The organism is Streptomyces sp. NPDC056948, assembly GCF_042674225.1.
GTDB lineage: Bacteria > Actinomycetota > Actinomycetes > Streptomycetales > Streptomycetaceae > Streptomyces > Streptomyces purpurascens.
This window is the reverse complement of sequence record NZ_JBHUQX010000004.1, coordinates 1-56,392: the sequence shown is the minus strand read 5'-3', so window position 1 is coordinate 56,392 and position 56,392 is coordinate 1. Positions and strand designations below refer to the sequence as shown.

The following is a 56,392-nucleotide window of genomic DNA, read 5'->3' as shown; positions in this document are numbered from 1 at the left end:
CGGTGCAGCCGAGGGCGGCGAGGCGCTCCAGGTAGGCCTCGGGTGCGAGGACGGCGTCGGCGTGGCGCAGGGTGCCGGCGAGCCGGTCGCGCCAGCGCGGGGAGCCGGCGAGTTCGCGCATGAGCCGGTGGCTGGGGGCATCGAAGTTCCCTGGCACCTGGAAGGCGAAGGTGCCGGACGGTTTCAGCCCGGCCACCCAGTCGGCGAACCGCTCGACGTGCCCCGGCACCCACTGCAGCGTGGCGTTGCTGACGATCAGGTCGTACGGCTCGGCCGGCGTCCAGGTGCGCACGTCGGCCTGGGCGAAGTCGAGACGCCCCCCGCCCCCGGTGGGGCCCTGGTGATCGACGTGGGCCTTGTCGAGCATCTCGGGCGAGTTGTCGTAGCCGGTGATCCGTGCGGCGGGCCAGCGATCGGCGAGCAGCGTGGTGACGTTGCCGGGGCCGCAGCCGAGGTCGGCGATGCGGGGTGCGCCGCCGGGCAGCTCGGGGACGCGGGCGAGGAGGTCGGCGAAGGGGCGGGCGCGGTGGCCGGCATGGCGGAGGTACTGGGCCGGGTCCCAGGTGGGGGCGGCTGCGGGCATGGAGTCCTCCAGGTGTCCTGGTGGTGGCCGTTCGGGACGCACACCCACGGTGACATCGCAGATATCTCGACGTCAAGAAAATTGACGTCAAGAGACTCTACGTCGACACAACCACTACACTGATCGCCATGGAGGACGAGGTCGACCGGCTGGTCGCAGCATGGCGCCGGGAGCGCCCGGACCTCGACGTGGAACCGCTCGAGGTGCTCAGCCGCGTGAGCAGACTGGCTCGCCATCTGGACCGGGCACGTCGGCTGGCCTTCTCGGAGCACGGCCTGGAGCCGTGGGAGTTCGACGTCCTGACGGCCCTGCGCCGCGCGGGCACGCCGTATCAGCTCTCTCCGGGACAGCTCCTCACCCAGACCCTGGTCACATCGGGCACGATGACGAACCGCATCGACCGCCTGGCGAAGAAGGGCCTGGTGGAACGCCTCCCCGACCCCAGCGACCGCCGAGGCGTCCTGGTCCGGCTGACGGACGAGGGCAGGGACCGCGCGGACCAGGCCCTGGCGGGTCTGCTGGACCAGGAGCGCGCGATCCTCGCGGAGCTCTCCCGGGCCCAGCGCGGCGATTTGGCGGGGCTGCTACGCCAGCTGACCGCCCCGTTCGACAACATCCCCGGCTAGGTCGACGGGCCCGACCCCGGCCCGCCGGGCCAGGGCGACGGCGGCCAGGGTGGAATGCACGCCGAGCTTGCCGAGGACGTTCTGCATATGGGTCCGCACGGTGTGCGGCGACAGATACAGCCGCTCGGCGACGGCCTTGCGGCCCAGCCCGGCCACCATGCAGCGCAGCACTTCCCGCTCCCGCGGCGTCAGCGACTCGACCAGCCGCTCGCTCTCGGTGCGGTGCTTGCGCGCGGCGGTGAGCTCCCGCAGTACGCCGGTCAGCAGGGCCGGCGGCAGATGGGTCTCGTCGCGCAGCACCCCGCGGATGACGGTCAGCAGCCGGGACAGCGAACAGTCCTTCGCCACCCACCCCGAAGCCCCCGCCTGCAGGGCCAGGGCGGCCCGCCGCGGGTCGTCCTTCTCGGCGAGCACGACGATCCGTACGTTCGGCTGCGCGGAGCGCACGCCCGTGACGAGGGAGATCCCGTCGACGAGCCCGTCCTCGTTGCCTTCCTGCACCGGCACGGCCGGCCGTATGCCCGGCACCATGCCGCCCAGATCGGCGTCCACGAGCAGCACGTCGAAGCGCCGCCCCTCGGCGACCGCCCGCTCCAGGCTGCGCAGCGCGGCGGGACCGCTGCCGGCCGCGGAGACGTCGACATCGGGCTCTGCGGCCAGGGCCGCGGCGAGTGACTCGGCGAAGATGCGATGGTCGTCGACGACCAGGACTCGGATGCGAACCACGTAACCCCCTTCCCCAGGCTCCTGAGAGCAGGGGATTCCCCATCGTCGGAACACGAACCCGCACGGGTACGACGCCGGAGTGCCCAGCCGCTGCGTCTGTCCGTTCGTCTCGCAGCAGTCTGACCGGGTCGCCGCAGCCGCACGGCCGCCGCCGTGCAGAAACCGGTACCCCCACTCCGGGCGTCGTACCCGGCTGTCTCGCCCCCTGATCGGCACCGGCCCCCACCGGTGCTGTTCATCAGGGTACGGCCGGGGGCCGGGAGCGGAAGGTTATTTGCAGAACTGACTGTCCAGCGCGTTTATGGTGTGCCGCATGTTCCGTCTTGAGACAGAAGTCGACAAGGCCCGACGTGATCTGCTCCGCACACGCCTGCGGGAAGCGAACACGACTGCCTCTCCGATCCTGCGAGCCCTGCGCGGAACTCCGGACGAAAGGGACGTCCCGTTGCACGTGTGGGCTGTGAACGACTCGGACGACGAGCTGGCCGGCGGCCTCGTCGGCTACACCTGGGCGACCTGGCTCCACGTCACCTACCTCTGGGTCGACGAACGCCACCGGGGCACGGGCCTCGGCGCCGCCCTGCTCCACGAGGCGGAACGCATCGCCTCCGAGCACCGCGGCTGCCGCTCGTCCCGCCTGGAGACATGGGACTTCCAGGCCCCGCGGTTCTACGAGAAGCAGGGGTACGAGGTGGTGTGCGTGATCCCGGACTATCCGCCGGGGATCACGGAGTACACGCTGATGAAGAGGCTGGGCTGAAGACCTCGTTCCCGTCGCGGATCGGCCCCCCGATAGCGTGGGTTCGCTCGAGTCGTCCCCCCACATCAACGGGAGCACACAGTGAACCGCCCCGCTCGGCTCGTAACGGCCGCGCTCACCGCATCCGCGGCCTTGCTGCTGACCGCCTGCGGCTCGGGGGGAGGTGATGAGTCGTCCTCCGACAAGATCGCAGGGGCGGACTCGGCTGAGAAGCCGTCAGCTTCGCCGTCGGGGTCCGCGTCGGCGGACGGTATCGATCGGCCGGAGATCAAGCTGCCCTCGGACATGAAGCTGGATTTTGAGGGACAGCAGACCGGAGACGCAACGAAGGACGCGATTCTCGCGGACAACGAGCGAACCGTCAGCACGGTGTGGCAGGCCATGGCGTCCGGCGACATGAAGAAGTCGGGTATGGCCTTCTACTACACGGACGACGCACTGGTCGGCATCTACCAGTACGCGAAGGGCGCCATCGCCGAGAAGACCAGCTGGGCCGGCACCCTGCGTTACTACGACCGCCGGGTGACGGTGTTCGACGACAAGAAGTCGGCAGCTCTGACGTACTGCGTCGACGAGAGCAAGGCGGACCTCAAGAACCGCGAGACGAACAAGATGCAGGGCACCAAGACCACGCCCAACAGCTACGTCTTCTACAACCTCGGCCTGAAGAAGAACGAGGACGGCGTCTGGCAGACCTGGGACCTCACCGAGGACCGGGGGTCGCAGAAGTGCCAGCCCTGACGCGGTGCATGGGCGTAGCGGCGCTCACCACCGCGCTGATCGGCCTCGGAACTCTTCCGGCTGCGGCCGGAGGGTTCGACACTGTCGGCGCCCAGCAGAAGAAGACATCCGGTAGCTCCTCCGGCCCGGCCCTGGAATCCCACGTCAGCATCAAGGTCAAGGGCACCAAGGCGAAGGGCAGCGGTCCGGTCACCTCCACCGCTGTGGACTGGGAACCGCCGGCCTGCTGGTACGAGCCCTATTGGAAGGCCAAGGACTTCAAGACCTTCAACGAGGCCAAGTGGTCGATGTACGAGTCCGCCGGTGGTGAGCCCGAGGGCATCGCGGACGTCCAGGCGCGTTACAAGAAGGGGCACCCCTACAAGGACTTCAACGTCGACAAGAACGACGAGGGCATGTGGTGGGTGGCCGTCAAGAACCCTGAGATGAAGGACGACCCGGAGGCCAAGGCCTGCACACGGGACCCCTTCTGGGTGGGCAACGGCGAGACCCCCGACGTCCCCCAGGCCATCGACACCGAGACCCTCGCCGGGCTCGCGCACCAGCGGACCGTCGTGCCCCCGACCAAGATCTCACTGGCCCCGAACGGCAAGTCGACGGTGAACGCCCCCACCTGGATCTGGCTGGACAAGGGCGCCTTCAAGCCGGTCTCGGTCACGGCGAGTCTGCCCGGCACCGGGCTGTGGGCGACCACGACAGCCAAGCCGGTGAGTCTGCACATCGATCCGGGCACGGAGGACGCGGAGAGCCTGCCGGCGTCCGGCGAGTGCGGGATCAACGACGACGATTCGATCGGCGAGCCGTACGCCGAGGGCAAGGCGGAGCTGACGCCTCCGTGCGGAGTGCGGTACCTGCGGTCGTCGGGAGACGGCTCCTACGCCCTCGAGGCGACGCTGACCTGGGAGATCTCCTGGGAAGGCTCGGGCGGCACGGGCGGCGACCTGCCCAACGGCACGTTCGCCACGACCACCGAGGTGCCGGTCCAGGAGTACCAGGCCGTCAACCGCTGAAGTCCCGAAAAGCGAGTCGGGCGCCCTTCCTCTGCGAGGTGAGGGCGCCCGGGCCTTGTGGGGAGGTCAGTGGAGGCGGTGGGCTCCTGCTGAGGGGACTGCCTCGAAGACGCGCGGGGGTGTGAAGCCCGCCGTTGCGAAGGCTTCTGTCACCGCCTTGGTGATGGCGTCGACGTCGGTCTCCTCCGCGAGGACGATCGCCGAGCCGCCGAAGCCGCCGCCGGTCATGCGGGCGCCCAGGGCGCCGGAGGCGAGGGCCGTGTCGACGACCAGGTCGAGTTCGGGGCAGGAGATGCGGAAGTCGTCGCGGAGGGAGGCGTGGCCCTCGACCAGGATCGGGCCGATCGCGCGGGTGTCGTCGCCCGATTCCAGCAGCGACACCACCCGTTCGACGCGCTCGTTCTCCGTGACGATGTGGCGGACCAGGCGGCGGACCTCCTCCTCGTCGCCGAGGCGGGACAGGGCCGCGTCCAGATCGCCATGAGCGACATCTCGTAGCGCGTCCACGCCCAGCAGGGCCGCGCCCTTTTCGCAGCCCGCGCGGCGCTTGCCGTACTCGCCCTCGCTGTGGGAGTGCTTGACCTGCGTGTCGACCACGAGGAGGCGCATGCCCTCGGCCGCCAGGTCGAAGGGGATCTGCTTCTGGGAGAGATCGCGGGTGTCGAGGAAGAGCGCGTGGCCGGCCTCGCAGCACGCCGACGCCGTCTGGTCCATGATGCCGACCGGTGCACCGACGTAGACGTTCTCCGCGCGCTGGCACAGGCGGGCCAGTTGCCAGCCGCGCAGGCCGAGCGAGAACAGCTCGTTCAGGGCCAGCGCGACCACTACCTCCAGGGCCGCCGAGGAAGACAGGCCCGCGCCCGACGGGACCGTGGAGGAGAGGTGGATGTCCGCGCCCGTGACCGCGTGGCCGGCCTCGCGCAGGGCCCAGACCACGCCCGCCGGGTACGCCGTCCAGTTCTTGTCCGACTCGGGGGACAGGTCGTCGAGCCGCAGCTCGACCACTCCGCCGTCGATGTCCGCCGAGTGCAGGCGCAGGACGCCGTCCTCGCGGCGTGACACCGCCGCCACCGCCCTGTGCGGCAGGGCGAACGGCATGACGAAGCCGTCGTTGTAGTCGGTGTGCTCGCCGATGAGGTTGACGCGGCCCGGTGCCGCCCATACCCCGTGCGGTTCGGCGCCGTACAGCTCGCTGAACCGTGCGGCGACCGTCTCCGCCACAGCCTCGCTCATGCCTGTCCCCTGACCCTTCCGTACCTTTTAGTTGCCGCGCCGCTGCGCGAAGTCCCACGCGTCCGCGACGATTCCCGCGAGGTCCGCGCGGGACGGGTTCCAGCCCAGCTTCTCGCGGGCCGTGGCGGCCGAGGCCACCAGGATCGCCGGGTCGCCGCCCCGGCGGGGGGCGACCACTTCCGGGATCGGGTGGCCGGTCACGCTGCGGACCGTCTCGATGACCTCGCGGACCGAGAAGCCGTTGCCGTTGCCGAGGTTGCAGATGAGGTGCTCGCCGGAGGCGGCCGCCTTCAGGGCCAGCAGGTGGGCCTCCGCCAGGTCTGCCACGTGGATGTAGTCGCGGACGCAGGTGCCGTCCGGCGTCGGGTAGTCGTCGCCGAAGACGGAGATCGCCTCGCGCCGGCCCTGCGCGACCTGGAGGACCAGCGGGATCAGGTGGGACTCGGGGTCGTGGCGCTCGCCGTGCTCGCCGTACGCGCCCGCCACGTTGAAGTAGCGCAGCGAGACCGCGCCCAGGCCGTGCGCCGCCGCCTCGCCGGTGATCATGTGGTCGACCGCGAGCTTCGAGGCGCCGTACGGATTGGTCGGGGACGTCGGCGCCGACTCGACGATCGGGACCTGCTCCGGCTCGCCGTACGTCGCCGCCGTGGAGGAGAAGACGAGCCTGGCCACGCCCGCCTCGCGCATCGCGGCCAGCAGGGCCATGGTGCCGCCGACGTTGTTGTCCCAGTACTTCTCCGGCTTCACGACCGACTCGCCGACCTGCGAGAACGCGGCGAAGTGCAGGACACCGTCGTACGAGGAGTCCAGCCATTTGGCGGCGTCGCGGATGTCGCCCTCGATGAAGGTGACGCCCGCCGGGACGCCTTCACGGAAGCCCGTGGAGAGGTTGTCCAGGACGACGACCTCGTGGCCCGCCTCCAGCAGATGCTGGGCGACGACGCTGCCGACGTAGCCCGCACCGCCCGTCACCAGGTACTTCCCGCTCATGAACTCGCTACCTCTCGCAGTCGCTCGGCCGCGCGCTCCGGCGGCACGTCGTTGATGAACACGTTCATGCCGGACTCGGAACCCGCGAGGAACTTCAGCTTGCCGGAAGTGCGGCGGATGGTGAAAAGCTCGAGGTGAAGCGCGAAGTCCTCACGCACGACCCCGTCGAACTCCTCCAGCGCGCCGAACGGTGCCTGGTGCCAGGCCGCGATGTACGGCGTCGGAGGCTCGCCCTCACCGAAGATCCGGTCGAAGCGCCTCAAGAGTTCCAGATAAATCTTGGGAAACTCTGTGCGCGCGGCCTCGTCCAGACCGAGCAGGTCGGGCACACGGCGCTTGGGGTACAGGTGCACCTCGTACGGCCAGTGCGCCGTATACGGCACGAATGCCACCCAGTGTTCACCCTCCAGGACGACCCGCTCGTCGGCGAGTTCACGCTCCAGGACGGCGTCGAAGAGGTTCTCCCCGCCCGTCATCTCCTTGTGGGTCGCGACGGAGCCGAGCATCAGCGCGGTGCGCGGGGTGGTGAAGGGGTAGGCGTAGATCTGCCCGTGCGGGTGCTGGAGGGTCACGCCGATCTCGGCACCGCGGTTCTCGAAGCAGAAGACCTGCTCGACGGAGGGCAGATGGGACAGCTCCGACGTACGGTCCGTCCATGCCTCCAGCACCAGGCCCGCCTGCTCCTCGGTGAGGCCGGCGAAGGAGACGTCGTGGTCGGAGGTGAAGCAGACGACCTCGCAGCGGCCCGAGTCTCCGGCCAGCGAGGGGAAGCGGTTCTCGAACACGACGACGTCGTACGACGAGTCCGGGATCTCGCTCAGCCGGTCACCCTCGGAGGGGCACAGGGGGCATTCGTCGGCCGGCGGGTGGTAGGTGCGGCCCTGGCGGTGCGAGGCGATGGCGACGCAGTCGCCGAGCAGGGGGTCGCGGCGGACCTCGGACGTCGTGACGGTGCGGTCCAGCGGGCGGCGGTCGGCCGCGTCGCGCACGCTGTCGTCGCGCAGGTCGTAGTAGATGAGCTCGCGACCGTCGGCCAGCCGGGTCGAGGTCTTCTTCACGCCGGACTCCTCATCCTTCAAACATAACCCAACATATCAAAACACCACTCCCCCCAATCGTCAACATCACAATCAAACAAAGAGCGCCACCGGACGTGTTCAACGACTGAACACGGAGGCATAGATTCCGCTACGTATCGGTTCGCGCAACGAAGCGAGGGCTCATGCAGACCCCCACATATCTGTCAGCCGAGCTGCGACTCCCCACGAACTGGCTCGACTACACGCTCCTCGGCATCTACTTCGTCGTCGTCCTCGGCATCGGCTTCGCCGCCCGCCGCTCGGTGAAGACGAGTCTCGACTTCTTCCTCTCCGGCCGTTCCCTGCCCGCCTGGGTCACCGGTCTGGCGTTCATCGCCGCCAACCTGGGCGCCACCGAGATCCTGGGCATGGCCGCCAACAGCGCGCAGTACGGCGTCTACACGACGCACTGGTACTGGATCGGCGCCATCCCGGCCATGGTCTTCCTGGGCCTGGTGATGATGCCCTTCTACTACGGCTCCAAGGTCCGCTCGGTCCCGGAATTCCTGCTTCTGCGCTTCGACCGCCCGGCGCACCTGCTCAGCTCGATCCTCTTCGCCTTCGCCGCGATCCTCATCGCCGGCGTCAACCTCTACGCCCTGGCCATCGTCGTCGAGGCGCTGCTGGGCTGGCCGGAGTGGGTGGCGATCGTCGTAGCCGGCTTCTTCGTCCTCGCCTACATCACGCTCGGCGGCCTGTCCTCGGCGATCTACAACGAGGTCCTGCAGTTCTTCGTCATCCTCGCCGCGCTCATCCCGATCGCGGTCCTCGGCCTCAAGAAGGTGGGCGGCTGGGACGGACTGTCCGACTCCCTCACCGAGTCCCGCGGCGCCGACTTCATGACGTCCTGGGGCGGTACGGGCATCGGCAGCGACAACCCGCTGGGGGCGAACTGGCTGACGATCGTCCTGGGCCTCGGCTTCGTCCTCTCCTTCGGCTACTGGACGACGAACTTCGCCGAGGTGCAGCGCGCCCTGTCCGCCAAGAACCTCTCGGCGGCCCAGCGCACACCGCTCATCGCCGCGTTCCCGAAGATCTTCATCGTGTTCCTGGTGATGATCCCGGGTCTGGTGGCCGCCGTCCTGGTCCCCAAGATCGGCACCTCCGGCTCGGACCTCCAGTACAACGACGCGATCCCGTACCTGATGGCACAGCTACTGCCGAACGGCGTGCTGGGCATCGCCGTCACCGGCCTCCTCGCGGCGTTCATGGCGGGCATGGCGGCGAACGTGTCGTCGTTCAACACGGTGTTCACGACGGACATCTGGGCGAAGTACGTGGTCCGTGGCCGCGAGGACGAGTACTACGTACGCTTCGGCCGGCTCATCACCGCGATCGGGGTCTTCGCCTCGATCGGCACGGCGTTCCTGGCACGGTCCTTCTCGAACATCATGGCCTACCTCCAGACGCTGTTCTCCTTCTTCAACGTGCCGATGTTCGTCGTCTTCATCATCGGCATGTTCTGGAAGCGGGCGTCGATGAAGTCGGGCTTCTGGGGGCTGCTCGTGGGCACCACCGCCGCGATGATCAACTACTTCGTCCTCTACAAGCAGGACATCGTCGACATCCCCACCGACCAGGGCGCCAACTTCGTCTCCGCGATCGCGGGGTTCGTCGCGGGCGCGGTCGTCATGGTGGCGGTGTCGCTCTTCACCGCACCGAAGCCGGCCGAGGAACTCCAGGGGCTGGTCTACGGCACGACCTCGCCCGGCATGACCGAGCCGCCGGCGCCGGGGGACGAGGCCTGGTACCGCAAGCCGGCGTTGCTCGGGTGGGGCGCGGTCGTGCTGGCCGCGGCCTGCTACATCCCGTTCTCGTTCTGACCGAGGGAGGATTGAAAGGTATGTCCGAGTTCTACTCCGAGAAGGACGTGCAGCGGGAAGTCACCGAGCTGCAGGGCAAGTCGGCGACAGCCGCGCGGCTGTTCGACATCCGGCGCATCATCGGCGGACTGTTCGTGGTGTACGGCGTGATCGTGACGATCGCGGGGTTCACGGCGTCCGATGCCGACATCGACAAGGCGGTGGGGGTCAATATCAACCTGTGGACGGGGCTCGGCATGTTGCTGCTCGGCCTGTTCTTCCTGGCCTGGCTGAAGCTGAGGCCTGCGGCACCGGCCCCTCCGGGGGGTGAGCCGGAGGATGAACCGAGGGAGTGACGGCGGGCGGCTGGTTGCGCGACTGGGCGCGGGCGTCTGTACGGCGGTGATGGAGGCGGTCGGGCGCCAGTGCTGGACGCACCGGTGTGAACATCGGCCCGGACGGTCAGGCCGTGTGAGAGCCGAGGGCGGCTGCACGCAATCCGCCCCCACCAGCACACGGTCGGCGGGGGCGGGTTGGCGGGCCAGTCCACGGGCACGAGGACCCGTCACCGAGACGTCAGGAAGCCGCTCCCAAGAGCGCGGCCGAGAGCGCCTCGCCCGTCATCTCGATGATGACGGCATCCTCCTGCATGCCCGCAGGGAGCTGAGTGCGCTCCTCCTCGCGGCACACGATGCGGCCGGTACTCGGATCGATGACGACCGCTCCCAGCCGGGAAACGAGCTCGGCGACGATGGCGAAGACGCCCCCGGCGTGAGGGCGCTCCACCAGAAGCCCGGTTTCGTCCGCCGAGATCTCGGCTTCGCTGCCGTCGGATGCCCGGATCCAGAACTGCAGGCTGCCGTCCTCGGCCACGGTGAGTCGCGGGTCCCCGACGTCGTGGGGCTCCAGAACTGCCCGCACCACGTCCAGGTCCGGCGGAACGGGGACGTCACCGCCGTCGACGAACTTGTAGATCGACGGGCTGTAGCCCATGACCCTCCTTTCGATGTCCGGCCACCGAGATGGCCGGACTCCGGTTTCCTCAGCCTGTTACGGGAACGGGCCGGAACACGAACTTGATGCCTTCGATGCCGTTGTCGGCAGCCCAGTGCCGGAGGGCGATCGCGGTCTTCTCGTTGTTCATGTACCACACGACGGGCACGCCCTTCGCCGCCGCCACCTGCTTCTTCATCGTCCCGGTTTCCTTCGTGGGGAAGCGGAGCTTCCCCGTACTCGCATCGATGAAGCTGTCCGCGTAGTGCAGGTTCTTGGCGTCGATGAGGGTGCCGTTCAGGTAGCCGTCGAACTTGACGAACCCACTCGGCGTGGACGGGTCGGGGACCTTGTAGACGAAACCTTCCGGAACTCCGCCTGTGACCGCCCGCTGATAGGCGGCGTCGACGGCCTTCATTGATTCCGTTTCGGGGGTCCATGATCCCGGACCCCCGAGTTCGATCCAGCAGCCATCGGCGGCGCCCGCCGCCCGTGCCGCGAACGTGGTGCGGGACGTCTTCTTGCACGTCTCGCCCAGTTCCCTGAGCACCTTGGTCCCGATGCCGGCGATCACGTCGTCGGTCAGACCGAGAGAGCGCAGGCCCTTCCAGGCATCGGCGAAGCCGATACCCGTCTTGAGGGAGGCGTCCAGAGCCTTCACCGCGTCGGCGGTGACCTTGAGGGCCTTGCCTCCGACGAACCAGCCCGCCGCCCACGCGCAACCTGACCAGCTACCGCTCGCGCCACCAGGAGTGATCTTCTGGCCGCATTCGATGAAGTCGCCCAGCAGGATCTTCACCGGGTCGATGCCGGAGTTGAACTCAGCCATCGAGATGGTGTGGGTGACCGTGGTCAACTGAGCCGGCAGAGTCTTCGTGTCCAGGTACACCGTGGCCTGTGCAGGGCACTTGTAGTGCGCCAGATCCAGGTCTTTCGCAGTGCACAGGTACAGGTCGACGACCGCGCTGAACTTGATCTTCGCGGTGATCACGCAGTCGCCGACGTGCACGATGACGTTGCAGTTCTCCTGCTTCACCACCTCGGGATCGCCGATGGGTTGGATGCGGTCGACGATGTAGAAGACACTGCCGATCGCGACTCCGATGTCGTCGACCGTGGTGCCCGAGGTGATCTGCTGCGCTTTGCTCGCCTCCTCGGCGCGCTCGGCTGCCTCCTGAGCCTCCTTTGCGTACTTCTCAGCGTCCTTGGCGGCTTCCTCGGCCTCGGTCGCGGCGGCGTCAGCGCGGTCGGCCGCTGCGCGGGCGTCCTTGGCTGCCTCTTCGGCTGCCGCGGCGGCGGTGCGGGCGGCTTCCGCGTCGAGGGCTGCCTGGTCGGCCGAGTCGCGGGCGTTCTTGGCGTGGGTTTCGGCGCGGCCTGCTGCCTTGTCGGCGGCTTCGGCGTCCTCGGTGGCCTGGCGGTTGTACTCGATGGTGCGGGCCAGCGACGCGGTTGCCTTGGACGCGGCCTTGGCGGCGTCGGCGGCGTAGCCGAGGGCTTCCTTGGCGTAGGTGCGGGCGTCGGAGGCGTGTCCGGCGGCGTTGGCGGCGTGCTGGTAGGCGGCCTTGGCGTCGCCCTGCGCCTGGGCGGCCAGGTTCTTGGCGGCTGAAGCTTCTGCCGCCGCGTTCTTGGCGTGCGCGTCGGCGACGGACTTCTGCTGTTCGGCGATCGTCTTGGATGCCTGGCCGGTGAGGACCACCAGGCTCGCGGCCGAGTCGGTGGTGACGTACGGCGAGCCGAGCTGGATCGCGTCGTTGGCCGGTTTGGCGACCTGGGCGGCAGCGTTGCCGGCGTCCACGGCTGCCTGGGCGGTGACGTGGGCGAAGCCCGCAGCCTTCGCGGAGGCGGCCAGGGCCTTGGCGGCCTCCTTGAACGCCGCGTCCGCGTGGGACTTGGCAGTCTTGGCCTGCTTCTCCGCCTCGTCGGCCAGCGCGACCGCCGCCTTCGCCTCTGAGGAGGCGTGTTCAGAGGCGTCGATGGCTTCGGCTGCGGCGCTCGTCGCGGTCTTCACCGCGGCGTCGGCTGCCTCCCCGGCCTCCAGCGAGTCGGCGTAGGCGCCCTTGGCGTCGGCCTTGGCCCGGACGGCGTCGGCCTTCTGCTCGGCCTCCCATGCGTCGTCCCGCTTGGCCTTGGCCTTGTCACGGGCCTTGACCGCGGCGTCCTTCTTCTCGACCGCCGTGCCCTCGGCCGCCTCGGCCTTGTCCTTGGCGTCCTTGGCCTTCGTCGCCTCCCCTTCGGCGTTCTTCCTGTGCTGCGCGGCCTCGGCCTGCTTGGCCGCGGCCGTCTTCTTCTCCGCCTCGGCCGTCTTCTCCTCGGCCTCGGCGGCCAGGCGCTTGGCGTGTGCCTCGGCGGCGGCCGCCTTGGCGTCGCCCTCGGCCTTCAGGGTCTCGGCGAGCTTGGCCTCCGCGGTCTCCTTGTCCTTCTTGGCGTTGTCGCGGTGGACCTTCGCGGCGTCGGCCGCGGCCTTCGCCTGGGACTCGGCTGCCGCTGCGGCGGCCTTGCGGAACTCGGCCTTCGACTGGGCTGCCTGGGCCAGGGCGCGCTGCGCGATGGTCGCGCTGTCACCGGCGGAGGCGCGGGTGGCGGCCTCGGCGGTCTCGCCGGCCTTCACCATCGCCTCGAGTGCCGCTGCCGCACCCTTGGTGACCTGCGCCTTCTGCTGGCCGACCAACAGACCACGGCCGCGTGGGGCGCCCCCCTCGTCCGCGATGGCGTAAGCAGTGTTCTGTGCCGTGTCAGTGGCGGTAGCGAGCTTCTGCGCCTTCTCCGAGTAAGCCTTGAGAACGTCGAGTTGCTTATTCGCCTGCGCCTGCGCCGCCGTGACGCCCCTCTTGGCCTGGTCGAACTGCGCCTTGTCCGGATAGAACTGGCTGTCCGTACCCTTGTGGCCCTTGGGGACGATCCGGAACTTCTGCGGGTTCGTGCCGTTGCACCCCCACAGCCAGGCATTGTGGCTGTTGTCGAACTTGTTCAGGTCCAGGCACTTGTCCGTGGCGACGTTGCGCAGCTCACTGACGGCACGGACATCGAACTCCCACTGCTGCGCCTTGCTGTCGTTGCAGGTCCAGATCTGGATCTTCGTGCCGTTGGCAGGGTTGCTGTTCTCGACGTCCATGCACTTCTGGGACTTGACATTGACGAGGTCGTAGTCGTCACCGGAACCGCGCAGCTGCCACTGCTGCGCCGAGGAGTCGTTGCAGGTGTAGATCTGCACCGGGGTGCCGGAAGTCGTCTTGCCGCCCTGCACGTCCAGGCACTTGCCCTTGGCCGCCTCGACCTGGATGACTGCCGGGGAGTCGCCGATCCAACCGATACCGCCGGGAGCCCAGTGGTCCTGCCAACGGGTCAGGCGGTCGGCGACCCACGAGTGCCCCAGCATGTTCCCCAAGGCCTTCGCACCGGCGGCGAGGGCTGTGGAGGCGTCTTTGTTGAATTTCAGGATCTGGTTGCGCTGGACAGCCTGCGAGGTGATTTCCCGCTGCCACTCCGAAGCGGCCGTGTCGGCTATGCCACCCAGGACCCTGCTCGGGTCGATCGGGTCCCGCCAGGCGCATGACGCATACCTGGTCTTCATGTCCTCGACCGCGATCCGGTGTTCGGCGGTACCGGGCTCTGGCGCGGTGCGGGGAAATCCGCCGGCGGCCAGGAACATGCGGGCGTCATCGGCGCCGTTGCCGTCGAAGGTGTCGAACAACCCCCGGAACGCACGCCGTTCCTCGTACTGGCGCTGCCGCTCCTCATGAGGCAGGTCCGGGTCGTAGGGCTTGTCGCCGTAGAGCGGGGCACCCAGATCGGTAGCGACCTTGAGAGTCTTCTCGTCGGCCTTGGGGGTGGGGTCCTCGTAGAAGTCGCCCTCGTCCTTCCAGAACCTGTCGGCGATCCATTGGGTCAGACCGGTCTGGCTGTGGAAGTCCTTCTCCTCATCACCTGGCCCTCCAGGAGGCCAGTGGAAATCGGAGACGGTGAACCCGCCTGGAGTCTCCAGGCCGTCGAGGGGCTTCGCCCATTCGTTCCGAAGGGCGTAGGCGGCATCGAGCTCCTTCGAGGCCGCGTCCCTGTCCCGCTGGTACGCAACGGCCAGCTGGGTTTCCTCCCAGTGGTCGCGGTCGGCCAGGACGTGCAGCTTGTCCGGGGATTGGTTGAGGCCGTCCTGGGCGGTGGCGGCCATGGACGGCCCACCCAGGCGCAGCACATCCGCCATCAGGCACTGGTCCTGCCGCAGTTGTTCGGCTGCCGTGTCCTCGGACCAGTCGTTCGAGTCGTTCGCCGGGGCGGCTGCCTCCGTGCCGGTGAGCCGATCCAGCACCTCGGGCTGGACGGCCAGGCCCGTCAGTACGGCCAGGGCCGCCGCGGACGTGACGACGGAGGCCAGTAATCGGGATCTGCCGGGTCTGGGCACGAAACGGGTTCTGGGCAGGAAGGGCCCTGGTCTTGGGCGCAAGGAAGCATCCCCCTCATCGCAAAGGAAGGCGTCAGGGGGTGCCTGTCAGAAGAGGCGGAGGAGATGTGCGAACAGCCGGTTTCGCGGCATGACAGTACGTCCCTCCCCGTGGCGACGGTGTCCCCCCGGTCGCCGATGACGCGCGCTGTGGCGGGGTGGTCAGCTCCGCCGGGCGCGACGATCACTTTAGGTACAAGTGTTCGGGTAGACCAGAGGGTTTCTTCGAGGCGGGAGCCGCATGGCGCGAATGAAGCCATGGGACTTCACCGGCTCGGTCGACACAGTTCCCGTGAAGCTCCTAGGGATTACCTGTGCGCAACTCGTGAACACAGTATCGAGTCGGGTGCCGCGCAGGGCTGAGATCGACCAGAACCCAGCCATGCCTCGACGTTCGGCGTGCAGCCGGTCAGGCCTCCGCCCCCGGCTCCCGCGCAACCGGCCCCGCCCGGTCCAGCAACCCCGTCCTAGCCGCCAACGCCGCCGCCTCCAGGCGGGAGCCCACGCCCAGTTTCATCAGGACCCGCTGGACGTGCGTGCGGGCCGTCGACGGTGCGATGCCCATGCCCGCCGCGATCAGGCGGGTGTCCTCGCCGTCGGCTACGCGGACCAGGACCTCCACCTCCCGCGGCGTGAGCATCTGGAGCAACCGCTGGCCCTCGTCGTCCGGTTGGGCCGCCGGGTTCAGCAACTCGCTGAACGCGCCCTGCAGCAGTTGCGGCGCCACCGCCGCCTCCCCCGCCCGGGCCTTCATGATCGCCCGCTCGACACCCTCTATGCGCTCGTCATGCCGGACGTACCCGGCCGCCCCCGCCGCGAACGCCGCCGCGATCCCCCGCGGACTCGGCACCGGCCCCAGCACCAGCACCGCCACCTGTGGCCGCTCCCGCTTGATCCGCACCACCGGATCGAAGATCCCCGGCTCCGCCGGCGTGGCCGTCCCGAGCAGGCACACCTCCGGCGCCCGTGTGATCACCAGCTCCGCCGCCCCCGCGGCCGGCGCCGCCGCGGCCAGCACCCGGTGCCCGCGCAGCTTCAGCGCAGAGGCCAGCGCCTCGGCCAGCAATCGGTGGTCGTCGACCACCATGAGCCGCACTCCCATCGAGCAACCCCCCAGTCACCCCGGTCCCTCCAATGGAAGCCCCCCGGCTCCCCCGCCTTCATGCCCCCGGAAGCTACACGCTTGTTCGACGTTGCGCTCCCCTACCCGCGAGAATCGCCCCGGATCGCCGAAATTCCTCTCATTCGAGGTTGACTGAGCCAAACGCGAACGGTCCCGCCCCTGAACAGGGACGGGACCGAAGGCAACCTCAGTCGATCACCAGATGATCATCGGACGATCAGCCCGTACCGAACCCGACCGCCAGGTACTCCTTGTCACCCGTCGAGGACCGCTTGCTCGCGTACACCTTGGACATGTACAGATGCCCCTCGGAGTACAGGAACTCCGAGTAGTCCGGCGACATGCTGGTCTCCACATCGCGCACCTGCTCCGTCGCGGGGTTCTCCAGCAGCTTCGTCTGCTTGAAGCTGCCCCCGTCGATGCTCACGATCTGCCCGCCCTTGTCGTACGGCGGCCGCTTGTACGCGATCAGGTTGCCGCCGTCCATGCGCAGCGGCGAGATCGTGTAGCCGTCGCCCGCGTCGGCCCGCTGCCCGGTCTGCTTGCCGGTGGCGAGGTCGAAGGCGACGATCTCGTTGGTCTGGCTGTACTCACCCTTGCCGTCGTGCTCCTCGGTCGGGATGTACAGCCGGTCGTTGCCGACGGCGAGCTGATTGCAGTACTCGATGCGCGTGATGCCCTCGCAGCGCGCCGCGAACTGCTCGCCCGGTGCCGAGATACGCGTCCGCAGCTTGCCGGTCTTGCTGTCGATGGAGAAGAAGTCCGAGATCCCGCTGCCGTCGCCCGCGGAGTCGCCGACGTCGGCGGCCACCACGAGCGGGTTGGTCGACACGATGCTGGCGTACTCGATGCCCTCGGCCATCTTGTACTCCGAGATCACCTTCCCGGACTTCGGGTCGATGGTCTGGATGTGGAGCTGCCGCTGCTCGTACGAGCCGCACTTGCGCACCGCGACCAGCTTCTCGCCGCCGCCGTACCCGGCGTCGTAGCAGGAGTCGCTCGGCTTCGGGCTCCACAGCGGCTTGCCGGAGACGTCGAAGGCGGCGCCGCCGCTGCTGCTGCCGACGGCGACGGTCTTGCCGCTGACCGTGACGTTGTCGAAACTGATCAGCTGGTCACCGGTCTTGACGGTCTTGGTCCACAGCTCCTTGCCCGCGTCGAGATCGATCAAGGCGACCTGGCTGCACCCGTGCGAGGGGTCGGCCTTGGTCGGCATCGCGGGCTGGTAGAGGATCGCCGTCTTGTTGTCCTCGGTGACGTAACGGCTGGCCTGGCAGACGGGGCCGTCCAGCGGGATCGTCCACTGCTTGCCGCCCTTGTCGCGGTCGTAGCCGACGATCTGGGCGATGCCGCTCTTGGCGTACGTCTTGTCGGTGAGCCACGAGCCGGAGACGACGACCGTGCTGTCGTTCTTCACCTCGGGCGCCGGGACCTGGAAGAGGACCTTGGCGCTGGGGTCGGACGGTGCCTTCTCCTTGCCGCCGGAGGTGGTGCCGCCGTTGTTGTCGTCCTTGCCGCCGGTGCTGCCGCCGGAGCTCGCGGTGTCGTCCTTCTTGCCGTCGTCCTTGGACGAGGAGTACCAGACGCCGCCGCCGATGATCAGGGCGATCGCCACGACCGCGGCGACGATGATCGCCAACTGCGCGTTGAACTTCTTGCCGCCGCCGGGCTGTCCCGGGTGTCCCGGCTGCCCCGGGTGTCCGGGCTGCGCCTGGAGCGGCATGGTCCCCTGCGGATAGCCGTAACCGGGCTGACCGTAGCCCGGCTGCCCCGGCTGTCCGGGCTGCCCGTAAGGCGCCTGCGGCGGCTGCCCGTACGCCCCGGGCTGCTGCCCGGGGTAGCCGTAGCCGGGCGGCGGACCCTGCGGAGCCTGCGGCGGCTGGGGCGGCGTCTGCGGAGCCGCCGGCGGGGGCGTCTGGGGAGCCTGCGGATAGCCGTACCCCGGCTGCGGGGGCTGGTCCTGGGGCGGCCCGAAGCCTCCACCGGACGGTGGCTGTTGGGGCGGCGGGGGCGGCGGCTGGGTCATGACGTGAGCACCTCGGGGATGGGGAGGGAAGACGACGAAGAGGGGAGAAGAGTCACTTGCCGTAGGCGAGCATCAACTTCTCCTTCGTGTCGTCGTTTCCGCTCAGCCGGGTGGTCGAGATGTAGAAGCGACCGCCGGCCCAGTCGATGTCCTTGGAGAAGAAACCGTCCTCGATCTCCGCCGCGCCCTGCGGGTTCTGCAGCAGCTTGGCCGGCTTGTGGCCGCTGCCGCCGGTCGGGATGGACACGACCTGGCCGCCCGAGTCGTACGACGGCTGCACATAGGCGATGAGTTTGCCGCCCTCGACCTTCATCGGCAGCATCGATTCGTCGACCGGGGACTTGACGCGCCACTTCTCCTTGCCGTCGGCGAGGTTGACCGCGACGATCTCGTTGGCGCCGGTGGTCGCCTCGGTCGGCAGATAGAGCGTGGTGTCGTCGACGGCGACGCCCTCGCAGCCCTGGAGGTCACGCTCGAGGATGGCCCAGCCGCACTCGGGGGCGAAGTCCTCGTCGAAGCCGACCTGCGAACGGAACTTGCCGCCGGAGGTGAACGTCGAGATGTTCCAGGACTTCTTTTCCTCGTTGGTGCTGTAGATGACCAGCGGGCTCACGGAGTAGGCGCGCGCGACCCGCCAGCCCTTGTCGAACTTCTGGGTCCACTCGACCTTGCCGGTGCGCGGGTCGAGCTGCTGCACCTCGTCGTGCTCGTTGTTGCCACCGGCGCCGCAGGAGGAGACGGCGATCAGCTTCTCGCCGCCCGCGAACGCGGCGGGGAAGCAGGACGCGCCGTAGCGCTTCTTGTCGAAGAGCTTGTCACCGCTGGTGACGTCGTACGCGGTGCCCGACTGGGAGCGGCCCACCATCAGCGTGTTGCCGGTGACGGAGAGTTCGACGGACAGGGTCGAGTCGAAGAGGGCGCCCTCGGCGACCTCCTCCTTCCAGCCCTTCTCGCCGGTGTTGAGGTCGATCTCCTGGAGCTGGTTGCACTTGGCGCGGTCGCTGCTGCCGCTCATGTAGGCGACGACGATCTTGTCTTCGGCCGTCTTCTCCGGAGTGGTCGCGCAGATCTTCTGGGGGAAGGTGATCGTGTCCCAGGCCGGCTTGCCGTCGCCGACGTTGTAGGCGAAGAGCTGCTTGTACGCCGCCTTCACCGCGGACTTGTCGGTGATCCACATGCCGGGGGCGTCGGCGCCGGAGCCGGGCGCGTCGGGCGCCTCCTTGTACCAGAGGACCTTGGCCTCGCCGGCCTGGCGGCCCTCGTTGAGGTTCTCCGGGTCCTCGCCGCCGTCGCCGCGGCCGTCACCGGGGTTGACCGGGTCGGAGCCGCCGCCCTTGGAGTCGTCGCTCTGCTGGGCGACCGGCTTCTTCTTGCCCTTGCCGTCGTCACCGCCGGTGACCGCCCACACCGTGCCGCCGACCACGAGCAGCGCGGCGACCGCGGCGCCGATGATCAGGGCGGGCTTGCCCTTGAAGGGGTTGCTCGAACCGCCCCCGGGCGGGGTGCCGGGCGCGCCGGGGTACTGCGGCTGGGGCGGGTAGCCGTAGCCGGGCTGGCCGTACGGACCCGGCTGCTGCGGCTGGCCGTAGGGGCCGGAGTTGTACGGGCCCGGCTGGCCGTAGGGCCCGGGCTGCTGCGGATAGCCGTACCCCGGCTGCGGGGGCGGCGGTGTCTGCGGCGGGCCCTGCGGGGGCGGCGGCGTCTGGGGCGGGCCCTGCGGGGGCGGCGGGGTCTGCGGTGCCCCGTAGCCACCGCCCTGCGGCGGTTGGTTCTGCGGTGCTCCGAAGCCACCGTGCGGTGGCTGATTGGGCGGCTGAGTCATCAGCGGCTCCCCCGTTCGATCACTGATTTTTAGCCACGCCCTGAGGTACGCGATGGGCTCAGAGTCGTTTCATAAAGTTCTAAGACGGCTCTTTCTATCACCCCGTTCCCACAACGGACCGGGCCGTATCGCCCCCTGTTCCCAAGGGAGGACCGGCCCGTGATGCCGTCGTTATGCGCCTTCACGCACCCTTCACGCGTCCTCGGCGAGTTCCAGCCAGCGCAGCTCCAGTTCCTCTCGCTGACCGGCCAACTCGCGCAATTCGGTGTCCAGTTCGGCAACCTTCGCGAAGTCCGTGGCGTTTTCGGCGATTTGGGCGTGAAGCTTGGTCTCCTTCTCGGAAACCTTGTCGAGCTGCCGCTCGATCTTCTGGAGTTCCTTCTTGGCGGCGCGCTGGTCGGCGGCGCTCTTCTCCGGGGCGGCGCTCTGCTGCGCGGCGGCGGCGGGTGCCGAGGCGGCCGCGGCCTCCTCCATGCGCCGGCGTCGCTCCAGGTACTCGTCGATGCCGCGCGGCAGCATCCGCAGGGCGCCGTCGCCGAGCAGGGCGAACACCCGGTCGGTGGTGCGCTCGACGAAGAACCGGTCGTGGGAGATGACGATCATCGAGCCGGGCCAGCCGTCGAGCACGTCCTCGAGCTGCGTCAGCGTCTCGATGTCGAGGTCGTTGGTGGGCTCGTCGAGGAAGAGGACGTTGGGCTCGTCCATGAGCAGACGCAGGAGCTGGAGCCTGCGGCGCTCACCGCCGGACAGGTCGCCGACCGGCGTCCACTGCTTCTCCTTGGTGAAGCCGAACGTCTCGCAGAGCTGCCCGGCGGTCATCTCGCGCCCCTTGCCGAGGTCGACGCGCTCGCGCACCTGCTGCACGGCCTCCAGCACCCGTGTGCTCGGCTCGAGTTCGACGACCTCCTGGGACAGGTAGGCGAGCTTGACCGTCTTGCCGACCTTGACCTGCCCGCCCACGGGCTGCGTCTCCCCGTCGGTCCGGGACGCCTCGGCCATGGCCCGCAGCAGGGAGGTCTTCCCGGCCCCGTTGACACCGACGAGACCGATCCGGTCGCCGGGCCCGAGCTGCCAGGTGACGTGCTTGAGGAGGACCTTGGGGCCGGCCTGGACGGTGATGTCCTCCAGGTCGAACACGGTCTTGCCCAGCCGGGTGGACGCGAACTTCATCAGCTCGCTGCTGTCCCGGGGCGGCGGTACGTCCTTGATGAGCTCGTTGGCGGCCTCGACCCGGAAGCGCGGCTTGGACGTACGCGCGGGCGCCCCGCGCCGCAGCCAGGCCAGCTCCTTGCGGACGAGGTTCTGCCGCTTGACCTCCTCGGTGGCGGCGATGCGCTCGCGCTCGGCCCGGGCGAAGACGTAGTCGGAGTAGCCGCCCTCGTACTCGTAGACCGATCCGCGCTGGACGTCCCACATGCGGGTGCACACCTGGTCGAGGAACCAGCGGTCGTGGGTGACGCACACGAGGGCGGACCGGCGGACCTGGAGGTGCCGGGCCAGCCAGGAGATGCCCTCCACGTCGAGGTGGTTGGTGGGCTCGTCGAGGACGAGCAGGTCCTGCTCCTCGATGAGCAGCTTGGCGAGGGCGATACGGCGCCGCTCACCGCCGGACAGCGGCCCGATGACGGTGTCCAGGCCCGCCGGGAACCCCGGCAGGTCGAGCCCGCCGAACAGGCCGGTCAGCACGTCCCTGACCTTGGCGTCGCCCGCCCACTCGTGGTCGGCCATGTCGCCGATGACCTCGTGGCGGACGGTCGCCTCGGGGTCGAGGGAGTCGTGCTGCGTGAGCACGCCGCTGCGCAGTCCGCCGGAGTGCGTGACGCGCCCGGTGTCGGCCTCCTCCTGCTTGGCGAGCATCCGGATCAGGGTCGTCTTGCCGTCGCCGTTGCGGCCGACGACGCCGATGCGGTCCCCTTCGGAGACGCCGAGGGAAACGCCGTCGAGCAGGGCGCGGGTGCCGTACACCTTGCTGACGTTCTCGACATTGACCAGATTGACGGCCATTACTCTCCTGACAAGGGGGATGGAACGACTTTCCAGGGTAGTCGCGCGCAGGGGTGCTCCGGCCGGGGCGGTCAGCCGCCGTCCGCGGCTTCCCGGCGGCGCTGGTAGCGCCACACGTCCATCAGCCTCTCGTCGAACGGCAGCTCCGGATCGAGGGGGCCGATCCGGTGCTCGGCCTCCACGCAGCGCGGATCGTCGCGGTACGCCAGCCCGGACACGGCGCAGATGCGGATCGGCTGCCGCTCGTCATGGGTGAGGGCGACCAGCGCGTCCCCCGCCTCGGGCTCGCTCCCCCGGTGGTGGGCGAGCCAGTGGCACACCGCCTCGCGTACGCCGGGGTCCTCGTCACGGGCCAGGGTGAGCACGGTGGTGAGGCTCTCGGGGTGGTGCACGGTCTGCGGTACCAGTGCGCGCACCCTCGGGTCCGGGTGGGTGAGGTGCGACAGCCCTACGGCCTCGATCTCGGGGGCGCTGTCATGGGTCATCGCGTGCAGCAGCACCGCCAGCACCTCCGGGTCCTCCTCCTGCTCCGCCCAGGGCACGAGCTCCCGCCCCCGTTCCCAGAACGGCTGGCTTCCCTTGACGACGTCTCCGAAAATCAGGGACAGCAGGAGGTCGGCGGCGAGCAGGCGGTGCGTCCGGTCGGGGTGGTTGAGCAGGTCCCGGCTCCATCGCCAGGTCTCCTCGTCGGTCCGCCGGCCGAGCGTGAACACGACGTCGCACCACACCACGTGGTCCCGGTCGGGGTGGGCGATGGCCCGATCCACCAGTTCGTCGAAGGGGGTGCGGATGCCGTAGCGCGTCTCCAGGACGGTGAGGATCGCCAGGTGCTCGTCGCGCACGGTCACCCCGCCGAGCGTGAGCTGCTCGCACCACCAGCCGATCTCGTCGTCCACGACCCTGATCCGCTCGATGGGCCCGGTGAGGCCGGTGATGCGGCGCAGTTCGGCCTCAGCGCCCGCCTCGGCCCGGCTCCGGGCGCGGGCCAGCAGTTCCTCGCGGTCCGGGAGCGGCAGCGGTACGCGGTGCCGTACGAACGCGTCGGTCAGTACGTACGAGCCGCCGTCCACCGCCCGCAGCAGCGGGGTGGTCCCGTCGGGCAGCCGGCGCAGGGGGTCGGCGCCGCCCTGGAGCAGCGCCTCCGCGACGGGTTCGTCGTAGGCCGCCACGGCGAGGCAGAGGACCGGCAGGCCGTCGGCGAGGGTCTCGGGGCAGGCCCCGGACTCCAGCAGAGTCCGGACCTCGTCCGCGTCTCCGCGCCGTACGGCCGCGACGAGTTTCTCCACGCGTGTCCCCCCTTGTCAGACAACCGGGGGAGCCTAAGCGGCCCCCGGCGACCGGGGCACGCGATTAAAGCCCGGCTAGAGCCCGGCGACCGTCGCCCCGGGCGTCGGCCCCGAGGCCGTCCGCACGGTCCGGCAGGTGCCGGAGGACACCAGCGCCTGCGCCACCGCGGCCGCCGACTCCGGGTCGCGGACGAGGAACGCCGTGGTCGGGCCGGAGCCGGAGACCAGGGCGGCGAGGGCGCCCGCGGCGCGGCCGGTGGCCAGGGTGCCGGCGAGTTCCGGGTAGAGGGACAGGGCGGCGGGCTGGAGGTCGTTGGAGACGGCGGCGGCGAGCGCGTCCGGGTCGCCCTTGGCGAGGGCGGCGAGGAGTTCCTGGGAGGCGACGGGCCCGGGGATGTCCGTGCCCTCGCCGAGCCGGTCGAACTCGCGGAACACGGCCGGGGTGGACAGGCCCCGCTCGGCCATGGCGAACACCCAGTGGAAGGCGCCGCCGACCTCCAGGGGCGTGAGCTGCTCGCCCCGCCCGATGCCGAGGGCCGCCCCGCCGACCAGGCTGAACGGCACGTCGCTGCCCAGCTCGGCGCAGATGGCGAGCAGTTCGTCCCGGGAGGCGCCGGTCTCCCACAGCGCGTCGCAGGCCACCAGGGCGGCGGCGCCGTCCGCGCTGCCGCCCGCCATGCCGCCGGCGACGGGGATGTCCTTGGCGATGTGGAGGTGGACGTCGGGGCTGCGGCCGTACCGCCCGGCGAGCGCCTCGGCCGCCCGCGCGGCCAGGTTCGTACGGTCCAGGGGGACCAGGTCGGCGTCCGGGCCCTCGCAGGTGACGCGGAGCTCGTCGGCCGGGGTCACGGTGACCTCGTCGTAGAGGCTGACGGCGAGGAACACGTTGGCCAGGTCGTGGAAGCCGTCGGGGCGGGCGGGGCCCACCGCGAGCTGGACGTTGACCTTGGCGGGGACGCGGACCGTGACGCTCACACGGGCTCCTTCTCCTGGTGCTGGTTCACCTTGTGCTCGGCGATACGCGCGAACTCTTCCACGGTCAATGACTCGCCCCGCGCCTGCGGGGAGACCCCGGCGGCGACGAGGGCCGCCTCGGCGGCGGCAGCGGACCCGGCCCAGCCGGCGAGCGCGGCCCGCAGCGTCTTGCGGCGCTGGGCGAACGCCGCGTCGACGACGGCGAACACCTCCGTCTTGGAGGCCGTCGTCCTGATCGGCTCGGTCCGGCGGACGAGGGAGACCAGACCGCTGTCGACGTTGGGCGCGGGCCAGAAGACGTTCCGCCCGATGGCGCCGGCCCGCTTGACCTCGGCGTACCAGTTGGCCTTCACCGAGGGGACGCCGTACACCTTCGAGCCGGGGTCGGCGGCGAGCCGGTCGGCGACCTCCGACTGGACCATGACGAGCGTGCGGTCGATGGTCGGGAAGGTGGCGAGCATGTGCAGCAGCACCGGGACGGCCACGTTGTAGGGGAGGTTGGCGACCAGCGCGGTCGGGGCGGGGCCCGGCAGCTCCGTGACGTGCATCGCGTCGGAGTGGACGAGCGCGAACCGGTCGGCGCGCTCCGGCATGCGGGCCGTGATGGTCGCGGGCAGCGCACCGGCGAGCACGTCGTCGATCTCGACGGCCGTGACGCGGTCGGCGGCCTCCAGCAGCGCGAGGGTGAGGGACCCGAGCCCCGGGCCCACCTCGACGACCACGTCGTCGGGGTGGACCTGTGCGGTGCGGACGATGCGGCGGACGGTGTTCGCGTCGATCACGAAGTTCTGGCCGCGTTGCTTGGTGGGGCGTACGCCGAGGGCGGTCGCGAGTTCGCGGACGTCGGCGGCGCCGAGGAGGGCGTCGGGGGCGGGGCTGGTCACGGGGACAAGGGTACGGGGGCTTCGAACGCGGCCACGCCGGGCGGCCGTCTCTACCCGTGCAGCCGCCCCCCGCAGTGCGGCCAGGGACTCGCGCCCCGTCGGACGTACAGCTTCTTCGCGCGGTACGTCTGTTCCGCCGCCGGGGCGTCCTGGGGGCGGCCGCTGCCGCCGAGGGACTGCCAGGTGTGGGTGTCGAACTGGTAGAGGCCGCCGTAGGTGCCCGAGGAGTCGACCGCGTCGGGGCGGCCGCCGGACTCGCAGGCCGCGAGGCCCTGCCAGTTCAGGTGGTCGGCGCCCTGCACGGACGTCGGCCGGGGTTTGGTGCCGACCTTCACCTCCTGCGGGCGCGGCTCGCGCACCACCTCGGCCCTGATCCGGCGCGGCTTCTGCTTGACGCCGTTGACGGTGCGCAGGGAGTACGTGACCCGGCGCAGGCCCGCCTCGCCCGCGCGCTCCACGACCTCCGTGCCCTGGAACAGGGTCGGATCCTCGCTCCGCCGCACCTGGAAGGGGATCGGCTCCTCGCGGACCTCCTTGCCGCCGGTGATCCGCAGCACCGTGACGGTCTGCCCGTCGCGAGGGAAGCTCCCCTGCGGGACGGACGTGGTGTCCTGGCCGCGTAGGGTGATCCCGGCCTCGTCCACGGCCTCCCGCACGGTCGCCGCGTTGGTGCGGACGGTGCGGGCGCGGCCGTCCGCCATGATCGTGACCGTGCGCTCGGTCCGTACGTCCAGCGCGAGCCCTTCTCGGCCGATCTGCCGGGAGCGCGAGGTCGACAGGTAGGCGCCCTCCTGCCGCACCCCCAGCTCTCTGAGCGCCCCCGCCACCGTGTGTGCCGTCGTCCACACCTCGCGCCGATGCCCGTCGAGGGTCAGCCGCACGGGACGGGCGTAGTGCACGGCGACCTCGTCGCCGCTGGCGATCTCCGTGCCGGGCCCGGGTGCCACCACGTCGTGGGCGCCGACCTCGACACCCTCCTCCGACAGCAGCTCGGTGACGTCGTCGGCGAAGGTGTGCAGCGTGCGTGCCTTGCCGTCGACGTTGAGCTCGATCGCCTTGTCCTTGGCGACGAACGCCGTGGTGCCGCCCGCCAGGAAGGCGACGACCAGGGCCTGCGGGAGCAGCCGCCGCATGGAGCTGTCCGGGCGCTCGGCGTACCGCGCCTTGCGTCGGCGCGCGGATCTGCGATGCGAGCCGGTGCGCGCCGCGGCGCGCGAACCGGCGCGGGCTTCGGCACGTGATTCGGCCCGCGACTCCGCGCGCGTGGGGCGCGCGACGGACGCCGCTGCCGGTTCATCCTCCGGGGCGCCCTGCCGGGGCAGCCCGGGCAGGGGCGGCGGCACCTCGTAGGCGGGCCGGTAGGTGTCCGCGTAGGCACCGTCGAAAGCGCCGCCGTACACCGGCTCCGCGTCGGCCGGGCCATACGCCTCGTACATCTCGTACGTCTCGTACTGCGAGTTGCTCACGCCGACACGCTCCAGGGGCCGGAGGGGGTCCAGAGGGGTCCGGATCGGGCCCCCAGAACCTAGCGGAGCGGCCGTCACTCTCCAAAGCGACGCGACTACGCACAGTCGTGCGGTGAGGTGGGTGGCGTGCTCAGTAGCTGAAGGCGCGTGCCGTGTTCGCCGCGAGTGCCGTGGCCAGCGTGTCCTCGTCGACGCCGCGCACCTCGGCCATGGCCCGGACCGTGATCGGCACGAGGTACGGGGCGTTGGGCCGCCCGCGGTACGGCGCCGGTGTGAGGAAGGGCGCGTCCGTCTCCACCAGCAGCAGCTCCGGCGGGGCCACCGCCACCGCGTCCCTCAGGTTCTGGGCGTTCTTGAAGGTGACGTTGCCGGCGAAGGACATGAAGTAGCCGGCGCTCGCGCAGATCTCCGCCATCTCGGCGTCGCCGGAGTAGCAGTGGAAGACGGTCCGCTCGGGTGCGCCCTCCTCCTTCAGGACGCGCAGGACGTCGGCGTGGGCCTCGCGGTCGTGGATGACCAGGGCCTTGCCGTGCCGCTTGGCGATCTCGATGTGGGCGCGGAAGGACCTCTCCTGCGCTTCCTTGCCCTCGGGCCCGGTGCGGAAGTAGTCGAGGCCCGTCTCACCGACGCCCTTGACCTGCTCCAGCGCGGCCAGCCGGTCGATCTCGGCGAGGGCCTCGTCCAGTGCGGCCTGCCCGCCCGGCTCGCGCGCGCCCTGCCTGGACCATCCGTCGGGGTCGCCGTGCACGATGCGCGGGGCCTCGTTCGGATGCAGGGCGACCGTCGCGTGGACGGCGTCGTACGCGGCTGCCGCCTCGGCGGCCCACCGCGACCCCTTGAGGTCGCAGCCGACCTGTACGACCGTCGTCACTCCGACCGAGGCCGCCTTCTCCAGCGCCTCCTCGACCGTGCCGGACTGCATGTCCAGGTGGGTGTGGGAGTCGGCGACCGGCACCCGGAGGGGGTCCGGGAGCGGGGGCGCGGCGTGCTTGCCGGAGTCGTTCGAAGGCATGCCCCGATCCTACGAAAGGGGTACGCCCTCCCCGATGGGGGAGGACCGGGGAGGGCGTCGGCAAGGGAAGCCGGACGGGTCAGCTCGCCTTGCGCTGGAAGGGGTGGAGCAGGTCGGACAGATGCCAGTGGTGGTGCTCGGGCTCCACGCGCCCGTCCGCTCCGGTGTCCTCGGCAGCCGCCTCCGGCGCGTCCGCCGGACCTCCGGGCGGCGGCACGCGGTGGGGCCTGCGCGCGGCGTTGCGCGCCGACTCGACCCGCCCGGGCCGCATGATCCGTACGACGTGGCCGTCGCAGTTCTGGCACGTGGGCTTGGACAGGGGGGAGGGCACGACCTTGCCGTCCGCCACGTAGAGGACGAACTCGTGCCCGGCGGCGTCCGTGTGGTGCTCTATCTCGTACGACTGCTCCCAGCCGTGCCCGCAGCGCATGCACGCGAAGGAGTACGACTCGTTGACGACGGCGGTCGCACCGGCGCGGAGCCCGGTCTGCCCTGCGATCTCACTCATGCCAGCTCCTGTTGTCCGCTGTGGCGAGGACGATTCCGTCCCCGCAACCCAGTGGACTCCTCAGCCGGACCGAAGGCAGCAGACCTGTCGACTATTGGCGCCGATTTGGGCGTTCCTTGCCCCAGCGCCCTTCCTGCTTTGCCCACCCATGGGGCGCACGCTCATTCGACATGCGCCCTGCTCAGAGGGTGTTCACACCACCGTCACCCGGAGTGCTTCGCAGCAACCACCGCATCAAAGACAACCCTCTTCGGCACCCCGGCCTCCACCGCAACCGCGGCGATCGCCTCCTTGCGCCGCTCCCCCGCTTCCTCCCGCACCCGGACCCGCCGCACCAGCTCCTCGGGCCCGATCTCCTCAGGTCCCTTCTCGGGCGCGCCCTCCACCACCACGGTGATCTCCCCGCGCACCCCTTCCGCGGCCCAGGCGGCCAGCTCCCCCAGCCCCCCGCGCCGCACTTCCTCGTACGTCTTGGTCAGCTCCCGGCACACCGCGGCCCGCCGCTCCGCGCCGAACACCTCGGCCATCGCCGCCAGCGTGTCGTCGAGCCGGTGCGGAGCCTCGAAGTAGACGAGGGTGCGCCGCTCCCCGGCCACCTCCCGCAGCCGCCCCAGCCGCTCCCCCGCCTTGCGCGGCAGGAACCCCTCGAAGCAGAACCGGTCGACGGGCAGCCCCGACAGCGCGAGCGCGGTGAGCACGGCGGACGGCCCGGGCACGGCCGTGACCCGTATGTCCTGCTCGACGGCGGCCGCGACCAGCCGGTAGCCGGGGTCCGACACCGACGGCATGCCCGCGTCCGTGACCAACAGCACCCGCGCCCCGCCCGCCAGCTCCTCCACCAGCTCGGGCGTCCGCGCGGCCTCGTTGCCCTCGAAGTACGACACCACCCGCCCCTTGGGCGTGACACCCAGCGCCTGAGTCAGCCGCCGCAGCCGCCGCGTGTCCTCGGCGGCGACGACATCGGCTCCGGCCAGTTCGTCGGCGAGCCGGGGCGGGGCGTCCGCGATGTCGCCGATGGGGGTACCTGCGAGTACGAGGATTCCAGTCACCTCACCATCCTCCCAGGGGCGGAGGATGCGAACGCATACCGGCCATGCACGGGACTCACACAGAACGGTTCCCTACGATGGCGCGGTGACCAGTACCGCGTCCTCCACGGACACCCGGCAGGGCCAGGCGCCGCACGAGCAGCGGCCGTCCTGGCAGCAGCGGCTGCGCCGCTTCGGCTACCAGGGGCAGCCCAGAAGCGACGCCCGCGACGTCCGTGACCGCCTGGTGCCGCCGTACACCGAGCCCAGCCCGCGCCTGTGGGCGGCGCTCGGCATCCCGCACACCCTGGCGGGACGGCTGGTGCGCTGGTCGGCCTGGATCGGCCCGCTGCTCGTCACGCTGCTGGCGGGCGTGCTGCGGTTCTGGAACCTGGGCAACCCCAAGGCGGTGATATTCGACGAGACGTACTACGCCAAGGACGCGTGGGGTCTCGTCCACCGCGGGTTTGAGGTCAACTGGGACAAGAACGCCAACGACCTGATCCTGTCGGGCGGGCACGTCAGCATCCCGACGGACGCGGCGTATGTCGTGCACCCGCCGGTCGGCAAGTACGTCATCGGGATCGGCGAGCTGCTGTTCGGCTTCGACCCCTTCGGCTGGCGCTTCATGACGGCGCTGCTCGGCACGCTCTCCGTGCTGATGCTGTGCCGGATCGGCCGCCGGCTGTTCCGCTCCACCTTCCTGGGCTGTCTGGCGGGCGCGCTGATGGCGGTGGACGGCCTGCACTTCGTGATGAGCCGCACGGCGCTGCTCGACGGCGTGCTGATGTTCTTCGTGCTGGCCGCGTTCGGCTGTCTGCTCGTCGACCGCGACAAGGCCCGCGAGAGACTCGCCGCCGCGCTCCCGGTGGACGCCGACGGCCGGGTCAGGCCCGACCGGCACACGGCCGAGACGGCCCGGCTGGGATGGCGCCCCTGGCGCTTGGCGGCGGGTCTGATGCTGGGTCTGGCCATCGGCACGAAGTGGAACGGCCTCTACGTCCTGGCCGCGTTCTGCCTGATGGCGGTCCTGTGGGACGTCGCCTCGCGCCGGGTGGCCGGCGCCCGGCACCCGTACTCGGCGGTCCTCAAGCGCGACACGGGCCTCGCGTTCCTCGCCACGGTCCCCGTCGCCGTCGTCACCTATGTCCTGGCCTGGACCGGCTGGATCTTCTCCGCCACCGACGGCTCCGGCGGCTACTTCCGCAACTGGGCCGCGACGAGCGGCAAGGGCGGCAGCTGGACCTTCCTGCCCGACTGGCTGCGCAGCCTGTGGCACTACGAGCACCAGGTGTACGAGTTCCACGTCGGCCTGTCCTCGCCGCACACGTACCAGTCCAACCCGTGGAGCTGGCTCGTCCTCGGCCGCCCGGTGTCGTACTTCTACGAGTCCCCGGCGCCCGGCAAGGGCGGCTGTCCGTCCGACGCGGGCGGGAAGTGCGCCAGCGAGGTGCTCGCCCTCGGCACGCCGCTGCTGTGGTGGGTCGCCTGCTTCGCGGTCCTCTACGTCCTGTGGCGCTGGCTGTTCCGCCGCGACTGGCGCGCGGGCGCCATCGCCTGCGGCATCGCGGCCGGCTACCTGCCCTGGTTCATGTACCAGGAGCGCACGATCTTCTTCTTCTACGCCGTCGTCTTCCTGCCCTTCCTGTGCCTGGCGGTGGCGATGCTCCTCGGCGCGATCATCGGCCCGCCCCGCTCCTCCGACACCCGCCGCGTCGCGGGCGCCACGGGCGCGGGCGTCCTGGTCCTGCTGATCGCCTGGAACTTCATCTATTTCTGGCCGCTGTACACGGGCACGCCCATCCCCATAGACGACTGGCGAGCCAGGATGTGGCTGGATACCTGGGTCTGACCTACTTTTCGGTCAAGAATCGAAAACGCCTGTCACTGTGGTAACCGCTTCCCCATAGAGTGCTCCCGGGATCGGGCTTTCTGAACACGTTCAAAGGAGCGTGTGGAGGCTCAACGGGGAGGGGACGGCCCAATGGCCAAGGGGGTCAAGGTCGCTGTCATAGGCGGCGTGTTCGCGGTGATGGTGGGTGGGGCCGGGTACGGCGCCTACAACCTCGTGAGCGCGCTGAACGGCGACGGGGGCACGAGCGGGGTGGCCGCGGAGAAGAAGTCGGGGCCGCCCGGCAAGGACGAGGTCGAGGCGACCACCGCCAAGTTCTTCGCGGCCTGGGAGAAGGGCGAGGCCGCGCAGGCCGCGTCGTACACGAACAACGACGCGGCCGCCGAGCAGTTGCTCACCGCCTTCGGGGACGACGCGCACATCACCGACGTGAGGATCACGCCCGGCACGGCGAACGGCACCACCGTGCCGTACACGGTGAAGGCGAAGGTGGCCTACGACGGGAAGTCCGAGCCGCTCGACTACAAGAGCGAGCTGAAGGTCGTGCGCGGGCTCACCACCGGGCGGGCGCTGGTCGACTGGCAGCCCGCTGTCGTCCACCCCGAGCTGAAGAAGGACGACACGCTCGTCACGGAGAAGTCGGCCAACCCGCCGATCGAGGCCGTCGGCCGTGACGGCGCCGAGCTGACGAAGGAGAAGTACCCCTCCCTCGGCCCGGTCCTGGACGCCCTGCGCGCCAAGTACGGCAAGGAGGCCGGCGGCACCCCCGGCATCGAGCTGGTGATCCGGCACGCCGGCGAGGGCGTCGCCGACACCCCGCTGCTCACCCTCGCCGAGGGCAAGCCGGGCAAGCTCACCACCACCATCAGCACGGGCGCGCAGGCGGCGGCCGAGAAGGCGGTCAAGCGGTTCGCCCAGTCGTCGGTGGTGGCCGTCAAGCCCAGCACCGGCGAGGTCCTGGCGGTGGCCAACAACCGTACGGACGGCTTCAACGCGGCCTTCGAAGGACAGGCCGCGCCCGGCTCCACCATGAAGATCATGACGGCCGCGATGCTCATCGACAACGGCGTGACCTCGATGAACGGCCCGGCGCCCTGCCCGGACACCGCCGTGTGGCAGGGGCAGACCTTCAAGAACCTCACCGGCATGAAGCCCAACGAGGGCGCCACCCTCGCCAACAGCTTCATGCGGTCCTGCAACACCGCCTTCATCAAGCTCATCGACGAGAAGCCGCTCACGGACGCCTCGCTGACACAGGAGGCCGAGCGTCGCTTCGGGCTCGGGCAGGACAACTGGAAGACCGGCATCGTCTCCTTCGACGGCAGCGTCCCCGCGGTCGACGGGCCGGACCGGGCGGCCGGTGCCATCGGGCAGGGCCAGGTCCAGATGAGCCCGCTGAACATGGCCTCGGTGACCGCGACCGCGATCACCGGCAGCTTCCGCCAGCCCTACCTGGTCCCGCCGGAGCTGGACGGCCGGCGGCTCGCGCGGGCCGAGGGCCTGCGGGCGAGCACCGCCGCCCAGCTCAAGCAGATGATGCGGCTCACCGCCACGCAGGGCACCGCCATGGAGGCCATGCGGGGACTGGGCGGGGACATCGGCGCCAAGACCGGTTCCGCCGAGGTCGACGGCAACGCCAAGTCCAACAGCTGGTTCACCGGATTCCGGGGCGACATCGCGGCGGCGGCCATGACCGAGGAGGGCGGTCACGGCGGCGACGCGGCCGGTCCGATTGTCGCAGCCGTGCTACGAACGGGTGGCTGATCTCACCCGCGCAGGACGGGACTCTAGGGTGGTGGACGTCGTTGGGACAGCTGAGGGCAACGGGGACCCTGGGGATTTCCGAAGGAACGGACAAGCAGTGGGCAACAGAAGGCGCGTCGCCGAGCGACGGAAGACGAGACCCGCCGTGATCGGCGGGGTGATCGCCGTGGTCGTCGGTGGTGCCGGGTTCGGCGCCTACGCGCTGTACGGCGGCGGCGCGGCCGCCGACGACGGGACCCGGGCGTCATCGGACGGGAAGCCCAAGGTGAAGACCGGGCCGCTGTCGGCGGCCGAGGTCACCACCACCGCCCGTGCCTTCCTCACCGCCTGGCAGTCCGGGAAGGTTCCGCAGGCCGCCGCGGCCACCGACGAAGCGGCCGCGGCGACGTCCCTGCTCACCGGCTACACCAAGGACGCCCGCGTCAAGGACGTCACCCTCACCCCGGGCAAGCCCACGGGTGACAAGGTGCCCTTCTCCGTCAAGGGCACCGTGGCGTACAAGAACACCGAGAAGCCGCTGGCGTACGAGAGCGCGCTGACCGTCGTCCGCCGCACCAGCGACGGAAAGCCGCTGGTGGACTGGCACTCGGCGGTCGTCCACCCGGATCTGAAGGACGGCGACAAGCTGGTCACCGGCGAGGCGGGCACGCCCCCGGTGAAGGCGCTCGACCGGGACGGCGGCGAGCTGACCAAGCAGAAGTACGCGTCGCTCGGCCCGGTGCTGGACGGACTGCGCGAGAAGTACGGCAAGGAGGCCGGCGGCAAGGCCGGCATCGAGCTGCGGGTCGTGCGCGGGAAGTCCGCCAAGTCGGACGACCTCTCCGACAAGACCCTGCTGGAGCTGAGCAAGGGCACGCCCGGCACGGTGAAGACCACGCTGGACCCCGCCCTCCAGGCGGCGGCCGAGAAGCAGGTCGCGAAGAAGGCCAAGTCGTCGGTGGCCGTCATGCGGGCCTCGACCGGCGAGATCCTGGCCGCCGCCAACGCCTCGCCCGGCTTCAACACCGCCTTCCAGGGCTCGCTCGCGCCCGGCTCCACGATGAAGGTCATCACCGCCTCACTGCTGCTGGACAAGGGCCTGGCCTCGGCGGACAAGAAGCACCCGTGCCCGAAGTACTTCACGTACGGGCACTGGAAGTTCCAGAACGACGACAAGTTCGAGATCAAGGACGGCACGTTCAAGGCGAGCTTCGCCCGCTCCTGCAACACGGCCTTCATCAGCCAGGCGCCGAAGCTCAAGGACGACGACCTGTCCAAGGAGGCCCAGCAGGTCTTCGGCCTGGGGATGAACAACTGGGCGATCGGGGTGCCGTCCTTCGACGGCGCCGTGCCGGTGCAGTCGGCGGCCCAGATGGGGGCCTCGCTGATCGGGCAGGGCGGGGTCCGGATGAACCCGCTGAACATGGCGTCGGTGTCGGCGACGGTCAAGACCGGCACCTTCCACCAGCCGTACCTGGTCTCCCCTGACGTGGACGGGCGCAAGCTCGCCAAGGCCTCGCGCCCGATGCCGGCGGGCACGGCCTCCCAGCTCCGTGAGCTGATGTCGTACACGGCCGCGGCCGGGACGGCGGCGGAGGCGATGTCCGGGGTCGGCGGCGATGTCGGCGCCAAGACCGGGTCGGCCGAGGTCGACGGGCAGAAGAAGCCGAACGGCTGGTTCACCGCCTACCGGGGCGATCTGGCGGCCGCGGGCGTCGTCCAGCAGGGCGGGCACGGCGGTGAGACGGCCGGGCCGATCGTGGCGGCGCTGCTGAAGGCGGGAAGCTGACCAGGAGGGTCAGTGGGTGACCGGTTCCGCGGCGGCCATGTAGGTCCGCCGCAGGAACCGCAGCAGCGCCTGCCGTTCGAACTGCACCACCAGCACTCCCTGCGCGGTGTGGAACTCCACCACGGCCTGGACCCGGCCGCACGGCCACACCCGCACCTCGCCGCTGCCCGTGGGGGCCCGCAGCCCCTCCTCCAGGAGCTCACGGGCGAAGGTCCACTCATGCGCTCCGGGCCGCGGCAGCTTGATGCCCACCGACCGGGGATCCCGGTCGGGGTCGTACCGCAGAGTGACCGGAACCGCCTCCAGCTCATCGATCAACGGGACGGCCGCGTCCGTGACGATGTGGGCTCGCGCGTACTGCTCGACTACGGACATCGGACGGCCCCTTCACCGTGGGCAACCTGAGCGGAAACTGTGCGTCCACTCCCTCTCCAATGTCGCATATTTTCCGGATTGCGCCCTTGGGGCCGGATATGTCGCGAGTGAGATAAGACAAGCGTCACGCTCTTGCAAACCGTTCGCATCAAGCCACATCATCGAAGCGTGCATGTACCTGACGGATTCATCGACGCCCCCACCTCCGCCGCCACCGGTGTGATCGCCGCGGGCGCCATCGCCGTGAGCCTGCGCGGCGCGCGGCGCGAACTCGACGAGCGCACCGCCCCGCTGGCCGGCCTCGTGGCGGCGTTCATCTTCGCGGTGCAGATGCTCAACTTCCCCGTGGCGGCCGGGACCAGCGGTCATCTGCTGGGGGGCGCGCTCGCCGCGATCCTCGTAGGCCCGTACACAGGGGTCCTGTGCGTCTCCGTCGTCCTGCTGATGCAGGGCCTGCTCTTCGCGGACGGCGGCCTGACCGCGCTCGGCGTGAACATCACCAACATGGCGATCGTCACGACGGTCGTCGCCTATGCCCTCTTCCGCGGCCTGGCGAAGGTGCTCCCCCGCACCCGCCGGTCGATCACCGCGGCCTCCTTCGTCGCCGCCCTCGTCTCCGTCCCGGCCGCCGCTCTGGCCTTCACGCTCATGTACGCGATCGGCGGCACCGCCGACGTGTCGATCGGCAAGGTCGCCACCGCCATGATCGGTGTGCATCTCCTGATCGGCATCGGCGAGGCCGCGATCACCGCGCTGACCGTCGGCGCGGTCCTCGCCGTGCGCCCGGACCTGGTCCACGGGGCGCGCGGCCTCACCCCGAAGCTCAAGCTGCGGGTGAACGGCGAACTGGTCGACGCGCCCGGCGCCGAGCCCGCCCCCGTCGCCGCCCGGACCTCACACCGCGGGGTGTGGGCCGGAGGCCTTGTCGCCTCCCTCCTCCTGGCCGGATTCGTGAGCTTCTACGCCTCGGCCGACCCGGACGGCCTGGAGAAGGTCGCCACCGACCACGGCATCGACAAGAAGGCCGAGGAGCACGCCGCCGCCGACTCCCCGCTCGCCGACTACGGGGTCAAGGATGTCGATGACGCCCGCCTGTCCGGGGGTCTGGCGGGCGTCATCGGCGTGGGCGGCACGGTCGTCGCGGGCAGCGCGGTCTTCTGGGCCGTACGCCGGCGCCGCTCGGACGACGCCTCCCCGTCGAACACGTCGAACACGTCTGATACGTCGGATACGTCGGACACGACGAGCAGCACGGGCGTCTGACATGGGTGCGGGTCACGCGCACAAGCTCTACCGGCACGGGCACTCGCCCGTGCACGGCCTGCCGCCGCACACCAAACTCGCCGCCGTGTTCGCCTTCGTGCTGGTCGTGGTGTCGACGCCGCGCGAGGCGATGTGGGCGTTCGGGGGGTACGCCGTGCTGCTGGGCGTCGTCGCGGGCATCGCGCGCGTGCCCGCCGGGTTTCTGCTCCGGAGGCTGCTGATCGAGGTGCCGTTCGTCGCGTTCGCGGTGCTCATGCCGTTCGTGGCGGAGGGCGAGCGCATCGACGCCCTGGGGATGTCCCTGAGCGTCAACGGCCTGTGGGGCGCCTGGAACGTGCTCGCCAAGGGCACGCTCGGCGTCGCCGCCTCCGTGCTCCTCGCCGCCACCACCGACCTGCGCGAACTGCTCCTCGGCCTGCAGCGCCTCAAACTGCCGCCGCTGCTCGTGCAGATCGCGTCCTTCATGATCCGCTACGGCGACGTCATCGCGGACGAGATGCGGCGCATGCGGATCGCCCGGGAGTCCCGCGGTTTCGAGGCGAAGGGCGTCCGGCACTGGGGCGTGCTCGCCAAGTCCGCCGGCGCGCTGTTCATCCGCTCCTACGAACGCGGCGAGCGCGTGCATCTGGCCATGGTCAGCCGGGGCTACGCCGGTGCCATGCCGGTCATCGACGAGGTGACCGCGTCCCGGACGCAGTGGTCGTACGCGCTCGCCCTCCCGGGCATGGCCCTCGTCGTCTGTCTGCTGGGATGGTGCCTGTGACTGATGTGACCCCTTCGCTCGACGTGGCCGGACTGGCCTTCGCCTATCCCGATGGGCATCAGGCCCTCTTCGGCGTCGACTTCTCGATCGCGCGCGGTGAGCGGGTCGCGCTGCTCGGGCCGAACGGCGCCGGGAAGACGACCCTGGTGCTGCACCTCAACGGCATCCTGACCGGCGGCGCCGGCACGGTGCGGGTCGCCGGGCTGCCCGTGGACAAGCGGCACATGGCCGAGATCCGGCGCCGGGTCGGCATCGTCTTCCAGGACCCGGACGACCAGCTCTTCATGCCGACCGTCCGGGAGGACGTGGCGTTCGGGCCCGCGGCGGCCGGGCTGAAGGGGCCGGAGCTGGAGGAGCGCGTGGACCGGGCCCTGGAGCGGGTCGGCATGGCGGAGTTCAAGGACCGCCCGCCGCACCACCTCTCCTTCGGCCAGCGCCGCCGGGTGGCCGTCGCGACCGTCCTCGCCATGGAGCCGGAGATCCTCGTCCTCGACGAGCCCTCCTCCAACCTCGACCCCGCCTCCCGCCGCGAACTGGCCGACATCCTGCGCTCGCTGGACGTGACGGTCCTGATGGTCACGCACGACCTCCCCTACGCCCTGGAGCTGTGCCCGCGCTCCCTGGTGCTCAGCGAGGGCGTGATCGCCGCGGACGGCCCGACCGGCGAACTGCTCTCCGACGAGGAGTTGATGCGCGCCCACCGGCTGGAGTTGCCGTTCGGCTTCGATCCGCGTTCCGTGCCGGCCGCTCCGGCCCGTCCGTGACAATGGGCGCGTGACGAACGAGAAGCCCCCGAGTGGGGGTGCTTCACTGCTGCTGGACGAGCAACTGTGCTTCGCGCTGTACGCCGCCCAGCGCGCGGTGACGGCCGCGTACCGCCCGCTCCTCGACGAACTCGGCCTCACCTATCCCCAGTACCTCGTGCTGCTGGTCCTCTGGGAGCGCGGCGAGACCACGGTCAAGGAACTGGCCGCGGCCCTGCGCCTCGACTACGGCACGGTCTCGCCACTGCTGAAGCGGCTGGAGGCGGCGGGTCTGCTGCGGCGTGAACGCTCGGTGCGGGACGAGCGGTCGGTGCTCGTGGCCGTGACCGGGCGCGGGGAGGAACTCCGGGAGCGCGCGACGTGCGTGCCCGGCGCCCTGCTCTCGGCGACGGGCCTCGACGGCACGGAGATCGCGCGGCTCCGCGAGGAGCTGTGGCACCTGGCCGAGAAGGCGGAGTCGGCGGCCGACCGGGCCCGCTGATCGCGGGTCACCCCGGGTTCTGACCCCCTGGTGGCGCAGGCCTGTTACTGGCCAGTACCTTGTGCACAATGTGTTTGTGCGCACTTGTTTTTGGGGGAGGACAGCATGACTGACGGCCCCGCCGTCGACACCCGCCCGACGAAGATCATGTACGTCGCCGAGGCCACTGCCCACGGCGGCCGTGAGGGCTACGTCACCAGCCAGGACGGTCAGATCGACCTCAAGGTCGCGATGCCCCCGCAGCTCGGCGGCGACGGCAACGGCACCAACCCGGAACAGCTCTTCGCGGCCGGCTACAGCTCCTGCTTCCACAACGCCCTGATCCTGGTCGGCAACCGCGAGGGCTACGACCTGACCGGCTCCACGGTCGCCGCGAAGGTCGGCATCGGCCCCAACGCGCAGCAGGGCTACGGCCTCGCGGTCGCCCTGAGCGTCTCCCTCCCGGTCCTCGACCCCGACCTCGCGACCAAGCTGGTGGACGCGGCCCACGAGATCTGCCCGTACTCGAACGCGACCCGCGGGAACATCGACGTGACCATCCTGCTTGGCTAAGGGGGAGCACCGCGGTACCGCAGCACGAGGAGGAGCACGGACGTGGACGTGAACGGCACAGTCGCCAAGGGCTTCGAGCCGGTCAGGGAAGCGTTCCTACGGAACTTCGAGACGCTCGGCGAGCGGGGCGCGTCGGTCGCCGTCCACCGGGACGGGCAGCAGGTCGTCGACCTGTGGGCCGGCACGAAGGACATCGACGGCACGACCCCCTGGGAGCACGGCACCGCCCAGGTCGTGCGCTCGGCGACGAAGGGCATCGCCGCCGCCGTACTCCTGCTGCTGCACCAGCGCGGACGGCTGGACCTGGACGCGCCGGTGGGCCACTACTGGCCGGAGTTCAAGGCGCGGGGCAAGGAGCGGGTGCTGGTCAGGCACGTCCTGAACCACCGGGCCGGCCTGCCGGTCCTCGACCACCCCCTCACCCCCGAGCAGGCCCTCGACCCGCTGCGGGGCCCCGAGGCGGTCGCCGCCCAGGCCCCCGTGTGGGAGCCCGGCACCGACCACGGCTACCACGCGCTCACCTACGGCTGGATGCTCGACGAGCTGGTGCGGCGCGTGACCGGGCAGGGCGCGGGCGAGTGGCTCGCGGCACAGATCACCGGCCCGCTGGGCCTGGACCTCTGGCTGGGCCTGCCCGAGTCGGAGGCCCACCGGGTGGGACGCGCGGGCCGCGTCGAGGGCCCCGAGCCGACCGGAGGCCTGCGGGCCCGCCCGAAGCGCTCGGTCACCGAGGCCTACGAGGACCCGGCCTCCCTCACCCGCCGCGCCTTCGCGGCGATCACCCCGTTCCCGGAACAGAACGACCCCGCCTACCGCGCGGCGGCCCTGCCCGCGACCAACGCCATCGCGACGGCGGACGGACTGGCCCGCTTCTACGCGACGCTGATCGGCGACACGGCCGGCGCCGCGCGCCTCTTCACGCCGGAGACGGTCGAACTGGCCCGGGCCGAGGAGTCGGCGGGCCCCGACCGCGTCCTGGTGGTCGGCACCCGCTTCGGCCTCGGCTACATGCTGCACGGCAGCGCCTCGCCCTTCCTGGGCCCGGGTTCCTTCGGCCACCCGGGCCGCGGCGGCGCCCTGGGCTTCGCGGACCCGGAGTCCAAGATCGCCTTCGGCTACGTCACGAACGGCTTCCGCAAGACGGTCACGGCGGATCCGCGGGCACAGGCGCTGGTGCGGGCGGTACGGCAGGCCCTGGGGCTCTGAGACTCCCGATCACCCGGTCATCCGCCTCTAGACGTGGATCGGGTGGGAGATCCGCCCGGACGCCTGGTCGATCTCCTCATGGGCTTTGGTCAGCAACTGCATGGCGAGTTCGTTGAGCGCCCGGGCCCCGGCGATCTCCTCTCCGACCCTGGGCTGATTGGTGTCGGACCGGTGCCGGTTGGCCGCCCCGTGCGCCCGTACCTCGGTGCCGTCGGGCAGCCGGACCAGCGCGACCGCGCGCGTGTGCTGGTCGTCCTCCATGAACTCCATCTCGACGTGCCATCCCGCTCGGGTGTGCATCATGACGATCACCTCCGGAAGACCTAGTTCCAGGGTGCTCCTCGCACCGTCCGGACGCACCCGTCCCGACGCGCCTATCCGGCGTGCAGCATCAACCCGATCCCGACGACGAGCAGCCCGGCCGCCGCGATCCTCGGAACGCCGAACCGCTCCTTGAAGAACACGGCCCCGATCGCCGCGCCCACGATGATCGACGACTCGCGCAGGGCGGCGATGGGCGCGAGCTCGGCCTTGGTCTGGGCCCACAGGACGAGGGCGTAGGCGGCGACGGAGAGAGCGGCCCCGATGAGCCCGGTCACGGCGAACGGCCGCAGCAGGGCGACGGTCCGCCCGCGCCAGCGGCTCAGGGCGTACGCGGGGATGACGACCCCTTGCACGGCCATCAGCCAGGCGATGTACCCGAGCGAGGACCCCGACGCACGCACGCCCAGCCCGTCCACGACGGTGTACACGGCGATCGTCAGCCCGGTCGCCAGAGCGGCCCCGATGGCCGCCCAGTCGGGCCGGCGCCCGCGCAGTCCCCACAGGGCGACGCCGGTCAGCCCCGCACAGGACACGGCGATACCGGCGGCGGCCCACCCGTCGGGCACCTCGTGTGCGAAGAGCGCGGCGAGCAGGGTCACGACGAGGGGCGCGGTGCCGCGCGCGATGGGATAGGCCTGCCCGAAGTCGCCCAGCCGGAAGGACTTCATCAGCAGCGCGTAGTAGGCGATGTGGACGGCGGCGGAGAAGAGCAGATACGGCCACGCCCCGGCCGCCGGGAACGCCACGAACGGCGCGAGCGCCAGCCCGATGACCAGCCCGCCGCCCGAGATCAGCGCGAACCCGGCGAGCTTGTCCGTGATCTTGTGCGCGATGGCGTTCCAGCTTGCGTGGGTCACGGCGGCGAGCAGAACCGCGGCTGTGACCAGCGGCGTCACGAGGCGCTCTCGCGCACGTCCACCAGGGTGGCACCGGCATGGGCGACGAGGTCGCGGGGCGTCATGGGGAACACGGTGTACGGCGTCCCGGCCGCCGCCCACACGGTCTCGTGGCCGAGCAGGGACCGGTCGGCGAGCACGCGCGTCCGCGTCCGGTGCCCGAAGGGCGGCACGCCGCCGATGGCATAGCCGGTCGTCTCCCGCACGACATCGACCTTGGCCCGGGTGACCTTGTCCACACCGAGCTCCTTGCGCACCAGCTCGAGGTCGACCCGGGAGGCCCCGTCCATGAGTACCAGCACGGGCACCCCGTCCGCCGCGAAGATCAGCGACTTGCAGATCTGGCTCAGCTCACACCCGAGGGCGGCGGCGGCCTCGGCGGCGGTACGGGTGGCTTCCGGAAAGCGCCGGATGAGCGGCACGACCTCGTCGAGCCCGAGTTCCCGCAGGGCCTGGGCGAAAAGGGGATGTGCTCCGGAGTCCTCGGCGTCAGTGGCGGCTGTCGTCGTCATGGGGGCACGCTAGCGGTCCGTGTATCGGACACGCGAGGGGGATTCAGCGGAGATCGTCCGCCGGCGCGACATCCGCGAACTCCAGCCTTTAGGGCCGCTCGACCTTCGTGCGGAGGATCTCGCGGGCCTGCTCCGCGGCGCGGGCCGTGCTCTCGCTGACGAAGTCGAGGAAGCGGGCGATGTTCTCGAGCCGGGCGGCGACCGGGGTGCCGGGGCCGAGAACGCCGACGCCCTGGCGTGCGATCTCGACGATCTGGGCGATGGACCGGGCGCTGGCCATCATCGACTGGTACCAGATGTCGTCGTCGACGGTGTAGCGCTCACGGCGGCGTTCGTCGCGTTCCCGGCGGACGAGGCCCTGGCTGTCCAGGAACGAGATCGCCTTGGAGATGGACGCCGGGCTGACCTGGAGGCGCTGGACGAGCTCGGACGCGGTGAGGCTGCCGCTGTCGGTCAGGGTGAGGCAGGCCATCACCCGGGCCGGCATCGTGGTCATGCCCGAAGCCATGAGGACGGTGGTGAACACCTCCTCGTACTCACGCGCGGCCTCGGTATCGCGCCCTTGGGCCTGCGGGGGCGCCTCGGCCGCCCGGGGCGTGGCCTGCCGGCGCCGGTGGGCGCGGCGTTCGGTGGCGCGGTGGGCCAGGTCGGCGCGGTAGGCGGTGGGACCGCCGTTGCGCATGACCTCGCGCGTGATGGTCGAGGTCGGGCGGTCGACGCGTCTGGCGATCTCCGCGTAGGCGAGGCCGTCGGCCAGTCCCAGCGCGATCTGCTGACGTTCCTGCTGGGTGAGCCTGCCTCCCGGCATCGCGATCTCCTTCGTTCTCCTCAGATGGCGTCCAGCATAGCGTTCACTTTCATTTGATTGCAACGAACACTCAGAGGACGTTGCATTAAATCAGCAACCATTGCAACGAAATTACTGCGTTCACCTGCATCTACTCCCATCAATCGCAACGAGTGCGTTGCCAGATCCATGAACGCAACGTAGCGTTTCTCTCATCAGAAACAACGAACCGAAGGAGAGCACGATGCAGAAGTTCACCTCCCCCGCCCCGATCTCCGCCGTCCTCGACATCCCCGCCGGACGCGTCCAGTTCATCGCCGCCGACCGGGCCGACACCACCGTCGAGGTCCGGCCCGCGGACAGCTCGAGCGGCCGCGACGTGAAGGCCGCGGAGCAGATCAACGTGGAGTACGGCGACGGCGTCCTGCGGATCGAGGCCGCACCGGCGAAGAACCGGATCCTCGGCAACTCCGGGTCCGTCGAGGTGACCGTCCAGCTTCCCGCCGGCTCCCGCGTCGAGGCGAAGGCGGCCAGCTCCGAGTTCCGGGGCGTCGGACGGCTCGGCGATGTCGCCTTCGAGGGCGCGCACGGCTCGGTCAAGCTCGACGAGACCGAAGGCGCCCGCCTCACCCTCCTCGCCGGCGACGTCTCGGTCGGCCGGCTGGGCGGCCCCGCGGAGATCAGCACCCAGAAGGGCGACATCCGTATCGCCGAGGCCATGGGCGGCACGGTCGAGCTGCGCACCGAGCACGGCGAGATCTCGGTCGGCGCCGGCCGCGGCGTCTCCGCCTCCCTGGACGCCGGCACCGGATTCGGCCGGATCCACAACGCGCTGATGAACGCCGACGGCGCCACCGCCGCCCTGAACATCCGCGCGACCACCTCCTACGGCGACATCACCGCCCGCAGCCTGTAAACGGGATGAGCGCGGAAAAGCCGGTGAGGGCGCCCCGTCCCCACGGAGCCCTCACCGGCCGGTTTCTCAGAAGCGGTGCGGCGTCAGGCGCGCACCAGCTCCCGGTCCGTGTCCCCGCGGTCGGAGTCCGAGCGCAGGCCCTCGCCCTCGACATCCACGTTGGGCAGCGCCCGGTCCAGCCACTTGGGCAGCCACCAGGCCTTGCGGCCCAGGAGGGCCAGGACGGCCGGGACGATGGCCATGCGGACGATGAACGCGTCGAAGAAGACCGCGATGGCGAGGCCGAAGCCGATCATCTTGACCATCGACTCGGACGAGCCGATGAAGCCGGCGAAGACCGCCATCATGATGACCGCCGCGGCCGTCACCACCCGGGCGCCGTGCCGGAAGCCCGTCACGATCGCCTGGCCGGCCTTCTCGCCGTGGACGTAGGCCTCCCGCATCCGGGTCACCAGGAACACCTCGTAGTCCATGGCGAGGCCGAAGACCACACCGACCATGAAGATCGGCATCATCGACATGACCGGGCCCGTCTGCTCCACGCCCATCAGGCCCGACAGCCAGCCCCACTGGAAGACCGCGACCACGGCGCCGAGGGCCGCCATCACCGACAGCAGGAAGCCGAGGGCCGCCTTCAGCGGGACCAGGATCGAGCGGAACACCACGATCAGGAGGAGGAAGGCCAGGCCGACCACCAGGACCAGGTAGGGGACCAGCGCGTCGTTGAGCTTCTCGCTGACGTCGATGTTCATCGCCGTGCTGCCGGTGACCAGGACGTTCGCGTCCGTGTCGGCCTTGATGCCCGTGCCCGCGTCCCGGATGCCGTGCACCAGGTTCTCCGTGGTCACGGAGGACGGCTGGGAGCCCGGGATCACGGTGATGGTGGCCGTGTCGCCGGCCTTGTTGGGCGCCGGCGGCGTCACCGTGACGACGTCCTTCAGGCCCTTGATCTCGTCGCCGACCTGTGTGAAGGCCGCCTTCGGGTCGTCGCTGCCCTTCGCGTCGACGACGACCATCAGCGGGCCGTTGAAGCCGGGGCCGAAGCCCTCCGACAGCAGGTCGTAGGCGCGGCGCTGAGTGGTGGAGGTGGGCTGGGAGCCGTCGTCCGGCAGGCCCAGTTCCAGGCTCGACGCCGGGACGGCCGCCGCGCCGAGGCCGATGACGCCGAGCAGCAGGACCGCGATCGGGCGGCGCACGACGAAACTCGCCCAGCGCGTGCCCAGGTTGGGGCGCTCCGGCTTCTTCGGCGCCCGGCCGAGCCGCTTGCCCTTCTCCCCCATCGGCTTCACCCTCCGGCCGGCGTACCCGAGCAGCGCCGGGATCATGGTGAGTGCGATCAGCACCGCGATGGCCACCGTGCCCGCCGCCGCGACACCCATCTTCGTCAGCATCGGGATGTTGACGACCGACAGACCCACCAGCGCGATCACGACCGTCAGGCCCGCGAAGACCACCGCCGAGCCGGCCGTGCCGGTGGCCCGGCCCGCGGCCTCCTCGCGGTCGCGGCCCTCGGCCAGTTCGGCGCGGTAGCGGGAGACGATGAACAGGGCGTAGTCGATGCCGACCGCCAGGCCGATCATCATCGCCAGGGTGGAGGTCGTCGAGCCCAGATCCAGCACACTGGCCAGGGCCGTGATCGTGGAGACGCCGATGCCCACGCCGATGAGCGCCGTCAGCAGCGGCAGACCGGCCGCGACCAGGGAGCCGAAGGTGATGACGAGGACGACGGCCGCGACCGCGATGCCGATGATCTCGCTGGAGCCGGTGTGCGGGACCGTCTGGAGCGCGTCACCGCCGATCTCGACGGTCAGCCCGCTCTTCCGCGCGTCCTGCGCGCTGTCCTGAAGGGCGTCGCGGGAGGAGTCCTCCAGCTCCATGCCGGAGACCTTGTACGACACCTGCGCGTACGCGATCGTGCCGTCCTTGCTGACGGCCTTCGCCTGGTACGGGTCGGTGACGCGGGCGACCTCGGAGCCGTCGGCCAGTTCCTTGACGGCCTCCCGGACCGTCGCCTTGTTGCCGGGGTCGGTCATCTTCTCGCCGCTCGGCGCCTTGAAGACGACGCGTGCGGTGGCTCCGTCGGCGCTCACGCCGGGGAAGCGCTGTTCCAGCAGGTCGAAGGCCTTCTGGGCCTCCGTGCCGGGGATGGAGAACGAGCTGTTGCCCGCGGCGGGGGCGCTGGCCGCGCCGACACCGGCGAGGGTCAGCAGGGCCACCCATATCAGGGCGACGAAGTGCCGCCGCCGGAACGAGAGCCGGCCGAGTTTATAGAGGAAAGTGGCCACGAGGGCGTACTCCCGGTCAGGTCGTGGGGTATTTCAGGGCAGGGGTGATCAGCCCGACGACGTGAGCGGCGATCGCGTCAGGTGCTGCGGTGGGGATTGCTCAGGGGTGGTTCAGGGGTGGTTCAGGTGGTGGGGATGCCGAGGGCGGGGAGGACCACGGCGTCGATGTACGAGATGAGGAAGGCCTGCGTCGGCGGCTGGTCGTCGATCAGCGTGCGGGTGGCGAAGGCGCCCACCAGCATGTGCACGACGTAGTCCAGTGCCGGACAGTCGGCGCGGATCTCGCCACGGTCGACCGCCTTGCGCACCACCCGCTGGAACTCCTCCATCTCCGGCTCGATGAGCAGTTCCCTGAAGGCCTGGAGAAGATCCGGGTTGGCGTGCACCGCCATGAACAGACCCCGCATCAGCGCGGCGTTCTGCTGCATGGCGCAGTCGTCCTCACGCGAGGTGAGGGCATGGAGGTCGCCGCGCAGGGAGCCGGTGTCGACGTCGGCGATGTTGCCCGGCTTGTTGTGCCGGACCGCCTTCGCCACCAGCTCCGGCTTGCCGCCCCACTGGCGGTAGAGCGTGGCCTTGCTGGACCGCGTGCGCGCTGCCACGGCGTCCATGGTGAGGGCGTCGTAGCCGACTTCCCGGAGCAGGTCGAGCACGGCCGCGTACAGCTCGGCCTCACGCTCGGGGGTGATCCGACTGCGACGCGCGGCGGCGACCTCAGCCATCTCTCTCACCTTCCTGCTCCGAACGACCTCCGACCGTGCTCCGAACGACACGGTTTCGTACGCGACTTCGTACACGACGAATGTAGCGCAGCCCTTATGGAAACGAAACCGTTTCGTACGTGTGCTGCGTCACGGTGACCCCTTTGTCATAACTTGCTGCGCTCCGCCCCCGGGCAAAGCATGGGGAGGTGAGCTATCTGCGTCTGCCGCACCTCCATGACGACCTGCTGTGCTTCGTGGCCGAGGACGACCTCTGGCTCGCCCCGCTCGACGCCCCCGGCCGCGCCTGGCGGCTCACCGTCGACCGCACCAAGGTGGGCCACCCCCGCTTCTCGCCCGACGGCCGCCACCTCGCCTGCACGAGCTGGCGCACCCTGGTGCCCGAGGTCCATCTCGTCCCGGTGGCCGGCGGCCCGGGCCGCCGGCTGACCCACTGGGGCAGCCCCGACACCCGGGTCTGCGGCTGGACCCCGGAAGGCGAGATCCTGGCCGTGGCCTCGCACGGCGAGCCCTTCTCCTTCTTCACCTGGGGCTACAAGGTCCCCCTCGACGGCGCCCCGGGTCGCAAACTGCCCTGGGGGCCGGTCTCCGACCTCCAGGTCGCGGACCTGGACGGCGAGCGCAAGAGCCTTCTCCTCACCGGCACCCCGCCGCACGAACCGGCCTCCTGGAAGCGCTACCGGGGCGGGGCCATGGGCCGGCTGTGGCTGCACGGCGAACGGCTGCTGGCCGGCCTCGGCGGCCATCTGCACTCCCCCATGTTCGTCGGCGGCCGGATCGCCTTCCTCTCTGACCACGAGGGCGTCGGCAACCTCTACTCGTGCGCCTACGACGGCTCCGACCTGCGCCGTCACACCGACCACGACGCCTTCTACGCCCGGCACGCCTCCAGTGACGGCACCCGGGTGGTGTACCAGTGCGCGGGCGATCTGTGGCTGGTCGACGACCTGTCGCCGGACTCCGCGTCGCGGCGGCTGGACGTACGGATGGGCGGGCCGCGCGCGGGGCGGCGCCCGTACCAGGTGGCGGCGGCCCAGCACACCGACGGGCTCTCGGTCGACGAGACCGGTCGGGCCAGCGCGGTCGTCGTACGCGGCAGCCTGTACTGGCTCACCCACCGCGACGGGCCCGCCCGCACCCTCACCGACACCCCGGGCGTCCGGGTGCGGATGCCGGAGATGCTCGGCGCGAGCGGGCGGGTGGCGTATGTGACGGACGCGGAGGGCGAGGACGCGATCGAGATCGCCTCGCTGCCCCGGGCGTCCGGCGACCGCGGGCCGCGGCGGCTTGCCCCGGGCGGGCTGGGCCGGGTGCGCGAGCTGGTGTCGGACCCCGAGGGCGAGCGCCTCGCGGTCGCCTCGCACGACGGGCGACTGCTGCTCGTGGACGTGACCGAGGACTCGGACGGTGCGGTCACCGAGCTGATCCGGTCGATCAACGGGCCCGTGCGGGACCTCGCGTTCTCCCCGGACGGGGCATGGCTGACCTGGTCTCATCCGGGCATCGGGCGGACCCTGCGGCAGATCAAGATGGCCAGGATCAAGGGGGGTGTCGTCATCGACGTCACCAACGGCCGCTTCGAGGACGAGAACCCGGTGTTCACGCGCGACGGCCGCTACCTGGCCTTCCTCTCCTGGCGCGGCTTCGACCCCGTCTACGACGTGCACACCGGCGACCTGTCCTTCCCGCTGGGCTGCCGCCCGTACCTCGTGCCGCTGTCCTCCGCGACGCCCTCCCCGTTCGCGGTGAACCCGGAGGGCCGTCCGGCCGCCGGGGGCCTCGACCCGGTGGAGGACGACGAGAACGGGGACGGCGGGGCGGTGACCGTCGAGGCCGAGGGGCTGGAGAGCCGGGTCACGCCCTTCCCGGTGGCCGCCTCCAAGTACTCGGCGCTGCACCCGGTCGCGGGCGGCGGGCTGGTGTGGCTGCGCTGGCCGATCTCGGGCGCCCTCGGCGAGACGTTCGCCAACCCGGACGACACCAGCGGCCGGCCGACCCTGGAGCACTTCGGCATCACCAAGGCCAAGAAGTCCGAACTCGTCGATCATCTCGACTGGTTCGCGGTGAGCGGCGACGGCAGCCGGCTGGTCGTGGTCGACGAGGGCGAACTGCGCGCGGTGCCGGCCACCGAGTCGGGCGACGCCGACTCGACGGTGTGGATCGACGCCCGCCGCATCCTGCACGTGGTCGACCCGGCGGCGGAGTGGCGGCAGGCCTACGAGGAGGCCGGGCGGCTCATCCGGGCGTACTTCTGGGAACCGGGCATGTGCGGCATCGACTGGGCCGGGGTGCTGGACCAGTACCGCCCGCTGGTCGAACGGGTCGCCTCCCCTGACGAGTTCGCGGACCTGCTGCGCGAGGTCCTGGGCGAACTGGGCACCTCCCACGCGTACGTCAGCGCCGCCCGGCGCAACGAGGGCCCGCCGCACTACCAGCGCCGGCAGGGCCTGCTGGGCGCCAACTTCGTACGCCGGGACGGCGGCTGGACGGTTCTGCGGATCCTGGCGGGCGACTCCTCCGACTCCAAGGCCCGCTCCCCGCTGGCCGGCACGGGCATCCGGGAGGGCGCGGTCCTCACCCACGTCGACGGCCGCCCGGTCGATCCGGACGCGGGCCCCTATCCGCTGCTGGCGGGCGCGGGCGGTACGACGGTGGAGCTGACCTTCACCCCGGCCGAGGACTCGGCGGAGGGCGTGACGGAGGGGGCAGGCCCGCCCCGGCGGGTCGCCGTCGTCCCGCTGGTGGACGAGCGGCCGTTGCGCTACCAGGACTGGGTGGCCAAACGCCGGGCCGTGGTACGGGAGTTGAGCGGCGGGCGCTGCGGCTATCTACACATCCCGGACATGGGCGGTTCGGGCTGGGCGCAGTTCAACCGCGATCTGCGCATGGAGGTGTCCCGGCCTGCGCTGATCGTGGACGTGCGCGGCAACGCCGGCGGCCACATCAGCGAGCTGGTCATCGAGACACTGAGCCGCACGATCCTGGGCTGGGACCTGACCCGCGACGCCCAGCCCGTGTCGTACACCTCGAACGCACCGAGGGGCCCGGTGGTGGCCCTGGCGGACGAGGCGACCTCCTCGGACGGCGACATGATCACCGCCGCCTTCAAACTGCTGAAGCTGGGCCCGGTGGTGGGGCAGCGCACCTGGGGCGGTGTCGTCGGCATGACCGGCCGACACGAGCTGGGGGACGGCACGGTGATCACGGTGCCGATGAACGCGGCCTGGTTCGACGCGTACGGCTGGTCGGTGGAGAACAGGGGCGTCGCCCCCGACATCGACGTCCTGCGCACCCCGCTGGACTGGGCGGAGGGCCGCCACGCCCAGCTCACCGACGCGGTGGAACTGGCCCTCGGGCTGCTGGAGACCGACCCGCCCGCGACACCGCCGACCTACAGCGGCGTACCGGACCGCTCCCGGCCGAAGCTGCCGCCGCGGACCTGAGAAACGCGAGGAAGGGGTGCCCCGCGCGAGGCACCCCTTCCGTTCAGCACGCGTCGTCAGGCGTCGTAGTCCTGGTCGATGCGGTCCTCCTGCTCGCGCTCCCGCTGGTCGCGCTCCCGCTGGTCACGGTCACGCTGCGGGTGCTGCGGGTGCTGCGGCGAGTCCATGTCCTCGTCACGCCGGCGACCGCGGCCCTGCATCTGCTCGCGGGCCTGGTCGGCCTTCTGACGGGCCTGGTTCTGCCACTGCTCGGACTTCTCCTGGAACTGGTCCTTCATACCCATGTGGGTTCACTCCCGTTGGGGGTGAGGGGATCTGGCTCGATCAGATTCACACGGGTCGTGACCCTGCGCATGTCGATCACTTACGGAGCGTAGCCCGCTGCTGCTCATCGGCCGCTCCGCCTGCCCCGACGAGGCCCGAGCGCATGCCCGTCAGCCGGTCCGCGAACCGCCGCATCTCGCGCTGCCCCACCGTCCCGATGACCCCGGGCAGGTAGCCGCGCACGCCCTGCATGCCGCGCAGCCACCACTGCCCGTACACATGGCTCGACCGGTTCTCTATCCCGGCCACGAGCCGGTCCACGGCCGGGCCCAGCGGGTAGGTCTTGTTGGACGGCCAGGGCAGCCGCTGCCTCAACTCCCGCATGACGTCGTCCTGGTCGGCCCCGCGCACCATGTCGGTGTCGGTCCACGACAGATACCCGACGCCGACCTTCACGCCCCGGTGCCCGACCTCGGCGCGCAGGCTGTGCGCGTACGCCTCCACACCGGACTTGGACGCGCAGTACGCGGTCATCATCGGCGCCGGGGTGATCGCGGCGAGGGACGCGATCTGGAGCAGATACCCCCGGCTCTCCAGCAGCGACGGCAGGAAGGCGCGGCCGGTCACCGCCGAGCCGATCAGGTTGACCTCGATCACCCGCCGCCAGGACTCCGGATCGGAGTCGGCGAAGGGACCGCCGGTGGCGACACCGGCGTTGGCGACGACGATGTCGACCCTCCCGAAGCGCTCCTCGACCTCGCTCGCGACCCGGACCATCGCCTCGTGGTCGGTGACATCGGCGTGCCAGTGGTCGCTCTCGCTGTGCAGCCGCCCGGAGACCTCCTTGAGCGCGTCCGGCTCCAGACCGACCAGCGCCACCTTCACGCCGCGCGCGGAGAGCTTGCGGGCCAGCAACTCCCCGACGCCGCGCGCCGCCCCGGTCACCACGGCGACCTTCCCCTCGAGGCTCACCCTGCTCATGCGCTCTCCTCGGATACGACCTGGACGTGTGCGTGGACGAGTTCCCGTATGCGTTGGCCGACCAGCCCCGGCGCCTCGACCGGCGTCATATGGCCGATGCCGGGCAGCTCGGTGAGCCCGGTGCACTGCGGCAGCGCGGCGGCCAGGGCCCGGGCCTGCACCGGCGGCGTCAGCCGGTCCGCCGTACCGACGACGACGGCCGTGGGCACCCGCAGCTCACGAACGCCGTGGTCGAGGTCGAGCAGGTCCAGCACCTGCGACCAGGAATGGCGGACCTTGCGGGGACAGGCATGCACGATGCGGGCACACGCCTCGACCATGTGCGGGGCCGAACCGGCGCCCATCGTGCCGTACTTGAGGATCCGCCGGGCCAGCGGTGTGACCGGGCCGAGCGGCGCCCGCGAGCCGAGGACCCGCCGCGTCAGCCAGGTGCGCAGCCGCCCGGCCCGGATCGGCACGACGGTGGAGGCGGCGACCAGTTGCGAACTGCCCGTGCTGCACAGCAGGACGGCGGCCGTGTGCGCGCGGAAGACGGGCCGCTCGGAGGCCGCCATCACGGTCATGCCGCCCATGGAGTGCCCGGCGATCACGGCCTGTTCGCCGGGCGCCAGGGTGGCCTCGAGTACGGCCTCCAGGTCGTCGGCGAGCGCCTCGGGGCTGCACGCGGGGCTCGCGGGGCTGCGCCCGTGGCCGCGCTGGTCGTAGGCGATGACCCGGTGGTCGGCGGCCAGTTCGCGGATCTGCGCCGCCCAGAAGGCGGTGGAGCAGGTCCAGCCGTGGGCGAGGACGACGGCCGGGGCGCCGTCGGGGCCGTGGATCTCGACGTGCAGTCGGGCGCCGTCGGCGGACACGGCGGTCAGTTCGCGCGCGGGGGCGGGCGGGGCGTAGGGGCCGGAGTCGACGTGCAGGAGGCGGCTCACGCGTCCACCCCGGCCTTCTCGGCTTCCGCCCGCACGGGGACGCGCAGGACGTCGTACTCGGCGAGGTCGACACGGCGCGTCGCCCGCCGGAACTCGCCTGTCGTGCCGGGCCAGATGGTGGTGTTGCGCCCGCTCGCGTCGAGGTACCAGCTCGTGCAGCCGCCGGTGTTCCACACCGTGCGCTTCATGCGCTCCTGCACGCGGTGGTTCCAGGCCTGTACGGCGCCCGGGCGGGCGTCTAGGGCGACCCGGCCTCCGAGGACGTCGAGCTGGCGGACGTAGTCGGCCAGGTAGTTGAGCTGGGACTCGATCATGAGGATCATCGAGGAGTTCCCCAGGCCGGTGTTGGGCCCGATGATCGTCATCCAGTTGGGGAACCCGGCGGCGGAGGCACCGCGCAGGGCCTCCATGCCGCCCTTCCAGGTCTCCGCGAGGGTCCGCCCGTCGGCGCCCACGACCCGGTCCGCGATGGGCATGTCGGTGACGTGGAACCCGGTGCCGAAGACGATCGCGTCCGCCTCGGCCTCACTGCCGTCGGCGGCGACCAGGGTCGATCCGCGGACCTCGGCCAGCCCGCTCGCGACCACGTCCACGTTGGGCCGGGCGAGCGCCGGGTAGTAGTCGCTGGACAGCAGGATCCGCTTGCAGCCGATGCGGTAGTCCGGGGTGAGCTTCGCCCGCAGCGCCGGGTCCTTGATGGAGCGGGCCATGTTGCGCCGGGCCATCTCCTCGACGAGACCGAGCTGGCCCGGGTGCTTGGTGAACGCCTGCACCTGCAACTCCCGGATGCCCCACAGCAGTCCGCGCCTGAGCTGCGAGGTGAAGGGCAGTTGCCGGTGCAGCCACCGCTCGGTGCCGCTGATGTTCCGGTCGACGCGGGGCATGACCCACGGCGGGGTCCGCTGGAACAGGGTCAGGCGCGAGACCTCGGGCTGGACGGCCGGCACGATCTGGGCGGCCGAGGCCCCGGTCCCCACCATCGCGACGCGCTTGCCGCGCAGGTCGTAGTCGTGGTCCCAGCGGGCCGAGTGGAAGACCTTGCCGGGAAAGGACTCCAGCCCCGGTATCTCCGGCACCTTCGGATCGGACAACGGCCCGGTCGCCGACACGACCAGGTCCGCCGACAGGTTCCCGCTGCTGGTCTCGATGTCCCAGCACAGCCGCTCGGCGTTCCAGGTCATCCGCTTCACCTCCGAGTCGAAGCGGAGGTGCGGCCGCAGCCGGAACACGTCCGTGACGTGCTCCAGATAGGCGCGGATGTGTTCCTGCCCGGAGAAGGCGCGCGGCCATTCGGGGTTGGGCGCGAAGGAGAACGAGTACAGATGCGAGGGCACGTCACAGCGGCACCCCGGGTAGCTGTTGTCCCGCCAGGTGCCGCCGACGCTGCTCGCCCGCTCCAGGACGACGAAGTCGGTGACGCCCTCGCGGCGCAGCCGCACGGCGGCCCCCAGCCCGCCGAACCCGGACCCGACCACCGCGACCCGTACATGCTCGCGTTCGTGTTCGCGTTCGCCCATGCCGACACCTCCACACACCACGAGAACCATGCCAGTGAACACTGGCGCAATGGGAGCGTAGGGCAGCGGCGTACTGATGGGTAGGGGGCAGAACGAGGAAGTTACCCCTGGTACGCCTTAAGGTGCCCAGGTGGCCGAGAAGCGTGAATACCGCATGGAAGAGCTGGCCCGCCTGGCCGGGATCACGGTGCGCACCCTGCGTTTCTACCGCGAACGCAAACTGATCCCGCCACCCCGCCGGGAAGGCCGTATCGCCTGGTACGACGACCACCACCTGGCCCGCCTGCGCACGATCACGGCCCTGCTGGAACGCGGCCACACCCTCAGCGGCATCGCGGAACTCGCGGAGGCCTTCGACAACGGCCGGGACGTCGGCGACCTGCTCGGCGTCGGAGGCGCCCCCACCGAGGAGGAGCCGGTCCACCTCACCCCCGAGGAACTCGCCGACCACTTCGCCGGCGAGACCACGCCCGAGAACCTCGCCGCCGCGATGGAACTCGGCTACCTCGGCACCGACGGCGACGAGATCGTCCACATCAGCCGCCGCCTCCTGGACGTCTCCTCGGCCCTGGTCCACGAGGGCATCCCCCTCGCCGACGTCCTCGACGCGGCCAAACAGGTCCGCGCCCACGCCGACGCCCTGGCCGAACTCTTCACAGACCTGGTCCTCCGCCACGCCTCCCCCCAGGACCTGCCCCGCCTGCGCCCACTGGCCCGCAGCGTGGTGGAGGCGGAACTGTCACTGGCGCTGGACCGGCGGATGCGCAGGCCCTGAGCCCCTACCTGTCGTACACGACGGTCACGGGCGCATGGTCGGACCACCGCTCCTCGTGCGTGGCGGCCCGCTCCACGAACCCCTTGACCGCCCGCCCGGCGAGCCCGGGCGTGGCCACGTGGTAGTCGATCCGCCAACCGGTGTCGTTGTCGAACGCCCGCCCCCGGTACGACCACCACGAGTACGGCCCCTCGGTGTCCGGGTGCAGGGCCCGCACGACGTCGACGTACCCTCCGTCCACCGCGTCGAGGACCTGCGTGAGCCACTCCCGCTCCTCCGGCAGGAACCCCGAGTTCTTCCGGTTGCCGCGCCAGTTCTTGAGGTCGGCCTCCTGGTGGGCGATGTTCCAGTCGCCGCAGACCAGGACCTCGCGCCCCTCGGCGGCGGCCCGCCCCCTGAGTCCCTTCAGATAGGCGAGGAACTCGCCCATGAAGCGCTCCTTCTCGTCCTGCCGCTCGGTACCGACCTCACCCGAGGGCAGATAGAGGGAGGCGACGGTGACGCCCGGCAGGTCGGCCTCCACGTACCGCCCACTGCCGTCGAACTCCTCCGACCCGAACCCGACCTGGACCCGGTCGGGCTCACGGCGGCTGTACAGGGACACCCCGGCCCGCCCCTTGGCCGCGGCCGGCGCGTGTGTCACATGCCACCCCTCGGGCGCCCGCACCTGCTCGGGCAACTGCCCCGGCTCGGCGCGCACCTCCTGCAGGCACAGCACATCGGCGTCGGTCGCCGCCAGCCACTCCACGAAGCCCTTCTTCGCGGCGGCACGCAGCCCGTTCACATTCACAGAGGTCACAGTGAGCACCCCGGCACGATACCGGCACACTGGACGAGGTCCAGTTCCGGACGTCAGTCCCAGAAGCTGCCGTACCACGAGAAGTAGTACCCGTTCGCGTTCCGGAAGCAGCCATCCGTCGGATTGGTGGGGACGCCCTTGTGCTCCTTGGCCTTGCGATCCTCGTCACACCGTCGTTCGATCTCGTAGAAGCCCGAACGCCACCACTGGGCCTGAGCGTCGGGCGGCGCGGTGACCCGCTCCCCCGCCGCCGGCCCCGATGACGCCGACGCTCCGGTCGCGGCCACCCCCAGACACAGTCCGACCGCGGCCAGACACGACACGGCACGACGTACCGACATGTGATCCCCCGTTTCTCCACCGCACGCTGCGATACCGCGATGCTCCACACGCCCGGTGCGCGGTGTCACGCCCGAAACCGGCCGAACCATCCGGGCTCACGACCCCAGATGAGCTGACATACGGTACTCAGCATGCATATACGCCGGGTCCCCTTCGACCACCCCGACGCCACCAAGCTCAGCGACCAGGTCCAGGCCGAATACCACGTCCGCTACGGCGACGGAGGCGACGCCACGACCATGGCCGCCTCGGACTTCGCCCCGCCGAACGGCACCTACCTGATCGCGTACGACGCGTACGACTCCCCCGTCGCCTCGGGCGGCTGGCGCGCCCAGGACACGAACGACGAGGGCAACCTGGACGGCGACGCCGAGATCAAGCGCATGTACGTGGTCGACGGCATGCGCGGCCGGGGCCTGGCCCGTCGCATCCTGGCCGCCCTGGAGGAGGACGCCCGCGCGGCCGGCCGGACCCGCATGGTCCTGGAGACCGGCACGAAGCAGCCGGAGGCCATAGCCCTGTACACGTCCAGCGGCTACGAGCCGTGCGGGAAGTTCGGCTACTACCGCCACTACGAGTCGAGCCGCTGCTTCGCGAAGAGCCTCTGACGCGTGGGGAGCTGAACATACGTCAGAGCCCCGGTCGGGAATCCCGACCGGGGCTCTGAGCTGCGTGGACCTGTGGGGATTTGAACCCCAGACCCCCTCGATGCGAACGAGGTGCGCTACCGGACTGCGCCACAGGCCCTTGCAACGAGTGAAACTTTAGCACCCCGATCGGCCTGCTTGGAAATCCGTTCCCGAGGGGCGGTCACCTGCGGGTTCGGGGGTTACTCGTTGGCGGCCCGCGGCCGGTCCCCGTCCTCGTACTGGTCGAACAGCGGCGTGCGGCCGCGCTCCCGTGCCCGCCGTGCGGAGGCCGCCCGGCGGGCGTCAGTGCGCCCGTCGTCGTCCGCCCGCTCCTCGGCGTGGGGCTCCGGCTCGCCGGGGAGCGCCGCGTCGGGCTCGTC

51 protein-coding genes, 1 tRNA gene and 1 pseudogene (1 of these 53 cut by a window edge) are annotated in these 56,392 nt (G+C 70.6%); 19 read left to right on the top strand and 34 right to left on the bottom strand.

Going from position 1 to position 56,392, the window contains the following annotated elements; genetic code table 11:
• A protein-coding gene (locus ACFTZL_RS01290; RefSeq protein WP_382576747.1) for a trans-aconitate 2-methyltransferase crosses the window boundary here: on the bottom strand, positions 1–583 show its 5' portion. It extends 236 nt beyond the left edge of the window; the window shows 583 of its 819 coding nt (coding positions 1–583); its start codon is at positions 581–583; the stop codon falls past the left edge of the window.
• Between the two features lie 128 nt (positions 584–711).
• Between ACFTZL_RS01290 and tamR the strand changes: the two genes are divergently transcribed.
• The gene (gene tamR, locus ACFTZL_RS01285) at positions 712–1,209 is read left to right on the top strand and encodes a MarR family transcriptional regulator TamR (protein ID WP_382576745.1); all 498 of its coding nucleotides are present in this window, start codon (positions 712–714) and stop codon (positions 1,207–1,209) included.
• Here the strand turns inward: tamR and ACFTZL_RS01280 are convergent.
• Positions 1,168–1,935: a LuxR C-terminal-related transcriptional regulator gene (locus ACFTZL_RS01280; protein ID WP_382576742.1), complete on the bottom strand. Its 768-nt coding sequence runs from the start codon at positions 1,933–1,935 to the stop codon at positions 1,168–1,170. The genes tamR and ACFTZL_RS01280 overlap by 42 nt on opposite strands.
• Positions 1,936–2,236: 301 nt before the next feature.
• Here ACFTZL_RS01280 and ACFTZL_RS01275 point away from each other — a divergent pair, with 301 nt between their 5' ends.
• The 3 genes from ACFTZL_RS01275 (at position 2,237) to ACFTZL_RS01265 (ending at position 4,446) form a co-directional block, all read left to right on the top strand.
• A complete protein-coding gene (locus ACFTZL_RS01275) occupies positions 2,237–2,695 on the top strand; it encodes a GNAT family N-acetyltransferase (RefSeq protein ID WP_382576740.1) in 459 nt (152 codons plus the stop codon).
• A gap of 285 nt (positions 2,696–2,980) precedes the next feature.
• Entirely contained in the window at positions 2,981–3,436 is a 456-nt protein-coding gene (locus tag ACFTZL_RS01270; protein WP_382576738.1) for a hypothetical protein, read from the top strand.
• Positions 3,424–4,446, top strand: coding sequence for a hypothetical protein (locus ACFTZL_RS01265; protein WP_382576735.1), 1,023 nt, complete (start codon positions 3,424–3,426; stop codon positions 4,444–4,446). Before ACFTZL_RS01270 ends, ACFTZL_RS01265 begins: the two co-directional genes overlap by 13 nt.
• Before the next feature lie 66 nt (positions 4,447–4,512).
• Here ACFTZL_RS01265 and galK read toward each other — a convergent pair whose 3' ends face one another.
• The 3 genes from galK to galT are packed head-to-tail and all read right to left on the bottom strand — an operon-like array spanning position 4,513 to position 7,727.
• Positions 4,513–5,679 carry a galactokinase gene (galK, locus tag ACFTZL_RS01260; protein WP_382576732.1) on the bottom strand — a complete coding sequence of 389 codons (1,167 nt, stop codon included), beginning with the start codon at positions 5,677–5,679 and terminating at the stop codon, positions 4,513–4,515.
• A gap of 27 nt (positions 5,680–5,706) precedes the next feature.
• Complete coding sequence (gene galE, locus ACFTZL_RS01255; RefSeq protein ID WP_382576729.1) at positions 5,707–6,669, bottom strand: UDP-glucose 4-epimerase GalE; 963 nt, start codon at positions 6,667–6,669, stop codon at positions 5,707–5,709.
• On the bottom strand, positions 6,666–7,727 hold the full coding sequence (galT, locus tag ACFTZL_RS01250) for a galactose-1-phosphate uridylyltransferase (protein WP_382576726.1): 1,062 nt from the start codon (positions 7,725–7,727) through the stop codon (positions 6,666–6,668). Before galT ends, galE begins: the two co-directional genes overlap by 4 nt.
• A gap of 164 nt (positions 7,728–7,891) precedes the next feature.
• On the opposite strand from galT, the gene ACFTZL_RS01245 reads away from it, so the two are divergent.
• Together ACFTZL_RS01245 and ACFTZL_RS01240 are read left to right on the top strand one after the other, a co-directional pair.
• Positions 7,892–9,571: a sodium:solute symporter family protein gene (locus ACFTZL_RS01245; protein ID WP_382576723.1), complete on the top strand. Its 1,680-nt coding sequence runs from the start codon at positions 7,892–7,894 to the stop codon at positions 9,569–9,571.
• A gap of 20 nt (positions 9,572–9,591) precedes the next feature.
• A complete protein-coding gene (locus ACFTZL_RS01240) occupies positions 9,592–9,906 on the top strand; it encodes a hypothetical protein (protein ID WP_382576721.1) in 315 nt (104 codons plus the stop codon).
• Positions 9,907–10,126: 220 nt separating this feature from the next.
• Here the strand turns inward: ACFTZL_RS01240 and ACFTZL_RS01235 are convergent, their stop codons facing one another.
• From ACFTZL_RS01235 to rsmI, 13 genes are all read right to left on the bottom strand, one after another.
• Entirely contained in the window at positions 10,127–10,543 is a 417-nt protein-coding gene (locus tag ACFTZL_RS01235) for a hypothetical protein (RefSeq protein ID WP_382576718.1), read from the bottom strand.
• Positions 10,544–10,592: 49 nt separating this feature from the next.
• Entirely contained in the window at positions 10,593–14,741 is a 4,149-nt protein-coding gene (locus ACFTZL_RS01230) for a ricin-type beta-trefoil lectin domain protein (RefSeq protein WP_382576762.1), read from the bottom strand.
• 646 nt (positions 14,742–15,387) lie between these two features.
• Entirely contained in the window at positions 15,388–16,080 is a 693-nt protein-coding gene (locus tag ACFTZL_RS01225) for a LuxR C-terminal-related transcriptional regulator (RefSeq protein ID WP_382576716.1), read from the bottom strand.
• A 238-nt stretch (positions 16,081–16,318) separates the two neighbouring features.
• On the bottom strand, positions 16,319–18,127 hold the full coding sequence (locus tag ACFTZL_RS01220) for a PQQ-binding-like beta-propeller repeat protein (RefSeq protein ID WP_382576713.1): 1,809 nt from the start codon (positions 18,125–18,127) through the stop codon (positions 16,319–16,321).
• Between the two features lie 52 nt (positions 18,128–18,179).
• Positions 18,180–19,949, bottom strand: a complete 1,770-nt coding sequence (locus tag ACFTZL_RS01215; protein WP_382576711.1) for a PQQ-binding-like beta-propeller repeat protein — start codon at positions 19,947–19,949, stop codon at positions 18,180–18,182.
• Positions 19,950–20,141: 192 nt separating this feature from the next.
• Positions 20,142–21,953, bottom strand: a complete 1,812-nt coding sequence (locus ACFTZL_RS01210; RefSeq protein WP_382576708.1) for an ABC-F family ATP-binding cassette domain-containing protein — start codon at positions 21,951–21,953, stop codon at positions 20,142–20,144.
• Between the two features lie 71 nt (positions 21,954–22,024).
• Positions 22,025–23,239, bottom strand: a complete 1,215-nt coding sequence (locus ACFTZL_RS01205) for a HEAT repeat domain-containing protein (protein WP_382576705.1) — start codon at positions 23,237–23,239, stop codon at positions 22,025–22,027.
• Between the two features lie 75 nt (positions 23,240–23,314).
• Positions 23,315–24,214 (bottom strand): 4-(cytidine 5'-diphospho)-2-C-methyl-D-erythritol kinase, encoded by a 900-nt coding sequence (locus ACFTZL_RS01200; RefSeq protein WP_382576702.1) that lies wholly within the window; start codon positions 24,212–24,214, stop codon positions 23,315–23,317.
• The gene (rsmA, locus tag ACFTZL_RS01195) at positions 24,211–25,098 is read right to left on the bottom strand and encodes a 16S rRNA (adenine(1518)-N(6)/adenine(1519)-N(6))-dimethyltransferase RsmA (RefSeq protein ID WP_382576699.1); all 888 of its coding nucleotides are present in this window, start codon (positions 25,096–25,098) and stop codon (positions 24,211–24,213) included. Before rsmA ends, ACFTZL_RS01200 begins: the two co-directional genes overlap by 4 nt.
• Positions 25,099–25,148: 50 nt before the next feature.
• A complete protein-coding gene (locus ACFTZL_RS01190) occupies positions 25,149–26,564 on the bottom strand; it encodes a ubiquitin-like domain-containing protein (protein ID WP_382576696.1) in 1,416 nt (471 codons plus the stop codon).
• A 130-nt stretch (positions 26,565–26,694) separates the two neighbouring features.
• Positions 26,695–27,576, bottom strand: coding sequence for a TatD family hydrolase (locus tag ACFTZL_RS01185; RefSeq protein ID WP_382576693.1), 882 nt, complete (start codon positions 27,574–27,576; stop codon positions 26,695–26,697).
• A 79-nt stretch (positions 27,577–27,655) separates the two neighbouring features.
• Complete coding sequence (locus tag ACFTZL_RS01180) at positions 27,656–28,084, bottom strand: hypothetical protein (protein WP_382576691.1); 429 nt, start codon at positions 28,082–28,084, stop codon at positions 27,656–27,658.
• Between the two features lie 203 nt (positions 28,085–28,287).
• The gene (gene rsmI, locus ACFTZL_RS01175) at positions 28,288–29,133 is read right to left on the bottom strand and encodes a 16S rRNA (cytidine(1402)-2'-O)-methyltransferase (RefSeq protein WP_382576689.1); all 846 of its coding nucleotides are present in this window, start codon (positions 29,131–29,133) and stop codon (positions 28,288–28,290) included.
• Between the two features lie 85 nt (positions 29,134–29,218).
• On the opposite strand from rsmI, the gene ACFTZL_RS01170 reads away from it, so the two are divergent.
• From ACFTZL_RS01170 to ACFTZL_RS01160, 3 genes are all read left to right on the top strand, one after another.
• Positions 29,219–30,964, top strand: a complete 1,746-nt coding sequence (locus tag ACFTZL_RS01170) for a dolichyl-phosphate-mannose--protein mannosyltransferase (RefSeq protein WP_382576686.1) — start codon at positions 29,219–29,221, stop codon at positions 30,962–30,964.
• A gap of 132 nt (positions 30,965–31,096) precedes the next feature.
• Entirely contained in the window at positions 31,097–32,728 is a 1,632-nt protein-coding gene (locus tag ACFTZL_RS01165; protein ID WP_382576683.1) for a penicillin-binding transpeptidase domain-containing protein, read from the top strand.
• 97 nt (positions 32,729–32,825) lie between these two features.
• A complete protein-coding gene (locus ACFTZL_RS01160; protein WP_382576680.1) occupies positions 32,826–34,496 on the top strand; it encodes a penicillin-binding transpeptidase domain-containing protein in 1,671 nt (556 codons plus the stop codon).
• A gap of 9 nt (positions 34,497–34,505) precedes the next feature.
• Here ACFTZL_RS01160 and ACFTZL_RS01155 read toward each other — a convergent pair whose 3' ends face one another.
• Positions 34,506–34,871: an SsgA family sporulation/cell division regulator gene (locus tag ACFTZL_RS01155; RefSeq protein ID WP_382576677.1), complete on the bottom strand. Its 366-nt coding sequence runs from the start codon at positions 34,869–34,871 to the stop codon at positions 34,506–34,508.
• 168 nt (positions 34,872–35,039) lie between these two features.
• Here ACFTZL_RS01155 and ACFTZL_RS01150 point away from each other — a divergent pair, with 168 nt between their 5' ends.
• The 6 genes from ACFTZL_RS01150 to ACFTZL_RS01125 all read left to right on the top strand — a co-directional run bounded on the left by ACFTZL_RS01150 (position 35,040) and on the right by ACFTZL_RS01125 (position 39,900).
• Positions 35,040–36,134, top strand: coding sequence for an energy-coupling factor ABC transporter permease (locus ACFTZL_RS01150; protein ID WP_382576675.1), 1,095 nt, complete (start codon positions 35,040–35,042; stop codon positions 36,132–36,134).
• A gap of 1 nt (position 36,135) precedes the next feature.
• Complete coding sequence (gene cbiQ / locus ACFTZL_RS01145; RefSeq protein WP_382576672.1) at positions 36,136–36,897, top strand: cobalt ECF transporter T component CbiQ; 762 nt, start codon at positions 36,136–36,138, stop codon at positions 36,895–36,897.
• The gene (locus ACFTZL_RS01140) at positions 36,885–37,661 is read left to right on the top strand and encodes an energy-coupling factor ABC transporter ATP-binding protein (RefSeq protein ID WP_189726827.1); all 777 of its coding nucleotides are present in this window, start codon (positions 36,885–36,887) and stop codon (positions 37,659–37,661) included. Before cbiQ ends, ACFTZL_RS01140 begins: the two co-directional genes overlap by 13 nt.
• A 10-nt stretch (positions 37,662–37,671) precedes the next feature.
• Positions 37,672–38,142, top strand: a complete 471-nt coding sequence (locus tag ACFTZL_RS01135) for a MarR family winged helix-turn-helix transcriptional regulator (RefSeq protein WP_382576668.1) — start codon at positions 37,672–37,674, stop codon at positions 38,140–38,142.
• A gap of 105 nt (positions 38,143–38,247) precedes the next feature.
• Positions 38,248–38,694: an organic hydroperoxide resistance protein gene (locus ACFTZL_RS01130; protein ID WP_382576665.1), complete on the top strand. Its 447-nt coding sequence runs from the start codon at positions 38,248–38,250 to the stop codon at positions 38,692–38,694.
• Between the two features lie 42 nt (positions 38,695–38,736).
• Positions 38,737–39,900, top strand: a complete 1,164-nt coding sequence (locus tag ACFTZL_RS01125; RefSeq protein WP_382576663.1) for a serine hydrolase domain-containing protein — start codon at positions 38,737–38,739, stop codon at positions 39,898–39,900.
• Between the two features lie 27 nt (positions 39,901–39,927).
• On the opposite strand, the gene ACFTZL_RS01120 is transcribed toward ACFTZL_RS01125, so the two are convergent.
• The 5 genes from ACFTZL_RS01120 to ACFTZL_RS01100 form a co-directional block, all read right to left on the bottom strand.
• Positions 39,928–40,203 carry a DUF1876 domain-containing protein gene (locus ACFTZL_RS01120; RefSeq protein WP_328339735.1) on the bottom strand — a complete coding sequence of 92 codons (276 nt, stop codon included), beginning with the start codon at positions 40,201–40,203 and terminating at the stop codon, positions 39,928–39,930.
• 71 nt (positions 40,204–40,274) lie between these two features.
• Positions 40,275–41,120: an EamA family transporter gene (locus tag ACFTZL_RS01115; protein WP_382576660.1), complete on the bottom strand. Its 846-nt coding sequence runs from the start codon at positions 41,118–41,120 to the stop codon at positions 40,275–40,277.
• Complete coding sequence (locus tag ACFTZL_RS01110; protein WP_382576657.1) at positions 41,117–41,632, bottom strand: YbaK/EbsC family protein; 516 nt, start codon at positions 41,630–41,632, stop codon at positions 41,117–41,119. The genes ACFTZL_RS01115 and ACFTZL_RS01110 overlap by 4 nt, the downstream gene beginning before the upstream one ends.
• 88 nt (positions 41,633–41,720) lie before the next feature.
• Positions 41,721–42,440 carry a helix-turn-helix domain-containing protein gene (locus ACFTZL_RS01105; protein ID WP_382576654.1) on the bottom strand — a complete coding sequence of 240 codons (720 nt, stop codon included), beginning with the start codon at positions 42,438–42,440 and terminating at the stop codon, positions 41,721–41,723.
• A 20-nt stretch (positions 42,441–42,460) separates the two neighbouring features.
• On the bottom strand, positions 42,461–42,610 hold the full coding sequence (locus tag ACFTZL_RS01100) for a hypothetical protein (RefSeq protein ID WP_382576651.1): 150 nt from the start codon (positions 42,608–42,610) through the stop codon (positions 42,461–42,463).
• A 53-nt stretch (positions 42,611–42,663) separates the two neighbouring features.
• On the opposite strand from ACFTZL_RS01100, the gene ACFTZL_RS01095 reads away from it, so the two are divergent.
• Entirely contained in the window at positions 42,664–43,335 is a 672-nt protein-coding gene (locus ACFTZL_RS01095; protein ID WP_382576648.1) for a DUF4097 family beta strand repeat-containing protein, read from the top strand.
• A gap of 83 nt (positions 43,336–43,418) precedes the next feature.
• Here ACFTZL_RS01095 and ACFTZL_RS01090 read toward each other — a convergent pair whose 3' ends face one another.
• A complete protein-coding gene (locus ACFTZL_RS01090; RefSeq protein WP_382576646.1) occupies positions 43,419–45,620 on the bottom strand; it encodes an MMPL family transporter in 2,202 nt (733 codons plus the stop codon).
• A 122-nt stretch (positions 45,621–45,742) separates the two neighbouring features.
• Positions 45,743–46,342 (bottom strand): TetR/AcrR family transcriptional regulator, encoded by a 600-nt coding sequence (locus ACFTZL_RS01085; protein WP_382576643.1) that lies wholly within the window; start codon positions 46,340–46,342, stop codon positions 45,743–45,745.
• A gap of 188 nt (positions 46,343–46,530) precedes the next feature.
• On the opposite strand from ACFTZL_RS01085, the gene ACFTZL_RS01080 reads away from it, so the two are divergent.
• Positions 46,531–49,785 (top strand): S41 family peptidase, encoded by a 3,255-nt coding sequence (locus tag ACFTZL_RS01080; RefSeq protein ID WP_382576641.1) that lies wholly within the window; start codon positions 46,531–46,533, stop codon positions 49,783–49,785.
• 56 nt (positions 49,786–49,841) lie between these two features.
• Here the strand turns inward: ACFTZL_RS01080 and ACFTZL_RS01075 are convergent, their stop codons facing one another.
• From ACFTZL_RS01075 to ACFTZL_RS01060, 4 genes are all read right to left on the bottom strand, one after another.
• Positions 49,842–50,069, bottom strand: a complete 228-nt coding sequence (locus ACFTZL_RS01075) for a hypothetical protein (protein WP_382576639.1) — start codon at positions 50,067–50,069, stop codon at positions 49,842–49,844.
• Positions 50,070–50,145: 76 nt separating this feature from the next.
• Entirely contained in the window at positions 50,146–51,030 is an 885-nt protein-coding gene (locus ACFTZL_RS01070) for an SDR family oxidoreductase (protein WP_382576637.1), read from the bottom strand.
• A complete protein-coding gene (locus ACFTZL_RS01065; RefSeq protein ID WP_382576635.1) occupies positions 51,027–51,950 on the bottom strand; it encodes an alpha/beta fold hydrolase in 924 nt (307 codons plus the stop codon). Before ACFTZL_RS01065 ends, ACFTZL_RS01070 begins: the two co-directional genes overlap by 4 nt.
• The gene (locus ACFTZL_RS01060) at positions 51,947–53,467 is read right to left on the bottom strand and encodes a flavin-containing monooxygenase (protein ID WP_382576633.1); all 1,521 of its coding nucleotides are present in this window, start codon (positions 53,465–53,467) and stop codon (positions 51,947–51,949) included. The genes ACFTZL_RS01065 and ACFTZL_RS01060 overlap by 4 nt, the downstream gene beginning before the upstream one ends.
• 130 nt (positions 53,468–53,597) lie before the next feature.
• Here ACFTZL_RS01060 and ACFTZL_RS01055 point away from each other — a divergent pair, with 130 nt between their 5' ends.
• Positions 53,598–54,242, top strand: a complete 645-nt coding sequence (locus tag ACFTZL_RS01055) for a MerR family transcriptional regulator (RefSeq protein WP_382576632.1) — start codon at positions 53,598–53,600, stop codon at positions 54,240–54,242.
• Between the two features lie 4 nt (positions 54,243–54,246).
• Here ACFTZL_RS01055 and ACFTZL_RS01050 read toward each other — a convergent pair whose 3' ends face one another.
• Both ACFTZL_RS01050 and ACFTZL_RS01045 read right to left on the bottom strand, forming a co-directional pair.
• Positions 54,247–55,050, bottom strand: a complete 804-nt coding sequence (locus ACFTZL_RS01050) for an exodeoxyribonuclease III (RefSeq protein ID WP_382576630.1) — start codon at positions 55,048–55,050, stop codon at positions 54,247–54,249.
• A gap of 44 nt (positions 55,051–55,094) precedes the next feature.
• The gene (locus ACFTZL_RS01045) at positions 55,095–55,382 is read right to left on the bottom strand and encodes a hypothetical protein (RefSeq protein ID WP_382576628.1); all 288 of its coding nucleotides are present in this window, start codon (positions 55,380–55,382) and stop codon (positions 55,095–55,097) included.
• A gap of 132 nt (positions 55,383–55,514) precedes the next feature.
• On the opposite strand from ACFTZL_RS01045, the gene ACFTZL_RS01040 reads away from it, so the two are divergent.
• On the top strand, positions 55,515–55,991 hold the full coding sequence (locus ACFTZL_RS01040) for a GNAT family N-acetyltransferase (protein WP_382576625.1): 477 nt from the start codon (positions 55,515–55,517) through the stop codon (positions 55,989–55,991).
• A 65-nt stretch (positions 55,992–56,056) separates the two neighbouring features.
• On the opposite strand, the gene ACFTZL_RS01035 is transcribed toward ACFTZL_RS01040, so the two are convergent.
• Positions 56,057–56,130 (bottom strand) — tRNA-Ala (locus ACFTZL_RS01035).
• Positions 56,131–56,212: 82 nt separating this feature from the next.
• Positions 56,213–56,392: pseudogene (locus ACFTZL_RS01030) on the bottom strand (hypothetical protein); the annotation flags it as partial.

Bases quoted from the DNA above. Each gene is read 5' to 3' on its own strand.
- ACFTZL_RS01220 (WP_382576713.1), bottom strand. From the start codon at position 18,127: ATGACCCAGCCGCCGCCCCCGCCGCCCCAACAGCCACCGTCCGGTGGA.
- ACFTZL_RS01215 (WP_382576711.1), bottom strand. From the start codon at position 19,949: ATGACTCAGCCGCCCAATCAGCCACCGCACGGTGGCTTCGGAGCACCG.
- cbiQ (WP_382576672.1), top strand. From the start codon at position 36,136: ATGGGTGCGGGTCACGCGCACAAGCTCTACCGGCACGGGCACTCGCCC.
- ACFTZL_RS01130 (WP_382576665.1), top strand. From the start codon at position 38,248: ATGACTGACGGCCCCGCCGTCGACACCCGCCCGACGAAGATCATGTAC.
- ACFTZL_RS01040 (WP_382576625.1), top strand. From the start codon at position 55,515: ATGCATATACGCCGGGTCCCCTTCGACCACCCCGACGCCACCAAGCTC.
- ACFTZL_RS01070 (WP_382576637.1), bottom strand. From the start codon at position 51,030: ATGAGCAGGGTGAGCCTCGAGGGGAAGGTCGCCGTGGTGACCGGGGCG.
- ACFTZL_RS01120 (WP_328339735.1), bottom strand. From the start codon at position 40,203: ATGATGCACACCCGAGCGGGATGGCACGTCGAGATGGAGTTCATGGAG.
- ACFTZL_RS01235 (WP_382576718.1), bottom strand. From the start codon at position 10,543: ATGGGCTACAGCCCGTCGATCTACAAGTTCGTCGACGGCGGTGACGTC.
- ACFTZL_RS01240 (WP_382576721.1), top strand. From the start codon at position 9,592: ATGTCCGAGTTCTACTCCGAGAAGGACGTGCAGCGGGAAGTCACCGAG.
- ACFTZL_RS01245 (WP_382576723.1), top strand. From the start codon at position 7,892: ATGCAGACCCCCACATATCTGTCAGCCGAGCTGCGACTCCCCACGAAC.
- ACFTZL_RS01085 (WP_382576643.1), bottom strand. From the start codon at position 46,342: ATGGCTGAGGTCGCCGCCGCGCGTCGCAGTCGGATCACCCCCGAGCGT.
- ACFTZL_RS01225 (WP_382576716.1), bottom strand. From the start codon at position 16,080: ATGGGAGTGCGGCTCATGGTGGTCGACGACCACCGATTGCTGGCCGAG.
- ACFTZL_RS01185 (WP_382576693.1), bottom strand. From the start codon at position 27,576: ATGCCTTCGAACGACTCCGGCAAGCACGCCGCGCCCCCGCTCCCGGAC.
- ACFTZL_RS01210 (WP_382576708.1), bottom strand. From the start codon at position 21,953: ATGGCCGTCAATCTGGTCAATGTCGAGAACGTCAGCAAGGTGTACGGC.
- ACFTZL_RS01230 (WP_382576762.1), bottom strand. From the start codon at position 14,741: ATGGCGGATGTGCTGCGCCTGGGTGGGCCGTCCATGGCCGCCACCGCC.
- ACFTZL_RS01095 (WP_382576648.1), top strand. From the start codon at position 42,664: ATGCAGAAGTTCACCTCCCCCGCCCCGATCTCCGCCGTCCTCGACATC.
- tamR (WP_382576745.1), top strand. From the start codon at position 712: ATGGAGGACGAGGTCGACCGGCTGGTCGCAGCATGGCGCCGGGAGCGC.
- ACFTZL_RS01270 (WP_382576738.1), top strand. From the start codon at position 2,981: ATGAAGCTGGATTTTGAGGGACAGCAGACCGGAGACGCAACGAAGGAC.
- ACFTZL_RS01110 (WP_382576657.1), bottom strand. From the start codon at position 41,632: ATGACGACGACAGCCGCCACTGACGCCGAGGACTCCGGAGCACATCCC.
- ACFTZL_RS01275 (WP_382576740.1), top strand. From the start codon at position 2,237: ATGGTGTGCCGCATGTTCCGTCTTGAGACAGAAGTCGACAAGGCCCGA.
- ACFTZL_RS01165 (WP_382576683.1), top strand. From the start codon at position 31,097: ATGGCCAAGGGGGTCAAGGTCGCTGTCATAGGCGGCGTGTTCGCGGTG.
- ACFTZL_RS01105 (WP_382576654.1), bottom strand. From the start codon at position 42,440: ATGCCGGGAGGCAGGCTCACCCAGCAGGAACGTCAGCAGATCGCGCTG.
- ACFTZL_RS01075 (WP_382576639.1), bottom strand. From the start codon at position 50,069: ATGGGTATGAAGGACCAGTTCCAGGAGAAGTCCGAGCAGTGGCAGAAC.
- galE (WP_382576729.1), bottom strand. From the start codon at position 6,669: ATGAGCGGGAAGTACCTGGTGACGGGCGGTGCGGGCTACGTCGGCAGC.
- ACFTZL_RS01045 (WP_382576628.1), bottom strand. From the start codon at position 55,382: ATGTCGGTACGTCGTGCCGTGTCGTGTCTGGCCGCGGTCGGACTGTGT.
- ACFTZL_RS01180 (WP_382576691.1), bottom strand. From the start codon at position 28,084: ATGAGTGAGATCGCAGGGCAGACCGGGCTCCGCGCCGGTGCGACCGCC.
- galK (WP_382576732.1), bottom strand. From the start codon at position 5,679: ATGAGCGAGGCTGTGGCGGAGACGGTCGCCGCACGGTTCAGCGAGCTG.
- ACFTZL_RS01060 (WP_382576633.1), bottom strand. From the start codon at position 53,467: ATGGGCGAACGCGAACACGAACGCGAGCATGTACGGGTCGCGGTGGTC.
- ACFTZL_RS01140 (WP_189726827.1), top strand. From the start codon at position 36,885: ATGGTGCCTGTGACTGATGTGACCCCTTCGCTCGACGTGGCCGGACTG.
- ACFTZL_RS01100 (WP_382576651.1), bottom strand. From the start codon at position 42,610: ATGGATCTGGCAACGCACTCGTTGCGATTGATGGGAGTAGATGCAGGT.
- ACFTZL_RS01155 (WP_382576677.1), bottom strand. From the start codon at position 34,871: ATGTCCGTAGTCGAGCAGTACGCGCGAGCCCACATCGTCACGGACGCG.